Origin of the sequence: Flavobacterium sp. NG2 (assembly GCF_034119845.1) — a bacterium.
Lineage (GTDB): Bacteria > Bacteroidota > Bacteroidia > Flavobacteriales > Flavobacteriaceae > Flavobacterium.
In genome coordinates this window covers 1654802-1712472 of the sequence record NZ_CP139420.1, presented here as the reverse complement: position 1 = coordinate 1712472, position 57671 = coordinate 1654802, and the positions used below count along the sequence as shown (strand labels likewise).

The 57671-nt window shown below is 33.3% G+C and carries 46 protein-coding genes (2 of these 46 running past the window's edge); 22 read left to right on the top strand and 24 right to left on the bottom strand.

The window, feature by feature from the left end:
* Together SLW70_RS07325 and SLW70_RS07320 are read right to left on the bottom strand one after the other, a co-directional pair.
* Window positions 1-3623, bottom strand: partial view of a hypothetical protein gene (locus tag SLW70_RS07325; protein WP_320891444.1) — the 5' portion only. 2218 nt of this gene lie to the left of the window's left edge; 3623 of the gene's 5841 nt are visible here — the first part of the coding sequence; its start codon is at window positions 3621-3623; its stop codon lies beyond the left edge, outside the window.
* A 1257-nt stretch (window positions 3624-4880) separates the two neighbouring features.
* A complete protein-coding gene (locus SLW70_RS07320; protein WP_320891443.1) occupies window positions 4881-6101 on the bottom strand; it encodes a 3-oxoacyl-[acyl-carrier-protein] synthase III C-terminal domain-containing protein in 1221 nt (406 codons plus the stop codon).
* A gap of 351 nt (window positions 6102-6452) precedes the next feature.
* Here SLW70_RS07320 and SLW70_RS07315 point away from each other — a divergent pair, with 351 nt between their 5' ends.
* Window positions 6453-7160 (top strand): DUF4197 domain-containing protein, encoded by a 708-nt coding sequence (locus tag SLW70_RS07315; protein ID WP_320891442.1) that lies wholly within the window; start codon window positions 6453-6455, stop codon window positions 7158-7160.
* 50 nt (window positions 7161-7210) lie between these two features.
* The gene (gene purU / locus SLW70_RS07310) at window positions 7211-8065 is read left to right on the top strand and encodes a formyltetrahydrofolate deformylase (RefSeq protein ID WP_320891441.1); all 855 of its coding nucleotides are present in this window, start codon (window positions 7211-7213) and stop codon (window positions 8063-8065) included.
* A 225-nt stretch (window positions 8066-8290) separates the two neighbouring features.
* On the opposite strand, the gene SLW70_RS07305 is transcribed toward purU, so the two are convergent.
* A complete protein-coding gene (locus SLW70_RS07305; protein ID WP_320891769.1) occupies window positions 8291-9112 on the bottom strand; it encodes an alpha/beta hydrolase in 822 nt (273 codons plus the stop codon).
* A gap of 332 nt (window positions 9113-9444) precedes the next feature.
* Here SLW70_RS07305 and SLW70_RS07300 point away from each other — a divergent pair, with 332 nt between their 5' ends.
* Window positions 9445-10788, top strand: a complete 1344-nt coding sequence (locus SLW70_RS07300) for a sulfatase-like hydrolase/transferase (protein WP_320891439.1) — start codon at window positions 9445-9447, stop codon at window positions 10786-10788.
* Between the two features lie 147 nt (window positions 10789-10935).
* Here SLW70_RS07300 and mazG read toward each other — a convergent pair whose 3' ends face one another.
* From mazG to def, 3 genes are all read right to left on the bottom strand, one after another.
* The gene (mazG, locus tag SLW70_RS07295) at window positions 10936-11709 is read right to left on the bottom strand and encodes a nucleoside triphosphate pyrophosphohydrolase (protein ID WP_320891438.1); all 774 of its coding nucleotides are present in this window, start codon (window positions 11707-11709) and stop codon (window positions 10936-10938) included.
* A gap of 81 nt (window positions 11710-11790) precedes the next feature.
* A complete protein-coding gene (locus tag SLW70_RS07290) occupies window positions 11791-12267 on the bottom strand; it encodes a DUF5606 domain-containing protein (RefSeq protein WP_320891437.1) in 477 nt (158 codons plus the stop codon).
* A gap of 62 nt (window positions 12268-12329) precedes the next feature.
* Complete coding sequence (def, locus tag SLW70_RS07285; protein ID WP_320891436.1) at window positions 12330-12917, bottom strand: peptide deformylase; 588 nt, start codon at window positions 12915-12917, stop codon at window positions 12330-12332.
* A gap of 201 nt (window positions 12918-13118) precedes the next feature.
* On the opposite strand from def, the gene SLW70_RS07280 reads away from it, so the two are divergent.
* Window positions 13119-15353, top strand: a complete 2235-nt coding sequence (locus tag SLW70_RS07280) for an FUSC family protein (RefSeq protein WP_320891434.1) — start codon at window positions 13119-13121, stop codon at window positions 15351-15353.
* Between the two features lie 45 nt (window positions 15354-15398).
* Here SLW70_RS07280 and SLW70_RS07275 read toward each other — a convergent pair whose 3' ends face one another.
* From SLW70_RS07275 to ruvX, 3 genes are all read right to left on the bottom strand, one after another.
* A complete protein-coding gene (locus SLW70_RS07275; RefSeq protein WP_320891433.1) occupies window positions 15399-16892 on the bottom strand; it encodes a malate:quinone oxidoreductase in 1494 nt (497 codons plus the stop codon).
* 249 nt (window positions 16893-17141) lie between these two features.
* Window positions 17142-18188: a lactonase family protein gene (locus SLW70_RS07270; RefSeq protein WP_320891431.1), complete on the bottom strand. Its 1047-nt coding sequence runs from the start codon at window positions 18186-18188 to the stop codon at window positions 17142-17144.
* Between the two features lie 21 nt (window positions 18189-18209).
* A complete protein-coding gene (ruvX, locus tag SLW70_RS07265) occupies window positions 18210-18626 on the bottom strand; it encodes a Holliday junction resolvase RuvX (protein ID WP_320891429.1) in 417 nt (138 codons plus the stop codon).
* 134 nt (window positions 18627-18760) lie between these two features.
* Here ruvX and SLW70_RS07260 point away from each other — a divergent pair, with 134 nt between their 5' ends.
* Complete coding sequence (locus SLW70_RS07260) at window positions 18761-19600, top strand: 2,3,4,5-tetrahydropyridine-2,6-dicarboxylate N-succinyltransferase (RefSeq protein ID WP_320891428.1); 840 nt, start codon at window positions 18761-18763, stop codon at window positions 19598-19600.
* A 65-nt stretch (window positions 19601-19665) separates the two neighbouring features.
* On the opposite strand, the gene SLW70_RS07255 is transcribed toward SLW70_RS07260, so the two are convergent.
* Window positions 19666-20427 carry a lipopolysaccharide kinase InaA family protein gene (locus tag SLW70_RS07255; RefSeq protein WP_320891427.1) on the bottom strand — a complete coding sequence of 254 codons (762 nt, stop codon included), beginning with the start codon at window positions 20425-20427 and terminating at the stop codon, window positions 19666-19668.
* Between the two features lie 65 nt (window positions 20428-20492).
* Between SLW70_RS07255 and SLW70_RS07250 the strand changes: the two genes are divergently transcribed.
* Both SLW70_RS07250 and SLW70_RS07245 read left to right on the top strand, forming a co-directional pair.
* Entirely contained in the window at window positions 20493-21518 is a 1026-nt protein-coding gene (locus SLW70_RS07250; protein ID WP_320891426.1) for a glycosyltransferase family 9 protein, read from the top strand.
* The gene (locus SLW70_RS07245) at window positions 21518-22633 is read left to right on the top strand and encodes a glycosyltransferase family 1 protein (RefSeq protein ID WP_320891424.1); all 1116 of its coding nucleotides are present in this window, start codon (window positions 21518-21520) and stop codon (window positions 22631-22633) included. The genes SLW70_RS07250 and SLW70_RS07245 overlap by 1 nt, the downstream gene beginning before the upstream one ends.
* Before the next feature lie 49 nt (window positions 22634-22682).
* Here the strand turns inward: SLW70_RS07245 and SLW70_RS07240 are convergent, their stop codons facing one another.
* Window positions 22683-23435 (bottom strand): glycosyltransferase family 2 protein, encoded by a 753-nt coding sequence (locus SLW70_RS07240; protein WP_320891423.1) that lies wholly within the window; start codon window positions 23433-23435, stop codon window positions 22683-22685.
* 390 nt (window positions 23436-23825) lie between these two features.
* Between SLW70_RS07240 and SLW70_RS07235 the strand changes: the two genes are divergently transcribed.
* The 3 genes from SLW70_RS07235 (at window position 23826) to SLW70_RS07225 (ending at window position 26133) form a co-directional block, all read left to right on the top strand.
* Window positions 23826-24581 carry a glycosyltransferase family 2 protein gene (locus tag SLW70_RS07235; protein ID WP_320891422.1) on the top strand — a complete coding sequence of 252 codons (756 nt, stop codon included), beginning with the start codon at window positions 23826-23828 and terminating at the stop codon, window positions 24579-24581.
* A gap of 191 nt (window positions 24582-24772) precedes the next feature.
* Complete coding sequence (locus SLW70_RS07230) at window positions 24773-25435, top strand: hypothetical protein (RefSeq protein WP_320891420.1); 663 nt, start codon at window positions 24773-24775, stop codon at window positions 25433-25435.
* 20 nt (window positions 25436-25455) lie between these two features.
* Window positions 25456-26133 carry a transposase gene (locus SLW70_RS07225; protein WP_320891419.1) on the top strand — a complete coding sequence of 226 codons (678 nt, stop codon included), beginning with the start codon at window positions 25456-25458 and terminating at the stop codon, window positions 26131-26133.
* Between the two features lie 355 nt (window positions 26134-26488).
* Here the strand turns inward: SLW70_RS07225 and SLW70_RS07220 are convergent, their stop codons facing one another.
* The 10 genes from SLW70_RS07220 to SLW70_RS07175 form a co-directional block, all read right to left on the bottom strand.
* The gene (locus tag SLW70_RS07220; protein WP_320891417.1) at window positions 26489-27382 is read right to left on the bottom strand and encodes a hypothetical protein; all 894 of its coding nucleotides are present in this window, start codon (window positions 27380-27382) and stop codon (window positions 26489-26491) included.
* A 521-nt stretch (window positions 27383-27903) separates the two neighbouring features.
* Window positions 27904-28722, bottom strand: coding sequence for a glycosyltransferase family 2 protein (locus SLW70_RS07215; RefSeq protein WP_320891416.1), 819 nt, complete (start codon window positions 28720-28722; stop codon window positions 27904-27906).
* A gap of 81 nt (window positions 28723-28803) precedes the next feature.
* On the bottom strand, window positions 28804-29670 hold the full coding sequence (locus SLW70_RS07210) for a glycosyltransferase family 2 protein (protein WP_320891415.1): 867 nt from the start codon (window positions 29668-29670) through the stop codon (window positions 28804-28806).
* An 11-nt stretch (window positions 29671-29681) separates the two neighbouring features.
* On the bottom strand, window positions 29682-30806 hold the full coding sequence (locus SLW70_RS07205; protein WP_320891414.1) for a glycosyltransferase family 1 protein: 1125 nt from the start codon (window positions 30804-30806) through the stop codon (window positions 29682-29684).
* A gap of 40 nt (window positions 30807-30846) precedes the next feature.
* Complete coding sequence (locus SLW70_RS07200; RefSeq protein ID WP_320891413.1) at window positions 30847-32679, bottom strand: ABC transporter ATP-binding protein; 1833 nt, start codon at window positions 32677-32679, stop codon at window positions 30847-30849.
* 177 nt (window positions 32680-32856) lie between these two features.
* A complete protein-coding gene (locus SLW70_RS07195; protein ID WP_320891412.1) occupies window positions 32857-35004 on the bottom strand; it encodes a YfbK domain-containing protein in 2148 nt (715 codons plus the stop codon).
* Window positions 35005-35129: 125 nt separating this feature from the next.
* Window positions 35130-35429 (bottom strand): hypothetical protein, encoded by a 300-nt coding sequence (locus SLW70_RS07190; RefSeq protein WP_320891411.1) that lies wholly within the window; start codon window positions 35427-35429, stop codon window positions 35130-35132.
* 174 nt (window positions 35430-35603) lie between these two features.
* Window positions 35604-36530 carry a hypothetical protein gene (locus SLW70_RS07185; protein WP_320891410.1) on the bottom strand — a complete coding sequence of 309 codons (927 nt, stop codon included), beginning with the start codon at window positions 36528-36530 and terminating at the stop codon, window positions 35604-35606.
* 2 nt (window positions 36531-36532) lie between these two features.
* Window positions 36533-37033, bottom strand: coding sequence for a sigma-70 family RNA polymerase sigma factor (locus SLW70_RS07180; RefSeq protein ID WP_320891768.1), 501 nt, complete (start codon window positions 37031-37033; stop codon window positions 36533-36535).
* A 368-nt stretch (window positions 37034-37401) separates the two neighbouring features.
* Window positions 37402-38118, bottom strand: a complete 717-nt coding sequence (locus tag SLW70_RS07175) for a 3-ketoacyl-ACP reductase (RefSeq protein WP_320891409.1) — start codon at window positions 38116-38118, stop codon at window positions 37402-37404.
* A gap of 286 nt (window positions 38119-38404) precedes the next feature.
* On the opposite strand from SLW70_RS07175, the gene SLW70_RS07170 reads away from it, so the two are divergent.
* The 5 genes from SLW70_RS07170 (at window position 38405) to SLW70_RS07150 (ending at window position 45453) form a co-directional block, all read left to right on the top strand.
* Window positions 38405-39301 (top strand): L,D-transpeptidase, encoded by an 897-nt coding sequence (locus SLW70_RS07170; RefSeq protein ID WP_320891408.1) that lies wholly within the window; start codon window positions 38405-38407, stop codon window positions 39299-39301.
* A gap of 368 nt (window positions 39302-39669) precedes the next feature.
* The gene (locus tag SLW70_RS07165) at window positions 39670-40542 is read left to right on the top strand and encodes a PPK2 family polyphosphate kinase (protein WP_320891407.1); all 873 of its coding nucleotides are present in this window, start codon (window positions 39670-39672) and stop codon (window positions 40540-40542) included.
* A 147-nt stretch (window positions 40543-40689) separates the two neighbouring features.
* A complete protein-coding gene (locus SLW70_RS07160; protein ID WP_320891405.1) occupies window positions 40690-42012 on the top strand; it encodes a hypothetical protein in 1323 nt (440 codons plus the stop codon).
* A gap of 120 nt (window positions 42013-42132) precedes the next feature.
* Window positions 42133-44094 carry a KUP/HAK/KT family potassium transporter gene (locus tag SLW70_RS07155; protein ID WP_320891403.1) on the top strand — a complete coding sequence of 654 codons (1962 nt, stop codon included), beginning with the start codon at window positions 42133-42135 and terminating at the stop codon, window positions 44092-44094.
* A gap of 138 nt (window positions 44095-44232) precedes the next feature.
* The gene (locus SLW70_RS07150; RefSeq protein ID WP_320891402.1) at window positions 44233-45453 is read left to right on the top strand and encodes an RsmB/NOP family class I SAM-dependent RNA methyltransferase; all 1221 of its coding nucleotides are present in this window, start codon (window positions 44233-44235) and stop codon (window positions 45451-45453) included.
* Between the two features lie 119 nt (window positions 45454-45572).
* Here the strand turns inward: SLW70_RS07150 and rho are convergent, their stop codons facing one another.
* Window positions 45573-47312 (bottom strand): transcription termination factor Rho, encoded by a 1740-nt coding sequence (gene rho / locus SLW70_RS07145; protein WP_320891401.1) that lies wholly within the window; start codon window positions 47310-47312, stop codon window positions 45573-45575.
* Between the two features lie 184 nt (window positions 47313-47496).
* On the opposite strand from rho, the gene SLW70_RS07140 reads away from it, so the two are divergent.
* The 3 genes from SLW70_RS07140 to SLW70_RS07130 all read left to right on the top strand — a co-directional run bounded on the left by SLW70_RS07140 (window position 47497) and on the right by SLW70_RS07130 (window position 50562).
* Entirely contained in the window at window positions 47497-47910 is a 414-nt protein-coding gene (locus SLW70_RS07140) for a DUF4293 domain-containing protein (RefSeq protein WP_320891400.1), read from the top strand.
* Between the two features lie 252 nt (window positions 47911-48162).
* On the top strand, window positions 48163-48825 hold the full coding sequence (locus SLW70_RS07135) for a response regulator transcription factor (RefSeq protein ID WP_320891398.1): 663 nt from the start codon (window positions 48163-48165) through the stop codon (window positions 48823-48825).
* A 39-nt stretch (window positions 48826-48864) separates the two neighbouring features.
* Complete coding sequence (locus SLW70_RS07130; RefSeq protein WP_320891397.1) at window positions 48865-50562, top strand: ATP-binding protein; 1698 nt, start codon at window positions 48865-48867, stop codon at window positions 50560-50562.
* On the opposite strand, the gene SLW70_RS07125 is transcribed toward SLW70_RS07130, so the two are convergent.
* Entirely contained in the window at window positions 50563-51060 is a 498-nt protein-coding gene (locus SLW70_RS07125) for a metallophosphoesterase family protein (protein ID WP_320891396.1), read from the bottom strand. It abuts the gene before it with no gap.
* Between the two features lie 211 nt (window positions 51061-51271).
* On the opposite strand from SLW70_RS07125, the gene truA reads away from it, so the two are divergent.
* Genes truA through SLW70_RS07110 form a run of 3 tightly spaced genes read left to right on the top strand, consistent with a single transcriptional unit; the run spans window position 51272 to window position 53940 of the window.
* Window positions 51272-52006: a tRNA pseudouridine(38-40) synthase TruA gene (truA, locus tag SLW70_RS07120; protein WP_320891767.1), complete on the top strand. Its 735-nt coding sequence runs from the start codon at window positions 51272-51274 to the stop codon at window positions 52004-52006.
* Between the two features lie 30 nt (window positions 52007-52036).
* The gene (locus SLW70_RS07115; RefSeq protein WP_320891395.1) at window positions 52037-52189 is read left to right on the top strand and encodes a hypothetical protein; all 153 of its coding nucleotides are present in this window, start codon (window positions 52037-52039) and stop codon (window positions 52187-52189) included.
* Window positions 52186-53940 carry an ABC transporter ATP-binding protein gene (locus SLW70_RS07110; RefSeq protein ID WP_320891394.1) on the top strand — a complete coding sequence of 585 codons (1755 nt, stop codon included), beginning with the start codon at window positions 52186-52188 and terminating at the stop codon, window positions 53938-53940. The genes SLW70_RS07115 and SLW70_RS07110 overlap by 4 nt, the downstream gene beginning before the upstream one ends.
* Window positions 53941-53998: 58 nt before the next feature.
* On the opposite strand, the gene SLW70_RS07105 is transcribed toward SLW70_RS07110, so the two are convergent.
* A complete protein-coding gene (locus SLW70_RS07105; RefSeq protein WP_320891392.1) occupies window positions 53999-56266 on the bottom strand; it encodes a heparinase II/III family protein in 2268 nt (755 codons plus the stop codon).
* A 333-nt stretch (window positions 56267-56599) separates the two neighbouring features.
* Here SLW70_RS07105 and lpdA point away from each other — a divergent pair, with 333 nt between their 5' ends.
* Window positions 56600-57671: the 5' portion of a dihydrolipoyl dehydrogenase gene (gene lpdA, locus SLW70_RS07100; RefSeq protein WP_320891391.1), read on the top strand. Its footprint extends 317 nt past the window's final position; only the first 1072 of its 1389 coding nucleotides appear in the window; its start codon is at window positions 56600-56602; its stop codon lies beyond the right edge, outside the window.

The following is a 57671-nucleotide window of genomic DNA, read 5'->3' as shown; positions in this document are numbered from 1 at the left end:
TTTAGGGTTGAAGTAGCAACTCTGCGGAACCAAGTCACAGCAGCAACTGCTGGTGCGTCATAAGTAGCAGAAGTAGCTCCTCCTATATTGCTAAATCCAGCAACTGCACTTGTCGTACTGCTTTGCCATTGGTAGCTGATTGTACCACCACCAGTAGCTGAAGTTGTACTAGTAAAGGCTGCAGGATCAAACGGACTACAAAGTGTTTGATTACCCGCTATTACTCCTGGATTTATGGCATTTGGAGTAACCATCAATACATTACTGTTGTCAGGACAAGCAACACCGTTTAGGGTTGAAGTGGCAACTCTGCGGAACCAAGTCACAGCAGCAACTGCTGGTGCGTCATAAGTAGCCGAAGTAGCTCCTCCTATATTACTGAATCCAGCAACTGCACTTGTCGTACTACTTTGCCATTGATAGCTGATTGTACCACCACCAGTAGCTGAAGTTGTACTAGTAAAGGCTGCAGGATCAAACGGACTACAAAGTGTTTGATTACCCGCTATTACTCCTGGATTTATGGCATTTGGAGTAACAGTCAAGCAATTACTGTTTGCCGAACATTGAGTATTATTAAGTGTTGTGGTAGCCACTCTGCGGTAGTAAGTTGTTACTGCTACTACTGGTGCATCATAAGTAGCTGAGGTAGCACCCACGATATTACTAAATCCAGTATCACAATTTGTGGTACTCATTTGCCATTGATACGTAATCGTACCACTATTAGAACCTGGTGTAACACTGGTAAATGCTACAGGATCAAACGGACTACAAAGTGTTTGACTACCTGCGATTTCACCTGGATGTATCTCTTCTGGAGTTATTGTCAAACAATTACTATTTGCAGAACAGGTTACTCCATTGAGTGTTGATGTCGCTACTCTTCGGAAATAAGTAGCTCCAGTTACTGTAGGCGCATCATAAGTAGCCGAAGTAGCTCCTTCGATATTTGAGAACCCTGTATCACAATTTGTAGTACTAATTTGCCATTGATAAGTGATTGTTCCTCCTCCAGTAGCTGCAGTAGTACTTGTAAAGGCTGCAGGATCTCCAGGAACACATAAAGTCTGATTACCTGCAACTACTCCTGGATTTATAGCATTTGGAGTAACTACCAATACATTACTGTTGTCAGGACAAGCAACACCGTTTAGGGTTGAAGTGGCAACTCTGCGGAACCAAGTCACAGCAGCAACTGCTGGCGCATCATAAGTAGCAGAAGTAGCTCCTCCTATATTACTGAATCCAGCAACTGCACTTGTCGTACTACTTTGCCATTGGTAGCTGATTGTACCACCACCAGTAGCTGAAGTTGTACTAGTAAAGGCTGCAGGATCAAACGGACTACAAAGTGTTTGATTACCCGCTATTACTCCTGGATTTATGGCATTTGGAGTAACCATCAATACATTACTGTTGTCAGGACAAGCAACACCGTTTAGGGTTGAAGTGGCAACTCTGCGGAACCAAGTCACGGCAGCAACTGCTGGCGCATCATAAGCAGCGGAAGTAGCTCCTCCTATATTACTGAATCCAGCAACTGCACTTGTCGTACTACTTTGCCATTGGTAGCTGATTGTACCACCACCAGTAGCTGAAGTTGTACTAGTAAAGGCTGCAGGATCAAACGGACTACAAAGTGTTTGATTACCCGCTATTACTCCTGGATTTATGGCATTTGGAGTAACCATCAATACATTACTGTTGTCAGGACAAGCAACACCGTTTAGGGTTGAAGTGGCAACTCTGCGGAACCAAGTCACAGCAGCAACTGCTGGTGCGTCATAAGTAGCGGAAGTTGCTCCTCCTATATTACTGAATCCAGCAACTGCACTTGTCGTACTACTTTGCCATTGATAGCTGATTGTACCACCACCAGTAGCTGCAGTTGTACTAGTAAAGGCTGCAGGATCAAACGGGCTACAAAGTGTTTGATTACCCGCTATTACTCCTGGATTTATGGCATTCACAGTGATATCAAACTCAGCATATCCGTAACATCCTGGATTTGATAAGCTCTCAGAACGAGCATAAATATGAGTTAGCCCTGGCACATATGTTGTTGGATTATTAATTTTATTAGTATGATCTGCATCAGTGAAATATTCAATGGCACCACCTGTTGTAGTTGCTCCTGTAGTTAGGTTAACAGCAGCACCAGCACAAGCAGCTTTAGGTGTAAGGGTTACCACTGGCGGAGTTCCTGTATTTCCAAATAAGAAAGGACCGGCAAAATCTTTCAGCTCACTACCGAAAGCGGTATTATCAGGTCCACCACCACTACTTCTGGTTTTTACTAACAAACTACCTAATATATTAGAACATGGGGATTGATCTCCACGTTTATCCAATCCGAAGGCAGTAAGATTGATCCCAATTTCAACAAATTGCAACGGTTGATAGTCACCTACAAGACTAGGTCCAGACCCTTCAAAAGTTCCCCAAGGCGGCCCTTGCGTACTAGCATTGATATTAACTCTACCCCAAATATCTGTACTACCAACATTTTCCAGAATGGCTGCATAACCAAAAGTACCAGAACCCTCTCCTTTTTCGAATGCTACAGTTCTATCAACTGTAAAAGGACGAAATGGATTGGTATTATCATAAGCATTATACACTGCTTCATCCATCCATACTCTGATTCTAACTTGTGGAATATTACCTCCATTGGTATAATCTATCGAAATAATTATCGTTCCTGGAACATCGACTTCTCCTATATTATGCGTAGCTGTAGTGCTAGGATAAAAAGTAAATGCAGTACGACCTCCATCAGGCCCTACTTTCAACGGATTTGTTAAGTCTGCTGGTGTTTCTAAAGCAGTACGAAAAAATTCAAAATCGATATGTTTGTTCCCATTGGTTACCACTAAAGAAGCAGCGGCATACGCATATAATGTAGTAAAAGGTCTTGGGTCTTGCATTGTAGGTGCTTTAGGCCCTGCCCCTCTTAAATGAGCATACACATCGATTATATCATCTTTCGCAGGAACACTACCAGAGGTTCCAATACTCCAGGTAGTAGGATTAGCAGCATTTTTATCTGACCCACCTGCAAAATAGGATTTTTCTCCACCACCTCCTTTTGTATAAGTATCTCTACCATATACGGCATCCAACCAGAGGTAGGGTCCAGCATTAGGTGGAATTCCACTAGGTACAACAGGAAATGGAAAAGGAGCAGACGGAGCAAAAATTGCTTGTCTACGCACAAAAGCTGTATTCTCTGTAGTTGGTATTACGTCTGAAGCCGGATTGGCTGGCGGCGTTGCCTGATCTATCACTCCAAACCCAGGGCCTGGATAACTCGTTTGAAACCAGTCATCAGTAGCTACTGCACTACCCAGAAGAATCGGGGGAGTTGCAATATTAGGAAATTGCAACAGATCGGAATACACATCTGCATCAATTCCGAAGTTAGCCTGAACCGAAGAGCTCCCTACGAGTTGCGCTTGGGTTATATTCTGACTAAATAGGAATAAGGACAACATGGTATAAAAAATGAGCTTTTTAGTAAACGTACTCGTCCCTAAAAAACTCAATAGACCTGTCAGCCATGAACAGGTGAAACAGTATTCTTTCACCTTTTTTTTCTTAGAAAAAATATTTTTTTTCATAATAAAAGTATTTTTATGTCATAAGTAATATTTTTTGTAGGTAATTATAAGATTTGGACCATGTCCCCTTCATTACAAAATGAAGTTATCCGTCTGTAAAAAACAGTTATTCATTAAATAGAATAACACTATATATAAATTGTATATACGCCATTTAATAAAATGGCTACGAAATAAAAAGAAAATAAATTGGGTAGATTACAACCATAGTTTTCAAACTTGGGGAAGAAAACCTGTAAACAAACAATCTTCAAAAAAAATATTTGAAGTTTTCAGTCAATCTAAAAATGTATAGTATAAAATAAAATTTAAAAAAATGTTTTCATAATTGTAGTTTTTATTACTAACAATTTTTATAAATTGAATATGCAGTTCGTGGCGTATGCATATATTGACCAAATGGCTCGAAAATAAGGATCCTAAGTAAACAACAAATCCTTAACCCATTGATTCAAAGTTAAGTAGAATACCATAAATGAAAAAAAAAAGACATACAAACAAGATTAAATACCACTAATGTCGACAAGGAGAAGAAACGAGTAAGTCATATCTTATGAAAATAAAAAAAAACTACAAAAAAGTTGGTTAAATTACTGATAATCAATTTATTAAGAATAAAACTATCAATTAAAAACTAATCATAATTTTATGTTAATTAACAAAATATAAAATGATATTAATCTCATTTATAATAAGATTTTGGATAATAATAATTTACATTTTTAATAAAAAATCATCAAAGTAATAATTAGAAAAAAAATAGAATTATTTCTTGAAAAAAGCAGCAACAGAAATTCTAAGCATAAATATTAACAAAAATTTATGATAAATAATTAGCACAAAAAATAAGCTAAAATTATTCTACAAAAAAAAAATTAAATTTGAATATCTAAAAAAGAATAAGGTATCAAATAAAAAAAGAGCCACGGATTATAGGCTCTAAATAAGGAAAATAAAAGAATCTTTTTTGTAATAAAAATAGCCAGAAATCAGATCCAATAAAAAGTTTATCTGAAAAGGACTTCGATAAGTTCATCCTGACAAAGTTAACATCATTATATATTACCAAAAAAATTAGTGCTGAATAATTTAATAATTACACTAATAGGCAATACAGAAAAATTTGGATTATTCTATTTGAAAAAAGTTTGATTAAGACACCACTTAGAAAGAGATTAATTTAGAGTTAATTTTATCAAGTCCCTTTGAACTTGTCAAAATGTAACTATATATGAGACCATCGGTTCTTTGATAAAATCATAATTTCTCTAGCAATAAGCCTGTTGCAGTAAGTCCAGGTCCAAACGCCATTGCTACTATTTTTTTACCCGATTCGATATTAGGATCCTCTATAATTTTATCTAAAATATGAGGTATAGTGGCTGATGACATATTCCCATGAATCCTCAACACCTCGTAAGACCAATGCGCTTGTTCATTTTCCAGTCCTAACTCTCCAACTACATAATCAATAATTTTAGGACCACCAGGATGAATGGCAAAATGCATTTCTTCTTTTTGATTTTCAAGACTTACATTTCCCTTCTCACAAAGAGTGGTTAAAAATGCTTTAATATTTTTACGGATAAAAACAGGAACACGTTTAGAAAGTGTCATTAAAAAATTATATTCTCCCAAATCCCAAGACATATCTTCTAATGAATCTGGTATAATAACCTCATGAAACGCTAAAATTCTTAATCCTTTTTTCTCTATTATCTTATCGTCATTAAAAAAAGCTTCTTCTTCATAAAGAGAATAGCCAATAAATCCATCTGCAAAAAGAGAGCAAATCATCGTATTGGGAGGTGAGAATTCTGTCAAATTCAAGTGTACTGATAATAATTCTGTATGAACCACATCAGCTCTTCCATTATAAGCACTCGCACAAATTAAGCTATAAGCAGTACGAATAGCAGGAAAAGCTCCATAACATCCCATATGATAGGAATGAGTGACTTGAACTGTATCCCATTTTCTTTCTATAACAGCTTCTTGAGCCACACTAGGAGAGGAATATCCAGAACAAGTAACATGAATTAAATTTTCAGGTTTAGTTGTGTTTTTGGTGTAAAAATGGTCAAAAACGAATCCCATTTTTTCCTTAAACCACCCCATCCGCATCTCAATTTTAGGACCAAAAGAATGACCACCTATCACCTCAAAACCTTTTGGGAATCTATATTCAGATGGAGAACTAACATCAAAAATAGTATCAATAAAATCCTCAACTCCCTCGAATATGATGCATTGTCTGCTATTAATATTTTCGCGGGAAACTGTATATTTATCTACATGATCTGAAATAAAATCAAATGAAACTGCTTCGTTAGTAATTTCCTCCGATTCCGCCTTTTCAATTTGGGGTAAGTTTTGAAAATGATAATATAGAAATTTAGTATACTGATTAAGCTTCGCCTGGTCGATTAATTTCCCGACTTGAATAGGATGAAAATTAGAAAGTATCACTTTTTTCATAACACAAAACTTAAAAAGTCTATTAAATTTAAGACAAAAGTTTCAAAATAAAAAACAAACTAAAACAAATCAATAAATAAAATCACAAAACATTGATTTATAGTGTATTAACAAAACTTCGATTTATCATATTATTCTGATTTTCAAATAGTTAAAACTTCACCAACTCACACTAAAACATGAAACACACAAAAACAACAAACCGCTACATATCAACAACTTACAAATACACCCATTTTAAGCTTTTTTATTAAAAAAATCCCATCAAACATAATTTTTATAATACTAAATGAGAATAGGCTTTTTTTTTAATAATAATAGTATTTTTGGGACTAACAAATAGAAAATGACATGAAAAAAATTTTTACCATAATAATCGCATTTACCTTTTTTAGCTGTGCAGAAATGAATCAAGTAATTGCTCAATTACCACAATCACAAGGCGTAAACTCAATTGATATAGCAAGTGGTCTTAAAGAGGCCTTAAACAACGGAATCACAAAACAAGTAAGTAAATTGACTGCTACGGATGGATTTTATAAAAATGCCGCTGTTAAAATCTTACTTCCAGCTGAATTACAGAAAGTAGATTCGGGTTTACGTAAAGTTGGTCTTAGTTCTCTTGCTGACGAAGGAATTAAAGCTCTTAACCGTGCTGCTGAGGACGCCGTTAAAGAAGCGAGTCCTATTTTTGTGAGTGCTGTAAAAAACATGTCCTTCAATGATGCACGAGGTATCTTGATGGGGAGTGAAAACTCAGCTACTTCCTATTTACAAAACACTACTTCAACTGCATTGTACGCTAAGTTTAACCCTGTTGTTAAAAATTCGTTTAGTAAAGTAGGTGCCGATAAAGTATGGTCAAATATTATCACTAAATATAACAGCTTACCTCTGGTTAGTAAAGTAAATCCTGATTTGAATGATTATGTAACCAATCAAGCAATGAGTGGTGTATTCAAGATGATAGCCGTAGAAGAAAAAGATATTAGAACCAATTTAAGCGCAAGAACCTCTACACTATTACAAAAGGTATTTGCTATGCAGGATAAAAAATAATTTAAATCAAATTTCAACCGCTCAATTTTTATTTTTAACACAAGATAAACATGCAACATTTCACCCTACTTATTCACTGTAAAGACCAAAAAGGTATTATTGCTGCAGTGACTAATTTTATCCTAAAAGTAGAAGGAAATATTACTTACCTAGATCAACATGTAGATACCATACAAAATGTATTCTTTATGAGACTAGAGTGTGAACTTACCAATCCTGCTTACGATTTAATTTCTGTAAAAGAAGATTTCAAAACTACCATTGCAACCGAATTTAATATGTCATGGGAGTTTTACAATAAAGACAGAAAACCTAAAATGGGATTATTTGTTTCCAAATACACCCATTGTCTCTATGATATCCTAGGTCGTTATAGCTCTGGCGAATTGCATGTAGAAATACCTTTAATCATCAGTAATCACGAAGATTTAAGACCAATTGCAGAGCAATTCAATATTCCGTTTTATCATGTCCCTTTTACCAAAGACATTAAAGAAGAGGGTGAAAAAAGACAAATCGAATTACTTAAAGAATATAATATTGATTTTATTGTTCTTGCTCGTTATATGCAAATCATCACACCTCGCTTGATTGCATTATACGAAAACAAAATCATCAACATTCATCATTCCTTTTTACCTGCATTTCCAGGGGCAAAACCATATCATTCCGCTTTTAAGAGAGGTGTAAAAATTATAGGCGCCACTAGTCATTATGTAACTGAAGAACTTGATGAAGGTCCAATTATTGACCAAGACATCAGCCGCGTATCGCATATTAATTCTGTAGAGGATTTTATCATGAAAGGAAAAGATTTAGAACGAATCGTCCTAGCAAGAGCCATTAAACTACATTCTGAAAGAAAAATGATGATCTACTGTAACAAAACAGTTGTTTTTTACTAATACCTCATCAAACATAAGAATAAAAGATGCTAGCAATTTGCTAGCATTTTTTATTTCACAAAACCACAAACAACTACACTTCAAATACTTAACGCAGAAAAATAGTTGCTGTTAAAAAAGTTAACTTATATCCAACAAAGTAATAACTAAATTTTAACAACATTACTTACTTTTCTGAAGCATCTTTGCAATGTAATGAATTGGTTATTTATTATTTGGTTTTGGTTAGTTAATAGATGCCGACGTCCTCTGGATGTCGGCATTTTTTTTATGACTCAAAAAAGAGAGAACCACTTCATTAAACATAGTTGATTTCTCTACATTTACAACATGACCTGAGTGTGCTATTACTACTAGATTAGCCGTTCTAGCATGTAATTTTACTTGCTGAATAACATAAGGCAGAAACATATAATCTTCTTCCCCCATCACATACAAGGCTGGAATATCTAGTTCCTCTTGTCGAAATCTTCTTAACAGCGGATTAATCGTTGCTGTCAGTTTGAACCATTTTATAAATTCTTTTTGGTATAATTTTTTAGCTTCATTTATAAAAATGAGACGCGCTTGTTTGTGATTTTTTTTGGGCATAATCACAAAAGCAAAAAAGCGGTAAAGTATTAAGTATGGCAAAACATATTTAAACATATTCCCTAATTTCATTAAAATTTGAGAGCGCAGATTCAATTTTAAAATAGCACCTCCCAAAATCATACACTGAACACGTTGAGGGTGCATTTCTGCTAGTTGCCTAATCAATATAGTACCCAATGAAATCCCTACAAAATGAGATTTTTCGATTTTAAGAAAGTCCAATACTTCCAGAATATCATTCGCTATGGCTGAAAACGTATATTGTTTTTCCGTAGCATATTCATTTCCCTTTTTTGAATCTCCATGACCACGAAGATCCAATAGCAATAGATTGTAATCTTTTTTAAAATCTCTAATTTGTTTGAACCAAATAGACGAACTTCCTCCAGCACCATGAACAAAAGTCACCCATTCATCTGAGGTCTTGTTTTCGTAAATAATATAGTTTATCAATTGATTCTTTTTTTTGCAAAAATATACTTTTAAAACCTCATTTGATGATATGAAACGTACTTCCTCTTTATTTAATCGAAGCAATTAAACTATTTTAGTACCTACTAGTCAAAGAGAAAACGTATTAAGGAATTTATAAAAAATATAAATGAAAAATTCAATTTAATTCCACACCATTTATCTATTGAGGCTCAAGAAAATCTGAACCTCTTAAAGCTTATAAAAGGAGTTTATAAGTTCTAAACTTAAAAAAAGCTAACTTTCGTAGCTATTCTATAGCTAAATCATAAAATTAGGACACTATAAATCAATATAAAAACACTATCTGCATTATGAAATATTTACTTCCTCTTATAATTACTTCTTTGCTTTTAGCACAATCCGTGACCTCTTGTTCTAGTAGCCAAAACGATTCTGGCACAACACCTATTACAGTCTCACCTACAACTACCCCTAATATTATTTTTATTTTGATTGATGATATGGGTTGGGATGTTTTTGGAAATTACCCTGGAATTACAGGAACAAAAGCAACCACACCAAATATTGATGCTTTGGCTAAGGATGGAATTAGCTTTATTAATTTCTGGACTAATCCAGTATGCACACCTACAAGAGCGTCAATACTAACAGGAAAATATAGCTTTAGAACAGGACTTGGAGGCGTACAAATACCTCCTACCGCTACTTTACAATCGACTGAAACAATTATCCAAAAATATATTAATGATAAAACAGCTAATAAATATGCAACTGCTTTGGTGGGAAAATGGCATGTAAGCGCCAACAATAATTTGACCGCCCCTGAAAGCTTTGGAATCAATTATTTCTCTGGAATTTTAACTGGAGCTGTCCAAGATTATTATAATTGGACTCAAACAACAAATGGAACACAACAAACTGTAACAACTTATGCCACTACGCAATTAGTAGACAGTTCTGTGAATTGGATAAAACAACAAAGCAAACCTTTCTTTTTATGGTTAGCTTTTAATGCGCCCCATACTCCTTTTCATAGACCACCTTTGAATCTAATTTCGAATCAATCATTATCTGATAATACGGCTACTATAAATGCCAACCGCTACACCTATTATTTAGCTGCTATTGAGGCAATGGATAAAGAAATTGGTCGCTTAATCTCATCCCTTACTCCAACACAAAAAGAAAACACCGTTTTTGTCATTATGGGAGACAATGGTACACCTGGACAAGTTGCCCAAGCTCCTTACACTGCTAATGGTACAAAAAGTACTCTTTTTCAAGGCGGAATTAACACACCTTTGATTATTAGCGGTAAAAACGTAACGCGAAAAAATGTAGTTGAAACTGCCTTAGTACAAGCACAGGATTTATTTCCCACTTTTGCTGAAATTGCAGGAGCTGGAAACGGAAATTATATGGATGGAATTAGCATTTCTCCACTTTTCTCCAATGCGAATGCTTCAAAAAGAACCTATGTTTATACGGAGCAATTTGGCCAATCCTCCCCTTCTACTGATGGCTATACCATCAGAAATACTAATTACAAACTCATTCACTTAGAAAACGGAACGGAATATTTATTCAAACTTAGCACTGATCCTTTTGAGCAAAACAATCTAATATCAAACACCTCAAATACTGAAGCTCAACAAAATCTCACACAGCTTAGGCTCTTGAAAACGAACTTATAAAAGAGAAATTCCAAATTTTTTAAATCCCAAATTCCAATAAAGACCTTTACGGTATTTAAAAAAGAAGAAATTAAGAAAAGTTAAGACTTAACTTTTCTTAATTTTAATGGAAAAAAAATGTTTTGTTTTATTGTAACTTCATTAGTTTTAAAGTCTCTTAGCTTCTTCCCAGAAAACATCCATTTCAGCCAAAGTCATATCCATTAGTGGCTTCCCTAATTCGCCAGCTTTGCTTTCTAGGTATTGAAAACGCTTAATGAATTTTTTATTGGTTCGTTCTAAGGCATCCTCAGGGTTGATATTCAAAAAGCGGGCGTAATTGATCATGGAAAACAAAACGTCACCAAATTCGGCTTCCATTTTATCTTGATTACCTGAAGCTACTTCGACTTGCAATTCAGCCAACTCTTCTTGCACTTTTTCCCAAACCTGTTGTGGCTCCTCCCAATCAAAACCTACTCCTTTTACTTTATCTTGAATTCGGCTCGCTTTTACTAAGGCCGGTAAACTCCTTGGTACACCTTCCAAAACGGATTTTTTCCCTTCTTTGAGTTTTAGTTTTTCCCAATTCTGTTTGACTTCCTCTTCGTCTTTCACTACTGTATCACTATAAATATGAGGATGACGATGAATCAGCTTTTCACAAATATCATTACATACATCAGCCATATCAAAATCCTTGGTCTCACTTCCTATTTTAGCATAGAAAACAATATGTAATAGTAAGTCACCTAATTCTTTTTTGACTTCATTCAAATCATTATCCAAGATAGCATCACCTAGTTCATAAGTTTCTTCAATGGTGAGATGCCGAAGGCTTTGCATAGTTTGCTTTTTGTCCCAAGGACATTGCTCACGCAATTCATCCATAATGGTCAATAATCGATCAAAAGCTTTTAATTGGGTTTCTCGTGTGTTCATCAAAATAGGTTTTGCGTAAAAATAAGAAATCCTGCAATCTCAATTTAAGATTGCAGGATTTATTTCTAAAGGAATAAGATTTTACTCTTTTACTTTTTTAGTTTTCTTTGGAGCTTCAGCCACTGGCACATCAGCTTCAACAGCTGCCTCAGCTGTTTCTTCTGCTTTAGGAGCTTCAGCAACTACCAATCCTTTTGCTTGTAACGTATTGTACCAGTTTAAAATTTTCTTTACATCTGAAGCATATACTCTATCTTCATCATAAGTAGGCAAAATTTCTTTAAAATAAGCTAACAAAGTAGCATTATCTTCTTTATGAGAAATAGCAGGTCCGTTTTCATGTTTTGCTGCAATTAGAGTCATAATTTCAGTTAATGGTGTTTCTCCATCATAAGTGTAAATAGAAATCTCTGACAACAAACTCACATTACTTTTTAAGCTTACTGTTATTTTTTTTCCATCTGATAATGACTCTGCTACAAAACCACTACGAGTTTGTACTCTTAATACATATAAACCTGGTTTCCCAGAAATAGATAATATTTTTTCTAAATTCATTTTTATATTTTTTACTTATTTTAATATTTCTTTTTAACTACGATGCTCGAAAGAATAAAAATCTACCTTCCTTTTTTACCAAAAAACTTCATTCTGTAATCTTGGAACGTTTTTCCTTCTAAGATATTTTTTAGTTTTTTCTGAATCAAACGCTTTTTTAAAGATGATATTTTATCCGTAAACAAAATTCCTTCAATATGATCGTATTCATGTTGGATTACTCTCGCAATCAAACCGTCAAAAACTTCTGTTTTTACCACAAAATCTTCTTCACAATATTCAATAGTGATTCTTTCATTGCGATAAACATCTTCACGAACATCTGGAATACTCAAACAACCTTCATTAAAAACCCATTCTTCTCCATCTTCCTTGATCATTTTAGCATTGATAAAAGTTCTTTTGAAGCCTTTCATTTTATTTTGTTCAGCTGCATCAAGATCTTCATCATCACTAAATGGTGTTGTATCAACTACAAACAATCGCAATGCCAATCCAACCTGTGGCGCTGCTAGTCCTACTCCAGATGCATTATACATTGTTTCGTACATATTCGCAATTGTTTCCTTCAAATTAGGATATTCAGGTGTAATTGCTGCTCCTACTTTTCTCAATACTGGATCACCGTAACCTATAATTGGTAAAATCATTGTTATTTTTTTAATTTTATTCCACACACTATGAATTCAATCAACCTAAATTCGGCATGGATGGCAAAAATAGTAAAAAAATAGACAAGGACTATTCTCTAGTATATAATTGACACTTTTTAACAATTTCTCAATTTCTATCTTCAATTTTATTACTTATCCATCGAACAATTCATACTTTTGTAATTATTCCTTAATATTATGATTTCTAAAATACAGAAATTCAAAGACAGTACTAATTTCACAAATGCCTTAAAAATAACGATAGCAGGTGTCTTTTCGGTTTTGCTTTTTAATTACTTAGGCAATATTAGAATTGGAATTACCATAGCCCTAGGTGCTTTTTTTGTATTTCCAAGTGATGTTCCTAGCAACCTTAAACACAAAATAAATGGATTAGTTGTCACTAGTTTAATTGTTTCGGGAGTTAATTTAATCATCAATTTATCCCATCCCTATCCCTTGATTTTTTATCCTGTTTTAACAGGTCTAATCTTTTTAGTCTCAATGTTAGCCGTTTACGACCAACGTGCCACTATGGTCGCTTTCTCTGGCCTACTCTCAATTTCACTATCTTTTTCCCATTTGAATACTGGTTTTGAGGAAATCTTAAAGCATGCAGGACTATTGCTAAGCGGCGGACTCTTTTATTTGATCATTTCTATTTTGTTTCACTACATCCGTCCAAATCGTTATATCGAATTACAAATAGCGGAATGCATGTCACACACCTCTTCCTATTTAAAGCTAAGAGGAGATTTGTGGGAACTTAATTCAAATAGGAAAGACATCACCAAAAAACAATTACAGGTACAAGTTGAACTAAATACCATTCACGAAAACATTAGAGATATCCTTGTCAGGAACAGAACAAATTATGGTTCCTCCAATCAAAACCGAAAGATGCTACTGTCCTTTATTTCCTTGGTCGAAATCATGGAACTAGCCCTTTCAACATCTTTCGACCATAATAAATTACATCAAAAATTTGACAACCATCCAATCGTTTTAATTACGTACCAAAATTTAGCCTACAATCTTGCCAAAAGTTTAAAGCATTTATCTGCTAGTATTCTAAACAAAACACCTTATAAATCAAAGCTCAACTTAATTGAAGATTTACATCATTATAAAGACGCTATTCAACAATACAAAAATGATTTGGGCAAAACCAAATCTATTGAAGGTGTTTTAATGCTTACAACAATGCTTGATTATGCCGAAAAACAAGTCGAAAAAATAAAAATATTAGAAAGAGCCTTTACCAAAACCGTACAACTTAAAGACTTAAACGGAAGAGACAAAGACTTAGAAAAACTAATACAACATCACTATTACCCAATTAATACCTTGATAGAAAATTTTAGTTTTTCATCAACTATCTTCAGACATTCAGTCCGAATTACGATTACTATTCTTATCGGTTATATGATAGGAAAAGTTCTCCCATTTCAAAACGTTTATTGGATTATACTAACCATTGTCGTTATTATGAGACCAGGTTATGGTCTAACCAAAGAACGTACCTACCACAGATTCATCGGAACCCTAGTCGGTGGATTTATTGCCTTTAGTTTACTATCTATAATCCCTAACACCACTATCATAGGAGTTTTGTGTATCCTAGCGATGATTTTAGGCTTTTCATTCAACCCTAGCAATTATAAGATAGGCACTACCTTTATTACTATTCATGTCATTTTCATTTTCGCAATTTTGACACCGGATATGGACAACCTCATTCAGTATCGCATTTTAGACACAATTGTGGGAGCAATTTTAGCGATTTTAGCAAATTATTTCCTTTGGCCTAGTTGGGAATTTTTCAATGTCCCTGAATATTTAGAAAAATCCATCGAAGCGAATCGCAATTACCTCAAAGAGATTTCTGTTTTATACAACAACAAAGGTGCCGTAACACCCTCCTATCGATTAGCCCGAAATACATCTTTTATTGAAGTGGGTAATTTAATGGCGTCATTCCAACGAATGCTTCAAGAGCCTAAATCCAAACAAAACAACCTCTCGCTTTTTTACAAGTTGACTGTTTTGAATCATGCTCTATTATCATCAGCTGCTTCTTTAGGAACGTATACACAATCACACAAAACCACCAAAGCTTCAGATTCTTTCAACAAGGCTATTGAGCAAATTATTAAAAAACTAGATTTTGCTATTTCACTATTAAAAGAAAACGCAGTTGAAAGCAAAAAGGATTTAACTGATGCCGACTTAACAAATGAGAATCTCAGCGAGTTAAAAAATATTCAATCAAGAGAATTAAATACAGAACACGACCTAAACGAAATGTCGTTTTTACTTAAAATGCAAGAAGTACAACTTGTTATTGAACAGCTGATTTGGCTCAACAACTTATCAGATACTATTGTTAAAACAACAAAACAGTTAATAGATACCTATAAAAAATCCCATTAGCCTACAACTAATGGGATTTACAACTATTACTAGGTAATAATTCTATTATTTTAGCTTCAAAACTTCAGCCGTTTCTTTTCTAATTTTTTCTAATAAATCAGGATTCTCATTTAAAGCCTGACCGTAAGAAGGAATCATTTCTTTGAACTTTTGTTGCCATTCAGCCGTTTTCATTTGCTCCTTGTAACATCTTCCTATCACATCTATCATAATAGAAACCGCTGTTGAAGCACCCGGAGAAGCACCTAATAAAACAGATAAGGTTCCGTCACCAGAAGTAATTACCTCGGTTCCAAATTCTAATTTTCCGCCTTCTTTTTCATCTTTCTTGATTACTTGAACTCTTTGCCCAGCGCGTTCTAGAACCCAATCTGATGATTTTGCTCCTGGAACATATTCTCTCAACGCTTTCATTCTATCTTCAGGAGATTGTCTAACTTGCTCAATCAAATATTTAGTTAATGGAATATTTTTATATCCCGCAATCACCATAGGAACAATATTGTCTAATTGAATCGATTTTGGTAAATCAGAATATTTACCATTTTTCAAGAATCGAGTTGAAAAACCAGCAAAAGGACCAAACAATAATTGCTTCTCTCCATTAATCATTCTTGAATCAATATGAGGAACAGACATAGGCGGCGCACCTACGCTCGCTTTTCCATACACTTTTGATTCGTGTTGTGCGATAACCTCAGGATTAGTACATTTCAACCATTGTCCGCTTACTGGGAAACCACCAAAACCTTTTCCTTCAGGAATATCTGCTTTTTCTAATAAATGTAACGAACCTCCACCTGCACCAATAAATACAAATTTAGTGTAAGCTTTTCTTGTTACTCCATTAGCTAAGTTTTTAATTTTTATCCTCCATGACTTATCCTCTCTTTGTCTTAATTTTTTAACCTCGTGATTAAAAAACATATTCACTCCATTCATTTTTGCCAAATGAGCAAACATATCTCTTGTTAATTGCCCAAAATTAACATCGGTTCCAATAGCCATAGTAGTTCCAGCTACTTTTTCCGACTCTTTACGACCTTCCATCACAAGAGGCATCCATTCTTTTAATTTAGAAAAATCCTCACTATACAGCATGTCTTTGAAAAGCGGATTAGCCTGTAAAGCTTCGTATCTTTTCTTAAGATAGCCTACATTTTTATCTCCCCAAACAAAACTAATATGAGGGATTCTTTTTATAAAATTTTCAGGAGAAGATACTTTGTCTTGTTGTACTAAATAAGCCCAAAATTGTCTAGAAACCTCAAAAGATTCAGCAATACTGATTGCTTTTTTAGGATCAATGCTTCCATTTTTTCCTTCAGGAGTATAATTCAATTCACAAAAAGCAGAATGACCTGTCCCTGCATTATTCCATGCATCAGAACTTTCAGCAGCTGCTTTGTCTAATCTTTCGTAAATATCAATAGTTAAATCTGGTTGTAATTCTTTTAGAATTAAGCCAAGAGTGGCACTCATGATTCCAGCTCCAATAAGAACTACATCACTACTCGAACGTATGGTTGTATCAGGCATAATAAAATTTTAAAAATGCAAAGATACTTGTTATTCCCATAATTAAAACACTATTTGGGGACTAAATAGTTACATTTATCACTATGATAATCACTTTTAACAGAGAATAATAAGCCAAGTCAATTTAGAGCCAAACATTTTTTTTTTAAAACTCTAAAACGGAAAAAATTCCAAATCCTAAAAAAAGGATAAACGAAACATTACAAACACATCAGTTGAGTAAATTCAACTAAAAAAAAGAGGTATCCGTTACACAAAACAAACACAAACAGGTGACTTAACCGTGTCTATAGTTTGTTTTTCAAACAACGCTCCATTTGAATAAATTTCATAAACAGTCACAATATCCGAATCTTGCAAACAAGCAACAAGCCATTTCCCATCGGGTGAAATATTAAATTCTCGCACAGTTTTTCCAGACATCTTTTTATATCCTACCAACTTCAAAGCTTCACCTTCGATTTTAAAAACGGTTATGGCATCCAATGTTCTGTTACCTACATATAGAAATTCTCCATTGGGATGCATTCTAATTGCCGAAGCACTCGGTGTAGCGTTAAAATCATCTGGTAATGACGTATAGCTTTTTATTTGTACAAATTTTTGATCCACTGATTTTAAAACCGAAACTTCGGCTGTTAATTCGTTTACCAAATAACCTAAATTTCCTTGCTTATTAAATACCATATGGCGAGGTCCAAACCCCTTGGTTAGAAAAATTTCTTCGGAGATTAATTCAGACAAAATACCATCATTGAATTTGTATACTTTGACTGTGTCAATTCCTAAATCAGGAACATATACCTTACTCTCTTTTGCAGAAAAAACGGCTTGATGAGCATGAGGGCCTTCTTGTCGCAAAGGATTAACACTCGAACCCGAATGATAATTATTGGAAACATTCTCTAAAAGCACTCCTGAATCCCCTGTAGGGAATGACAATACATTTCCTGAACCATAACAACTTACTAACAAACAATTATTAGCATAAGTAATATGACAAGGCAAACTTCCTTCTATAGGCAATTCATTTACAAATTGCAAAGAGTAATCTTCTTGAATTTCAAAGGCTTGAATTTTAGGTCCTTTTTCATAGATAACTTCAGTAACGGAATACAAATATTTTTTATCATCACTGATAGCTAAATAACTAGGGTTGCGAGCTTGAAAGCGATGTAAAACATTTACTTCGCCGATGTCTGTATTTAAACTCACCGAGTAGATTCCGTCACCGTGTCCCCCAAAATCAGGAGCTAACATTTCAGTATAACTTCCTATATAAAAAATAGCATTCATAATGATCTCTTATTGCTAATCTTAAAATCTTTTTTGAGACAAATAATCTTGAAGCATAATGGTGGCCGAAATCTCGTCAATTAAAGCTTTATTTTGACGTTGTTTTTTACTCAAACCACTATCGATCATAGTCTGAAAAGCCATTTTAGAAGTAAAGCGTTCGTCCATTCTGACCACTTTCATATCTGGGAAATGATTGGTAAAATGCGTCACAAATCCCTTGATTATCGAAGCACTTTGAGAAGGTTCTCCGTTCATTTGTTTGGGTTCGCCAATAAGTACTAATTCGACTTTTTCTTTCGAAAAATAATCTTTTAAAAAATCGATAACTGTAGCACTCGGAATGGTGGTCAAACCCGAAGCGATGATTTGAAATTCGTCAGTAACTGCAATTCCAGTGCGTTTTTGACCGTAGTCTATGGAGAGTATTCTTGGCATTGCTTTATTTTTTTTCAAAGATAAAGAATTATAGTTTTAAAATAATAAAGCTAAAAAAAACTAACATTTTGGAAAAACTTTCACTTTTTGCTTTTGGGTAAAAAGTCTATCTTTGCCAAAAATTAAATAAAAACATGAGCAACTTACAAACAATTATAGAACAAGCTTGGGAAAACAGAGCTTTGTTACAAGAAGAAACTACAACTAACGCGATTAGAGAAGTTATTGAATTACTTGACTCTGGAAAATTACGTGTAGCTGAACCAAAAGCAGATACTTCGACTTCGCTCAGTACAGGCTCCTGGCAAGTAAACGAATGGGTAAAGAAAGCGGTGGTTATGTATTTCCCTATTCAAAAAATGGAAACTTGGGAAGCTGGAATTTTTGAATACCATGACAAAATGGAATTGAAAAAAGACTATGCTGAAAAAGGTGTTCGTGTGGTTCCTGGAGCTTCGGCTCGTTATGGTTCATTCATTTCAAGCGGTGTAATCATGATGCCTAGTTATGTAAACATTGGTGCTTATGTTGATGCTGGAACAATGGTAGACACTTGGGCTACTGTAGGTAGCTGTGCACAAATTGGAAAAGACGTTCACTTGAGTGGTGGTGTAGGTATTGGTGGTGTTTTAGAGCCATTACAAGCTGCTCCAGTTATCATTGAAGATGGTGCGTTTGTAGGTTCAAGATGTATTGTTGTTGAAGGTGTTCACGTAGGTAAAGAAGCGGTTCTAGGTGCTAACGTATGTTTGACTGCCTCTACTAAAATTATTGATATTACAGGTGATGAGCCAGTGGAAATGAAAGGTTTTGTTCCTGCTCGTTCAGTAGTTATTCCTGGAAGTTATACTAAAAAATTTGCTGCTGGTGAATACCAAGTACCTTGTGCATTAATCATTGGTACTCGTAAACCATCTACTGATTTGAAAACGTCATTGAACAATGCGTTAAGAGAATATGATGTTGCGGTGTAAATTTTAAATCCCAATATTTTAAATCCCAAATTCCAAAGTAAATACTTTAGGATTTGGGATTTTTTCTATTTCATTATTCTTAACTTTCTTTTCAAGTATTTTTTCCTTGTAGTCTTCGCTTTGAATGCAATTGTTTTTTTGAGTAATAACTGCTGTAGTTTTTCTTCATTTTCTCCACTCAAGTCAGCATATTTTTTGGCAATGACTTTAACCATGGTTTTGGAGAGCCACATCTTCTTGAAATTATCCATTCGGGCTTCGATAGATAAGGTTTCAAATTTCATTCGGTTCAAATCAATTAAATAGAAATCATATTCCCCTGCACCTCTTTTAACAATTAAGGTATTCCCTGGCGAATGGTCTAAAAAATTCACTCTTGCCTGATGCATTTTAAACGTAAAGTCAGTAAACTGTTCTAAGATTATATTTCGTTCTGGAAATAATGGATTATGAATCAACTCTCGAAAAGTAAAATCATAATCAATATTTTCACAGATGTAATAACTATCCTGAAGCAAACCTAAACCGCTTTTTTCTTCAACATACGCTATAGGAAATGGCGTTGGAATATTATATTCCAAAAGATAGTTCGCATACTCAAAAGAACGCTTGGCCTTAGTACTTCTAAAAAAAGAATAAATAACAGATTTAAAAAGCCCTGGTTTTTGAAAAAACTTGATAACTACTTTTTCCTCCCCGAGAATATTGGACTTAATGATGTTTCTAGTACCTTGCATTATCAAATCACCGCTATCAGAAAAACCTTCAATTAACTGAGGAACAAGCACTTCTTTTTCTTTATAATGTTTATGAACAGTGATTTGCACGATAGGGAATATTAATTTTGGTTTAAAAGTATAAAAAATAGAACTTTGCGGCAAGAAATAGTTATATGAAGAAAATTTTAATCATACAAAAGAAAAGAATTGGTGATGTTCTTACTAGTACAATTTTGCTAGAAGCACTTAAAGAAAAATACCCTTCAAGCGAATTACACTACCTCATATACCCAAACAGCTTTGCCGTTGTAGATAAAAATCCTTTTTATGACAAACTAATTATCCTAGACGAAGAGACTCGAAAAAAAAGCTTTAAATTTTTATCTTTTCTTTTCAAAATACGAAAAGAAAAATATGATATAGTCGTAGATGCTTATGGCAAACCTAACAGTGTTTTGATTGGTTGGTTATCAGGCGCTAAAATAAAAATTACTTTTAATAAATTATACTCCAAACTCCTGTACACTCATAGCCTAGAAAGAAACAAAATTTCATTTTCTAATGCTACAACAGCTATAGAGCACAGGATGCTTTTACTAAAACCACTGGGAATTGATTTTAAAATTTACAAACCCAAAATTGTTCTTAGCGAAAGTGAAAAAAATGATGCCAAAGAATATTTAATTCAAAATAACATTGACATCAACAAACCAATCATAATGATTAGCGCTGTGGGCAGTAGAGACTTTAAAACATACCCACTACATTATATGGCAAAAGTACTCGATTACATTTGTCAAAACACAAACGCACAGCTGCTTTTCAACTATATGCCTGACCAAAAACCAATTGCTGAAGAAATATACAACCTGAGTAATCCAGAAACTCAAAAAAATATATTCTTAGATGTTTATCAAAATGACATTAGGAAATTCCTAGCCTTAACAAGTCTTTGCGAAGCATTGATAGGTAATGAAGGAGGTGCCACTAATATGGCAAAAGCATTAGACATCCCTACTTTTACTATATTTGCTCCTAGTGTACCTAAACAAGATTGGAATATGTTTGAGAACGAAACTACAAATATATCAGTACATTTACATGATTTCCTACCTGAAGAACAGGCGTATGAAAAATTTGAGCCTACACTTTTCACGAATCAATTGAAGGCATTTTTAATCCATAATTGCACTAAATAATGAACATCGGATTTGAAGCAAAACGTTTTTTTCATAACAATACTGGATTAGGAAACTATTGCCGAGATTTAATTCGGATTTTGAGCAAACAGTATCCCCAAAACAACTATTTTTTATACAACCCAAAACCAACCCTAGACAACAATTCTCTTGTTGGCGGAATTGTTATCGAGAAAAACCCAAGCTCAATCTATAAAAAGTTCAAAAATTACTGGAGACAAAAAGCCATTACAAATGATTTAGTAAGAGACAACATTGAAATTTTTCACGGATTATCAGGGGAATTACCTTTTAGTTTAAAATCCAAAAACATCAAAAGTATTGTCACCATTCACGATTTAATTTTTGTTCGCTATCCTGAACTATACTCTCACTTTGACCGAAAAATACATTTTCTAAAATTCAAAAAAGCTACCCAAAACGCAGATTTAGTCATTGCCATAAGTCAACAAACTAAAGAAGACATTATCCAGTTTTTCAACATTAAATCGGATAAAATCAAAGTGATCTACCAAGGCTGCCAAGAAGTTTTTAAACAAAAATACAGTCTTGAAGAAAAAGAGGAAGTACGTCAAAATTTTAATTTACCGAAAAAATTTATTCTAAATGTAGGTACCATTGAAGAACGAAAAAATGCCCTAATCATCGTAAAGGCTATCAAAGACATTGATACTACACTCGTACTTGTGGGGAAAGAAACAGCCTACACCAAAAAACTACATCAGTACATTAAAGAGCATCAACTAGAAAACAAAGTACTTTTTTTAAAAAAATTAACCTCAAAAGAATTAGCCATTTTATATCAATTGGCCGATATTTTCATTTACCCATCTATATTTGAAGGGTTTGGAATACCGATTATTGAGGCTTTGTATTCTAACACAGCAGTTATTACCACTAATTCAGGCGTATTTCCAGAGGCTGGTGGCCCTGATTCTATTTATATAGACCCTACAAACGTAAATCAATTACAAGAGGCAATTACCTATTTACTCAATGACCCACAAAAAAGGCTAGAAATAACTCAAAAGGGATTTGAATTTGTACAAAAGTTCAATGACGAAATTATCGCCCAGCAATACATGGATTGTTATTTAGAGGTAAGTGCGAGATAGCAGAAAAATCAATGAATCAAAAAGCTGCTTAAACTGCAATCAATCTTTTTTATTTTTTATTTATTTTCTGTAGTTGCACTAAATTGGCATATTTAATATATGAAAAATAGCCTTGTGTAAGCGAAATCGTCAAACCATCAATACCGTTTAGAATCCCTTTTTTAAAGAAATAACATCTAATAAAAGAAACCAAACCATTTAAAACTGGCTTAAAAGTAGAAACACGTTTTCCTTGACCATAAAGTTGTTCCGCATTCCATTGTGCATATTGATTTTTTTTATCAATTATTTGAAAAAATGAATTACTTCCATAATGCAATAAATGAACATTAAGCTTATGTAACTTGGTATAGACAACCTTTTGATGAACAATATCTTTAGAAGGTGAAGCGGTGTTTTTATTAAAAAAACGAACTTTTCTATCAGGATACCAACCTGCGAAATTGATTATTTTATCTTGTAAAAAATTTTTTGTTTTAAAACTATAAGCATCAAAATCGGAAGTATAAAAACTTCCTTTCTTCATAAAATCTTTGGCATCTGCATCCAAAAACTCATCTGCATCAAGATTTAAAATCCAATCATTTTTACAGTGAGGAAGCCCTACAATACGCTGTGGACCATCTCCTAAAAATGATTGTGAAATTACCTTGACACCTTTTTCTTGAGCAATTTCAACCGTTCTGTCCTTACTCAATGAATCTACAATAATCACCTCATCACAAACTTCAAAAAGTGCATCAATACACTTTCCTATCATTTTCTCTTCATTATAAGTAATCACTAGTCCGCTTATCGCCATTGTAATTCATTAATTAATTGAAAACAAAAGTATCTTTATTTTTCGTCAATATCAAATGAAACAATTATTTAAATTTGAGTATTTTCCAGCCCTTTAAGCAAAACATTAGCGCTAGACAAACTCAATTAAAAACCCTCATTACAAATAAAAACAGATACAAAATCATCATAAGGATTTAATAAATATGAGTGAATCAACAACACTTTAGAAATAATAAACAATGAATACAAATTCCACTAGTGAATGGTACTCACCTTGATTTTTTAAAAAAAATTGGCAAAACCCTAAATATAGTGGCAGCCTCTTCATTAACGCACATACTAAATACATTAATTAAAAAAAAATATTACATTTGCGAACAACATTCTAACAAATAGAAACCAAACTAATTTGAGACCTAAGATTACTGCATTAGCCATAACTCTAAACGAAGAAACAAACATAAAAAGGTATGTGGAAAGTTTAGATTTTGTTGATGAAATTATCTTTATTGATTCCTTTAGTACCGATGCTACAGTAAAACTAGCAACAGAATTAGGTGTTAAAGTCATTCAAAATAAATTTGAAGATTTTTCAAGCCAACGAAATTTTGCCATTGAACAGGCCAAAAACGATTGGATTGTATTTTTCGACTTGGATGAAATCATCTCACCAAAATTAAGAACCGAAATAGTAAATGCTATCTCACAACCTAATAACTATAAGGCATACAAAGTCAAGAGAAATTTTTACTTTCTTGGCAAACATATAAAATATGGAGGATGGCAATCAGACAAAGCTATCCGAGTATTTAACAAACAAATGGGGAAATACAATGGCAATTTAGTCCATGAAGGTATTACAACTAGTCATCGTGTAGGACAATTAAAGGAAAGTGTTGATCATTATAGCTATAAAAATTTTGACACTTACAAACAAAAACTAAATTTATATAGTGATTTACAAGCTGAAACACTTTATAACAAAGGGGTAAAACCAAATGTTTATCATTTTTTTATACGTCCTTGCTATCGTTTTTTATGGCAATACATCTACCGCTTAGGCTTTTTAGATGGAAAAGAAGGTTTTATTCTAGCTTACCTCCATGCTTCTTCAGTATACAATAGATACATAAAACTATCTATGAAGCATAAGGAAATTAATTAAATTAGATTACAAAGTCTAAAATGGCTTGTAGTCATTTCTACCTATTAAAGAAAAAACATAATAATCAACTATGAGGCACATTCATAATAACACAAAAAGTTGTTTTTCAGCAAAATAGGTATTATTTTAGAAGAAACAAACCCCGAAATTGCTCAAAACGAGTCAAAAACGGGGTTTTCTTTTAAAGTGTGATGGCAAAAATAGTACGTTTAAGCGAATTTCAATACAAATTTTCAATTTTTACTATCAATGAAAATTTTGATAGTTTTTACGCCCAATTTTTAAAAACGGATTTGGGTAAAATATACCTTTCAATGCCTTTTTCTGAGCTTAGTCAAGCCTTCAAATTGAAAGATTCTAACAAAGGGACTCATTGTTATTTTAGTCCCAAGGGTAAGATTGCCCTGATGATGTTAAAAAATTACTACGGTTGCTCGGATAAAAAACTTATTGAGCTTTTGAACGGTAATATTTTCATGCAGTTTTTTTGCGACATTCTAATTCCTATAGACAAGCCCCTGACTAATTTTAAAATCGTGAGCCAAATCAGAATGGAACTCTCCAAAGGTTTAAATATTCGAAAGAGTCAAGAAATATTAGCTAAAAACTGGATTCCATTTATGAGTGATTTGGATAAAATTTTTACCGATGCCACTTGTTACGAAAGCGAGGTACGCTTTCCAACTAATCAAAAACTACTATGGGAATGCGTACAATGGAATTACAAACAAATGGAAGCCTTATGTGGTATGTTAAAAATCAAGTTACCAAGAACCAAGTATTTGGATTGGTGTAGACGCTATAATGAATATTCTAAAAAAGAAAAAAGCAATCAAAACACCGTACAAAAGTAACCAGAGGACTGTTGAAATTATTGTACAAACTTAACGCTGAACTCAATAAAATTGAGAATCAAAATTCTTTTGAAGCTACTAAAAAATACAAAAACCAACGTTCTCTAATCGCTAAGGTGTATCAACAACAGTCTCAAATTTTTAAAACAGGCAAAAGTGTTCCAGATAGAATAATAAGTATTAGTAAAAGCTATATTAGACCTATTGTAAGAGGTAAGGAAGTAAAACAAGTTGAATTTGGAGCCAAAGTCAACAAAATCCAAATTGATGGAATTAATTTTATAGAACATATTCAGTACAGAGCTTTCAATGAAGGTACACGTCTTCAAAGCACGGTTTTTTGCGCTCAAAACTTAACCAAAACTAAAGTAAAAATGCTTGGTGCTGATGCAATTTATGCCACCAATAAAAATCGAACATTCACCACTTCAAACAACATCCAAACCGATTTTGTGCGAAAAGGAAAAGCTGGCAAAAATGAAGAACAGCGTAAAATCTTAGCTAAAGAAATCAAAAAAGAACGCTCCACTCGATTAGAAGGAAGTTTTGGAAAAGAGAAAGAACATTACAATCTAAAAAAGATAAAAGCCAAAACCCAAAAAAGTGAAATGCTTTGGATCTTCTTCGGAATACATACAGGAAATGCCCTGGAAATAGGAAGAAGAATTCTCAAGCAGCAACAAATTTTAGCAGCCTAAAAAAACAAAAAACACCTCCGTGGAGAACGTGCGTCTAGTCAATACCTAAAAAAGACTTTTTTGATACATCAGAGTCCGTGAAAAATAAAAATGACCAATTTTGAAACTCTAAAATTTGGTCATTTTTTTATTTCTTGCAAAAAAGTAGGCTTACTTCTGAATGTGCCTATGAGTCACTAAAAAAATATACCATTTTTTTTATTAAAACTCCCAACCATATTAAATCTTATTCTAATTTCAAATTAATAAGACTTCGCAATACTAACTCTTAAAAGCATAAATCAAACCGTAAACAAATACTAAAAAAAGAACCTACGCATTCGTAGAGATTTGTTTTCTAAAAAATGAATACAATTTAAAAATAATGTTCAAAATTTGAATTACTTTTTTTCCAGATAAATTTAAACCATTGCCCAAAATTTTTAGAAAACAAAAAAATCTTAGAAATTTTAAGTTTAGATTCAGAAACCATTATTTTCTTTATTTCAGAAATTTCTCTAGTTGGCAAATAATCTAATTTTTTCCAACGTTCTGGTTCAACATAATAAAAGTTTTCAAATTGACTATAGTTCGTGTCATCAATCATTTTCCATTTTTCTAGAAAATTCTTATCCACTTCATTACTATGCCCCCAATTCTCAAGTTTATATAACAGCTGCTCTTCTGTACGTGCAATTGACTCATGAAGTACTAAATTATCAAAATAAATTGTCCTTTCGTTAGTTCTTCTTGCGCATTTATAATTAGGATAGTTAGTTGCAAAAACAGACTTCATTGGTTTATTTACATATAATATACCTTTATCTGTATACTTATAAATTATTAACCAAAAGCATGCAAACTGTACTTTGTTTTTCTCGGGGTTATCTAAATAATGATTATATTTTTTTATATTTTGAACAAAGCTACCAAAGTCGATAAAATATTCATCACTATCAATTTGAATCAACCAATTTCCAATCCCCATTTTTAAAGAAAGTAAATGACGTTCTCTTGTGTCATTTTGGATAGCTGTCAATTCAGGAATATAGAAATTATCTCTGTAAATTTCTATTTTGTTATCTACATCTAATTCTTTTAACCATTCATAAAAAGAATCGTCAACTTCAAATTCATTGCCAGACCACGTTTTTTTATTAATATCCTCTGCAATAAAAATCTTGTCTGCTGCGCTATAAACAGGCGGAATAGACATTTTTAATTTTTCATAATCATATGAAAGGAGAAAACCTACATGAATTTTCTTCATTATTTAACTTTTAAAATAAATAGAATTTGACACTTATCAAATCCCTCACTCTTCAAGGACTGAAACTTTGAAAGTCCAAAAAAAGTGAATACTAAATTCCATATTCAAAAACTTGTTATATAAAAAATAAGTAATTATTTTGTTTCACTTTACATGTTCAACTTTATAAAACAATACTTTTAATAATACAACTTTCAAATAAAACCATTATAATGCATAAAAAATTATCAAATGAAACTTCTTAAATCTATCTAAAGAATTACGAGAATTAAATTCTTATTATAAGATTACACGTTAAATTATCAATATCCTAGATTTTCTTTAATCAAAAAGTCGTTATAAAAAAGACTTTATAATTCGCGAAATTACGCAATAAATTCCTACCCTAAAAAATACTAGAAATTAATATCAAATAAGCAATTTATTAAGGACTAAAACTACTATTATTCAAATTACTTCCGTTTATTTTTGCAATACCACCAATGAAAAATTAAACAATAAAAATATTTTCAACTTTGCAACTAACCTTTTTTGGAACTAAATAGTGCCAAAAAATTAATAATCCCTTTGAAAACTTTCCATGGAGTTTTAAAGTTTTTAATGTATAAAACCTGTTGTATTCTTTTTGATTTGATATCACTTACTTTATCAAAATCCTCAATAAACATTGGAAAATATTTATCAAAAACAGCTACTTTTTCTTGTTTTGCAATATGCCTGTATTTATCCAAAGATGAAATACCTGTAAAATCATAATTACTAATAGTCATTTGCAAATATTTATAAGGTCTATTTTCTACACATATAGTATAAATAAAAAACTCCCAATCAGATACAATTCTATATTCTTCATTATATAAAAAGTAATCATAAAACATTTTCCTTCTGATGAATGTTGACTGATGATTGATACAACTAGAATAAAAGAAAGCAAACGACAATTTTTCAGGATAGTTTTTTTTTCGCTTTGAACTTGGCTTTACTTTATAATTATCACCATAATAAATATCATATTGATCAGTTAATAAAGGATTTACTTTTTCTAGGATACTATTTTCATAAAAAGTATCTCCACTATTCATAAAAATAACAAAATCGCCATTTGCTACCTTAATTGCTTTATTCATGGCATTATACACTCCTGTATCAGGCTCTGAAACCCAGTAATTTATTTTATCTGAATATCGCTCAATCAACTTTTTACTCCCATCAGTACTGGCTCCGTCAATAATAATATATTCAAAACCTAACCAAGTTTGATTTATAACACTTTGAATAGTTTTCTCTAAACCTACTTTGTTATTATAATTTATGGTAATTACCGAAACTTTATGACTCATTTTTTAAAAACTTAATATTTCACAAATCCCCTTTCTTTAAATAGAATAAAATATAATTATGCAAAAAGGAGTTTGTCGTAACTATATAGATACTCTATTTTTTGGCAATACAAGAAGGAAAATAGATATCCAAAATTTTAAAATGCGCCAAAGTATCTTATTTTTACTTATCCTAAACACCTTCTTAATCCTTCTATCTACCAATGTATTATACGACACAAAATCATCATAAAAAAGCGGAAAATGCTTTTTCATTATTAATTCTCGTTCTTGGTAGTACAAATGTAAATTTTCAGATACGGCAGAAATCCCTGAGAAATCATAATAGCAAATTGTTTTTTGCAGATGCTCATAAGTTTCATTTTTCTTACATAAAACATAAATGAAAAACTCCCAATCTGAACATATTTTGTATTCTATGTTATACATAAAATACTTAAAAAATAATTCTCTTTTTATAAAACTTGCTTGATGATTAATTCCTGAATTAAAAAAATGGGAGAATGATAATTGTGAAGGTGTTTTTTCTACCCTATCATACCCTTCTTGATTGAAATAAAATGAATCACCATACAAAATACCTATAGATTCCTTAAATTTATGATGAATTTCTTCCAATATAGTATTATTAAAAAAGAAATCTCCACTGTTCATAAAATTAACATAAGTCCCCCTAGCCAATTGAATTCCTTTATTTAATGCATCATAGACACCTCTGTCTTTTTCAGAAACCCAGTAATTGATGTGTTTTTCATACTTTCGAATAGTCGCCAAGCTTTCATCCGTACTTCCTCCATCTATAATAATAAATTCAAAGTCAGTCCAAGTCTGATTAATAACGCTTTCAATGGTTTTAATCAATCCTATATTATTATTATAATTAATTGTAATTATAGTAAGCTTAATTGTATTACTAGCTTCTGGTATACGGGAACTTTTCTTCTCCATCTAATCAATCCTTAATTAATAGCTCTTTTATACAAATCAAAACATCGTGAAGCGGCAGTTTCCCAACTAAATTGTTTTATACGCTCTATCCCCTTTAAAATATGCTCGTTTCTAAATTTTTCATCACTTAAAACCAAAGCAATCTTTTCTTTTAAATCCTTTTTACTAGAAACATCAAAAAAAATCCCTGCCTCACCAGCAACTTCTGGAAAAGAACTACAATTAGATAAAACTATTGGACACCCACATGCCATAGATTCTAGAACAGGAATTCCAAAACCTTCATACATCGAAGGAAAAACGAAACAACGGGCTTTTTTATAGAATAGGCCTAATTCTTCCTCTTCAAAATATCTTTGTTCAACTTTATTTTGAAGTCCTAACTGCTTAATAAATACTAATTCATCTTCTTTAAATTTTCCTCCTCCAGCACAAATTAATTTTAATGTTGAATCATTGACTAACAACTCTTTTATTGCCTCAACTAAAAAGCGAAAATTTTTATAATTATCTCTTGACCCTACGAATAAAATATAATTATCAGGTAAGTCTACAACTAAATTATCATTTATTTTAATCGAACTCCCATGGTGAATTACTTCAATTTTGGATTCATCAATTTGTGGGTAAACTTTAAGAATATCTTTTTTAGTATTATTTGAAACTGCAATAATTTTAGTTGCTTTTTCTATTAGTATTTTTTTATTAATAGTCACATTCCAAGGGTCTCCTACAAAATATTGAGGCATAATTTCATGTATCATATCATAAACTGTCAAGACGAAAGGTTTGTCTCCTATAAATTCCAAAAAATACGGATTATAATAAGTGGGAACAAACAAATCAAAATTAGAATCCTTAAAAGGTTCTTTTACTTGTTTTTCACTTATTTTTCTACTTAACGATCGAGTACTAATCCCAATAAAATTTAAAGTTTTAACCAAAGAATTTATTAGTTTTTTTTCTTTCATTATCAAACCAGTGTCCGCAACATAAACATTATTAGAACTATAAATAGGTAGTGTAATCGACAATTCTTTTCTTTTATTAAGACGACTAAAAACTTCGGCATAATATCTAGAGATACCACCGTAAGTTTGCATATTAAAAACCTGAGGATCAAGAATTATTTTCATCAATAATTAGTTTTTCAAAATTTCCTTTTGAGATTTTCTATTAATTCACCTCTAAAGTTTGCAAATTAACTAAATTGGCATAATTACCGTTCATTCTAATCAACTCCTCATGTGTCCCTTGCTCAACAATTCTACCTTTACTCATGACCACAATTAAATCAGCGTTTTGAATCGTTGATAAACGGTGTGCAATAACAATTGAGGTTCTATTTTCCATCATATTTTCTAGACCAACTTGAACCAATTTTTCTGATTCTGTATCTAAGGCAGATGTTGCTTCATCCAGAATCATAATCGGAGGGTTTTTCATAACGGCTCTAGCGATAGCTACACGTTGACGTTGACCTCCTGATAACATTCCTCCTCCATCACCAACAGGACTGTTGTATTGCTCTGGAAACTCCGAAATAAAATTATGTGCATTGGCCACTTTTGCAGCACTCACAATAGCATCCATACTCGGATCGTCAATACTCAATGAAATATTATTTGCAATTGTGTCATTAAACAAAATGGAATCCTGCGCCACAATTCCCATCTGTTTTCTTAAAGAATTGGTGGTAACATCCTTAATATTTACACCGTCAAAAGTGATGGTTCCTTCAGTAACATCATACAATCGAGTCACTAAATTCGCTAATGTCGACTTCCCACTTCCTGACTCTCCTACCAATGCTACTCGTTTCCCTTTTGGAACTGTTAGATTGAAATCTCTCAAAACATATTCCGAATCGTACTTGAACGAAACATTAGTAAATTTTATTTCACTTTTAAATTCAGTTATCTCTATAGCATTAGGATTATCTTCTAATGGATTGGTTGCGTCTAAAATAAATGCAACTCGCTCATAAGCGGCATTTCCTCCCATTAAGGCTTGATTCGCTTTTGTAATTGATTTGGCTGGTGTCAATATTTGATAGGCTAATCCCATATAAGCAATAAAAGCACTTCCACTCATGGTACCATCAATCAAAACTAATGTTCCACCATAAACTAACAAAATTGAAATAACAAAAATCCCTAAAAACTCACTCATGGGACCTGCCAAACTCATTTTGGCACCAATTTTATTATTCAGATTATTGATGTGCTCTGTGGATTTATAATAACGTCTTTTGAAAAAATTCTCAGAAGTAAAGTTTTTAATCACTTTTATTCCCCCTAAAGTTTCTTCAATATCAGATAGCAAATGACCTTCTAAAGAGAAAATATCCCCTGATTGGCTTTTAATTGACTTACTCATCTTGGAAATTAAAAACCCAGAAACAGGAAGGAAAACAAAAACAAAAATGGTCAATTTCCAACTAATAAATACCATTGACGCTAACGTAAAAACAATGGTAAGTGGTTCACTTACCATCATTAAAATACTTAAAAAAGCACTTTTTATCGTATTAATGTCAGAAGTCATTCTTGAAATCAAATCTCCTTTTCTTTCATTTGAGAAAAAAGATACGGGTAAGCTAATCACTTTTTGATACACATCATTTCTCAAATCTTTTAAAATTCCATTATTCAAATAGGTCATATATACTATCGAAATAAAGTTGAAAAGATTCTTTAATAAAAAAGTAGTAAGCACAAATACGACCATCCAAATCAAGGTACTCAGAGGCCCATTGCTTTCTGTATTGTGAGTTATAAAGTAGTTCAATGAATCTTCTAGAAATTGTTTATCTAAACTTTCAAAACCTTTATAAACTGGCTTTACATGTACTTTTTTACTATCCGAGAACAAAACTTTCATCAAAGGAAAAAGTGAAAGCATCGAAATGGCTGAAAAAAAAGCGTATAAAACATTGAAGATTATACTAATAATTAAATTTCTTTTATGGGGTATTAAGTACTTTAAAAAGCGTTTAAAATTTTTCATTGAATAACTTTAGATTAAAAAACAACCCAAATCTAGGTCTCTATTTTTGTGCAAAGATAAAATTAAAATAGTTTTAAAACTAGCTAAAACAAAATAAGCATATACCTACAAAAATAAGTGCGCCATGAAACATTTTCAGACGCACTCTTTTTTACTACGATTATATTTCAATAGTATTTACTGCACGGTTTCCACCAATCGAACGAGCTCGGCTTTATATCCATCCACATCTTTTGAAATTCCTTTTTTGGCCAAAGCCAAAATAGATTGTGTGTCTTTATCAGAAACCAACTTAGAATCTCTCAACTTCAAGCCAAACCAAGCTACAGCCGTGGTGAATTTAAAATCTTCAGACGCTGCTTTTAAAGCAATCGTTTTGTCATTAATGGTTTGAATCATTTCAATACTATTCTCTCCATCAGGTTTTTTATAGCGAAATTTAATCGTCGCCAATTCATTATTGTAATTTGCTACATTAGTCGTATTGGTATATTTCAAATCAGGCAAGCTATAGGTGCTTTCAATCCCTGTTGGAATGATTTCGTATAAAGCTGTAACCGTATGACCGCTCCCTAATTCTCCAGCATCTATGGCATCGTTTTTAAAATCTTCGGGACGTAATTTTCTGTTTTCGTACCCAATCAATCGATACGATTGGACGTGTTTAGGGTTAAATTCAATTTGGATTTTTACATCTTTGGCGATAGCAAACATAGACCCTTTGAATTCTTTCCCTAAAAAACGATTCGCTTCCTGGATGTTATCGATATATGCATAGTTTCCGTTCCCTTTATTGGCAAGAATTTCCATTTTACTGTCTTTGTAATTTCCCATTCCGTAGCCTAGACAAGTCAAGAAAACACCTGATTTTCGTTTCTCTTCAATCAAACTTTCCATGTCTTTGTTTGACGAACTACCTACATTAAAATCACCATCTGTTGCAAGAATGACACGATTATTTCCTCCTTTGATAAAATGCCCCAAAGCGGTTTTGTATGCCAAATCAATTCCTGCACCACCTGCAGTACTTCCACCCGCATTTAATTTGTCAAGTGCGTCAATAATGGTTTGTTTTTGGTCTCCAGTTGTTGGCGGCAAAACCAATCCAGCCGCTCCTGCATACACTACAATTGCTACTTTATCCTCTTTTCGCAATTCGTTTACTAAAATTTTCAAAGATTGTTTTAGCAAGGGCAATTTATTAGCACTATTCATCGAGCCTGATACATCAATCAGAAAAACAAGATTAGATGCTGGCAAACTTTCCGTTGGAATATTTTTTCCCTGTAAGCCTATTTTCAATAACTGATGTTTCGGATTCCAAGGACAATCACTGTATTCTGTATTGATAGAAAATGGATGTTTGTCAGTAGGTTGTGGATAAGAATACTTAAAGAAATTCATCATTTCTTCGATACGTACGGCATCTTTAGGAACTGCTTGACCGTTGTTGATAAAGCGTCGGATGTTAGTATAAGATGCATTGTCCACATCAATTGAAAAAGTCGAAAGAGGTGCTGACTTTGGCGTTTCAAACTGATTTTCGACAAAATTCTCATAGTCTTCTTGATTAGGCGTTGGACTTGGATTGATATTGATGGCATCCAATTTTGTTCTCAACTCTTTTTCGGTCATCCCCTTAAAATCGCCATTTTGGGTCGTTATCATTACGACACCATTACTTGCTCTATTGCCATAAATTGTAGAAGATGAAGCGTCTTTTAACACATCTACAGATTTAATATTTTTGGGATCTAATTTAGGTTCGTTTTCATACGGTACACCATCAATTATATATAACGGGGAATTATTCCCGTTAGTGGTCGAAATCCCACGAATCATTATCGAAGGCGAAGCGTACACTTGGTTAGCGCTCACAGCGACTCCAGCCACTTTTCCTTGTAGTGCTTGTTGCGCATTGGATCTAGAATACCTTTCGACAGCTTCACTCCTCACTTGCATTACTGAACCTGTAAAATCCTTTTTTTTCTGAGTTGCATACCCTACTACAACCACTTCATCAAGTGAATTTGCTGCCGATACCATTTTTACATTGATAACATTCGAACTTCCCACTTTTATCGTTTGAGAATTATAGCCGATGTATGCAAAAGTAAGATGGTCACCTTTTTTGACTGGAATGGAATATTTACCGTTAAAATCGGTCTGAGTTCCTTTTTGAGTTTCTTTGACAATAATGCTTACCCCTGCTAATGGGAGATTCGTATCATCAATAACGGTTCCTGTAATTGTGATTTCTTGTCCAAAACTTAGGACAGAAAAAAACATAGTTAGGGCTAATGAAATTAGTTTTTGACTTTTCATGGCAGTAGTTTTTTAAAATGTTAGTGATTTTTTTTAGCCACAGATTTTAAGGATTAAAAGGATTTTTAAAAGCTATGCATCACTTAAAAAAACCTGTGAGAATCTGTATAATCTGTGTTTTAATTTTATTTTTTAGTTTTCTTTTTCGTATTAATCAATACAACTCCATTTTTGGCTTTGTCTCCATAAAGGGAATTTGCTTTAGCATCTTTAAGAATTTCAAAAGAAACTACTTCTTTCGGATCTAAATCATCAATATTCGAACGAAAAACACCATTTACAACATATAACGGTTGAATACTATTTCTAGAAGGTACACAAATTCTGATTTCTGCTTTTTGAGAAACAGTAGTATCCTTTTTTATTGTATTACCTTCTCCAATTATTGATTGTTCCTGCCCAAAACTGACGACAGAAAAAAGCATAGTTAGGGCTAATGAAATAAGTTTTAAACTTTTCATGGCAATAATTTTTAAAATGTTAGAATTATTTTTTAGCTACAGAATTCAAGGATTAAAAGAATTTTTAAAAGCTATGCATCGCTTAAAAAAATCTGTGAGAATCTGTGCAATCTATGTTTAACTTTCTGTATTTAATTTCTATTTTGGTAATGGCTTTCCATTTTCAGTTGTGATAATGACCACTCCTTTTTTTCCTTTATCACCATATTTATCAGTCGCTTCCTCGTTTTGCAAGATTTCTAGAGTGACAATTTTCTGTTTATTCAGCGGTGCATAAGGGCTCGTTGGGTTTGTTCCAAAAAGAGATGCTTCACTATATTCAACACCATTTATGATGTACAAAGGTTCTTTTAATACAATTAGAGAATCAACCTCTTCATCATCCAGATTGGCAATTATTTCTTTTTTAGCTTCTTTAACTGTCTTATAATTAGCGCCCGACATGAGTTTTCCGTTCATCACCACTAATGGAGCGGCAGCACTTATTGGTTTTGCTAAAGATTCTGCTACAGTTTCGGGTGCTACAGCTTTTCCATAAGCACTTGTTACTTCAACAGCATCGTAGATTTTACCGCGATTGAACTGTGTACTTTTGGCTTTTTGTCTGTTCAAATCAGCCTTTTTCAGCTCCTTCTCTTTTTCTTCTGGAGTAGCAACAGCTTCTTGAAGGGCAACAACTTCATTTTTCTCGTCTTTAGTAACAACAACGGTTTGTGTTTTTTTAATCACTTTGGCAACAGCCACAGTATCAATTTCTGCCGAAACAATTGCTTTTTCAATTGGTTTGGGATTAGGTTTAACTACTGAATCTACTGTAACTATTGGACTTTCTTTTTCAACAGCAATCGAATTTGGTTTGCTTAATTGGTAGCCTAATGAAACTAATAATAAGATAGAAGCTGCAATCGCTAGCTTCTTCCAAACCTTCGATTTGGTTTCCAATGCTTTTTGGTCCAATTTATCTTCAATTCGTGACCAAAGCTTATCCATTCCTGGAAAGTCTTGGTGCTCGGCATTGTGAGCCGCTTCCTTGATTTTGTTTATGATTTTATCTTGATTGTCCATGACTAATTCGATTTTTTGTAATAAAGAGCATTTACTAATTCCTTCAACTTGGTTTTGGCGGCATTCAATTGTGATTTGGATGTCCCTTCCGAAATTTGGAGCATTTGCCCTATTTCTTTGTGCCCATAACCTTCAATCACAAAAAGATTAAAAACCGTTTTGCATCCTTCGGGAATGTGATTTAATAAATCGAGTAAATCTTCTTCTTCTAAATTAGTGACTTCATCGGTAAACGGTTGCGAAAGTGCATGCACATCATCGAGATACATATTAAAGTTGTTCTTTTTCTTTAATCTAGCCAAACACTGATTGACTGCAATTTTTCGTGCCCACGCTTCAAAAGCACCCAATTCTTTCAATTGGTCTATTTTTGTGAAAATGGTATAAAATGCATCCGCTAGAGCTTCCTCAATTTCTTCATCCTGTTTGAGATAGCGTTTACAACTCGCATAGAGTTTAGGCGCTAGTTGCTCATACACCTGACGCTGGGCATCACGTTGCATCTTTTTACAGGCTATTATTAGATTTTCGTTTATCACAATAAGGTCTTTAATAGTAAAGAGCGTAAATAAACAAAAAAGGTTGGGAGCGAAATGAAAATAATTTAAAAAAAGTTTTTTTGGAGCACATTATAAGCTGCATTTATGAAACATCCCTCCTGCTATCCGCTATATCTTGTGGCGGCTTAACGCCTGCCGCCACAAGGATACCGCTTCTATCAGGGCTAAAAAACAACGAATAAAATTTTAGGTACAAATAAAAAAACCATTAAGAATTAAGTATCATTAAGTTCTAACTTAACTTTTCTTAATTCTTAATGGCTTTAAAAATATTCTTTCGACTTAGATGCTTAGAACCTTTAAAACTTAATTTACGGATTCGTTGTCCAAATGCTACTATTCTTAATGAATACGCGTTTATTTAATTTTAACTGTGCGATTATCAACTCAGCAATATCTTCGGCTTGCATGATTTTATCCGCATTGTCGCCTACAATATTTAATTCTTTGGCCATATCAGTAGCAACTGTACTTGGAATTAAAGCCGTAACTCGTACATTATGCTTGCGTACTTCCTGCATCAATGAATCCGTTAAACCTAAAACCGCAAATTTTGAAGCACTATAAGCACTTGTCATTGCATTTCCATTCAATCCTGCAGTCGAGGAAATATTGATAATATCCCCTGTTTGTCTTTCAATCATATTAGGTAAAACTGCACGGGTTACATAATAAGTCCCCATTAAATTCACTTGAATAATGCGCTCCCAATCTGTCGTTTCCATATCTAAGAATTTGCCAAAAGCAGCAATTCCAGCGTTATTGATTAAAATATCAATGCTCCCAAATTCAGACAAAGCCTTATCGACAGCAGTTTTCACTGATTCATTGTCTGACACATCAGCGGTTAAAGCCAATGCTTTGACTCTTAGAGAACGTACTTTTAATGCAACATTATCAATATCTTCTTGAGTTCTGGCAACTAAAATAACGTTGACCCCTTCTTTTGCCAAAGCGATTGCGATTGCTTTTCCTATTCCTTTCCCTGCCCCTGTTATTAGTGCATTTTTATTTTTCAAATCAATCATCTTAATTTCATTTTTTAGTTCGAAAACAAAGTTAAGCTATTCAATAAACCTAGTCATTACGCCAAGTGTGAAATAAATGATAATTTTAAAACAAAGAGCCTTTCTTAAAATTCAATAACATTTCGTAAAAATTATATAACAAACTAAATGAGGAAAAACGGGAACTTTGAAATATAAAATTCTAAGTCTTGTAAGCAACAGTATTAATTGGAACAGAAAACCAAATAAAATAATCCGAATTACAACAGTCTAATGGCTTACAGCTATAACCAATAAAACGCAACTCATGAAAAAATCAATTTCGCTCGTTTTTATCAATATCATAACACTGATATGCATATTAGTACTTTTAGCTTCTTGTAAAAAAAATGATGCTAAGCAAAATTCAATTGTAACTAATGAAGAAGATAGCATCACTATTGAACATCGTGACAAACTAAAAGGAGTTTCTTATCAAATGGCACCAACTAAGACTTGGTTAAATGCTAATGAAAAAGACGATGTTAAAATGACAATCGTCATGGATTTGAACAGAACAGATGCTTCTAATATCAAGAAAATGGATTCGATTATCATCCCTACTACTTTTGAAGGTAAACGAGAAGATTATTTACCCTTTCCATTACAATTAGAAGCGCTAAAAAACATTTCAAAAATTATTTTCTTTTCTTATCCAACCCAAACTTTTGCTGCTTATAAAAACGGAACATTGGTTTATACAGGCCCAACAAATATGGGGCGAGAAAAAGACCCCACTCCCACCGGTTTATTTTTCACTAATTGGAAAGCAGAAGAAACCACAAGTACCTTTAATGATGAATGGGAGTTAAAATGGAATTTCAATATTGAAAATAAATTAGGTGTTGGTTTTCATCAATATGAATTACCTGGATATCCTGCTTCACATTCTTGTTTACGATTGCGTGAAAAAGATGCCCGTTTTCTATATGATTGGGCAGACCAATGGGTTCTTGCAGATACTGAAAACATAAAAGCTAAAGGAACTCCAGTAATTGTTTTTGGAAAATATGATTTTAAAGCCCCTAAACCTTGGTTACAAATGGTTAAAAATCCCGATGCTTTAGAAATTTCAGAGCATGAATTGGCCAATTTGATAAAGCTTAATCTTGCATCCATCATAAAAGAACAGAAAAACAGTAAGCTTATAGCACAACATAAATAACTTCTGTATTCGTTTTTTTCTAACGAATTCTATCAAAATCCCACAAGGTTCATAATTACTTGTGGGATTTACTTTTGCTGTTTACTACACATTAAAGTTTAATCGGAGCATCAATTACTTCTCCATGCATTTATTTTTACAAGTCTTCAGCGAACCCTGTTTGAAGTAAAACTGTAGAGAATAGGAATTATTTTTTTTCTAGAAACTCCTATAGTAACCTAAAAAAATCCAATTCCTTAAAAATGTATTGCAAGGAAAAGCCGGAAATTGCTCCTAAAAAAGTATCTTTAGTTTTTCTGACTTTGATTACACCAAAATCTAATTATAAACACATCTACTGATATTGAATTGACAAAAAACAAATTAATATGAAATCAATTGACCCTAATCATTTTAAAGTAACAGCCCCTATACAACTGAAAGATTTTCCAACCGACTTAAATAATAAAGCTAGTGATGATGACAAGGAAGACAAACTTGACGGAGTCCGTGAAAAACTGAGCGCTTTACAAGATGTGATGTATGCCCATAATCAATACGGCGTTTTAATTTGTTTACAAGGAATGGACACCGCAGGAAAGGATAGTTTGATTCGGGAAGTTTTTAAGGAATTTAATTCACGTGGCGTAGTGGTACATAGTTTTAAAACACCCAACTCTAATGAATTGAAACATGATTATTTGTGGCGGCATTATATGGCATTGCCTGAAAAAGGAAAATTTGCCATTTTTAACCGTACGCACTATGAGAATGTTTTGGTAACACGTGTGCATCCTGAATACATTATGAATGAAAATCTGCCCGGCATTGAAACCGTCGAAGACATAACTCCTCAATTTTGGGAAAACCGCATGGAGCAGATTACTAATTTTGAAAAACATATTTCACAAAACGGAACGATAGTTTTAAAATTCTTCCTAAACCTCAGTAAAGAAGAGCAACGTACCCGTCTTTTGCGCCGACTCGAAAATGAAGAACATCATTGGAAATTTTCGCCTGGCGACTTGAAAGAACGAGAACATTGGGATGAATATATGCAATACTATGAAGAAGCTATTAACAAAACCGCTACTGATAACGCTCCTTGGTATATTGTCCCTGCTGATGATAAAGACATGGCTCGCTACATTGTTGCTCAAATTATTTGGGAAGAAATGCAACAATACACCGATATTAAAGAGCCCGAACTTGATGAAAAGGTCAAAATGAATTTTGCGATGTATAAAGCGCAGTTGAAGTAGTTTCAGGTTTGGAATTTGGGATTTGGGATTTAGGATTTGGGATTTAGGATTTGGGATTTGTAATTTGGAATTTGGAATTTTGGGTTGTTTTTATTTCTTGGCACAGTAATTGGATATTTAAAAATATTCAATTCTAATTCACCAATTATGAAAACTAAAACTATAATAGCGAGCTTATTGACTTTCTTTTTTGCCATGCAAATGCAAGCACAATACGGAAGTGTAAATGCCATGAACGATGAAATCAGCGATAATTTAGACCTAAGAGCAGTAGCTTCTATTTTTGGTGATTCACGTAACTTACAAGATTTCGAAAGAAGACTAAACGACCCTAAAATTCAAATTTCAAATTTGGATTTGAATTACGACAACCAAGTTGATTACTTACGTGTTATCGAAACTGTTGATCGTAACACCCACTTAATTATCATTCAATCTGTACTAGATCGTGATGTATATCAAGACGTAGCGACTATTGATGTTGAACGCGATAATTACAACCGAATTCAGGTACAATTTGTTGGTAACGAGTACTTATACGGACCAAATTACATATACGAGCCTGTATATTATAGCTCCCCTCTTATTTATGCTTCATTCTGCGTGAGTAATTACCGTCCTTATGTATCAAGCTGGTACTGGAACTATTACCCAAGTTATTATTATGCATGGAGACCTTATCCAATTTACAGATACCGTTCTAATATTCATGTGTCTATAAACTTTAATAATAGTTACAACTATGTAAACTATAGAAGAAGTAATTACGCTCCAGTTTTATATAGTAGTAGACGTTCTAATGGATACGCTCGCTTATACCCAGAACAAAGTTTTTCAAGACGTAATTCCTCAGTGAACAATCGTTACGAACTAGATCAAAGAAGAAGCTCTAGAAGTTTAAGTTCTAGAAATGAAAGTGACGCATACCGAAATGGTACATCAAGATACACATCTCCATATTCTGGAAGTTCTAGTAGTTCGAGAAATTATTCTCAAAACAGAAGTAGCACCTCAAGAGAGTCTGCTCCACAAAGTTCAAGAGATTATTCACAAAATAAAAATAGTTCAACAAGAGGATATAGTTCACAATCGTCACCAAGTTCGAGAGACTACTCACAAAATAAAAGTAGTTCGTCCAGAGAGTACAGCCCGCAATCATCATCTAGCTCAAGAGATTATTCACAAAATAAAAGTAGTTCAACAAGAGGATATAGCTCACAATCGTCACCAAGTTCGAGAGACTACTCACAAAACAAGAGCAGTTCATCCAGAGAGTATAGTCCGCAACCATCATCTAGCTCTAGAGACTACTCACAAAACAAAAGTAGTTCTGCTAGACAAGCTGCACCACAATCTGCACCAAGTCAAAGTAGATCTTCAGAAAGTAGACCTAGTTCATCAAGAGAAATGAAATCCCAAGATAATGGTCGTGGTTCGTCATCAAATAGCGTAGGTAATAGACGAAATTAATACAATAAATTCTAGTATAAAACACGGTTTAACAGACCGTGTTTTTTTTGTTCTTTTTTAAAATAATTCGAGCTATTTTATTTAAAAAGAGTAAATTTGACGCATTATTAAAAATACTTCATGAGCACATCGCATAGGGATTTACATTCTAAATTAACATTAGGTGGTTTATTAATAACATTAGGTATTATTTACGGAGATATAGGAACTTCACCTCTGTATGTTATGAAAGCCATTCTAGGCGACCATACCATTAATACGGATATTGTCTTAGGAGGTATCTCTTGTGTTTTCTGGACACTAACCCTACAAACTACAATCAAATATGTCTGGATAACTTTAAGTGCTGATAATCACGGCGAAGGAGGGATTTTTGCCCTTTATGCTTTGGTTAAAAAAACTAAAATTAAATGGCTTATTGTCCCCGCGATTATTGGAGGAAGTGCGTTATTGGCTGACGGTATCATCACCCCTCCTATCTCAGTATCCTCTGCTGTCGAAGGAATTAAAACATTCTACCCTGAAATAAATACCATCCCAATTGTAATCGGGATTTTACTAGTCTTATTTACCATTCAACAATTCGGAACCAAACTAGTGGGTAAATTTTTCGCTCCCATGATGCTTATTTGGTTCAGTATGTTAGGTATTCTTGGATTAATTCAAATATCAAAACATCCCGAAGTAGTTAAAGCATTCAACCCTTACTACGCTTACCATCTATTAAACATACATCCCGAAGGTTTTTTTGTTTTAGGACTGGTTTTCTTATGTACTACAGGAGCTGAAGCATTGTATTCAGACATGGGTCACTGCGGGCGTAAAAACATCCGAATTAGTTGGATTTTTGTAAAAATGACTTTGCTGTTGAATTATTTTGGACAGGCGGCGTTTCTTATTCATCATGAAGGCGAAACATTGCAATCATTAGGAGGTCAAAACGGAAACCCTTTTTACCTTATCATGGCCGATTGGTTCAAACCTTTTGGAATTGTGATTGCAACACTTGCAGCTGTTATTGCATCTCAAGCCTTAATCAGTGGCTCTTTTACGCTGATAAACGAAGCCATGAGATTAAATTTTTGGCCAAAAGTAAAAATAAAATATCCAACAGAATTAAAAGGACAACTATACATTCCTTCTATCAACTGGTTATTATTTTTAGGATGTGTGGGCATTGTTATTCACTTTGAAGAATCAAGTAACATGGAGCATGCATATGGATTAGCCATTGTTCTATGCATGATTATGACCACTATTTTACTCAATTTTTATTTAATTATGAAAAGGGTAAAATTATACTTTATGGTTCCATTGATAACAATCTACATCTTAATTGAATTTAGTTTCTTCATTGCCAATGTAACCAAATTTGCCGAGGGAGGTTATGTTACCTTGATAATCGCAATGATTCTGATATCAGTAATGACTATTTGGTTTATGGCTAAAAAAATCAATAAAAGCTATACTAAAATTGTCAAAATTGAAGATTATAAAAAAGTATTATCAGAACTAAGTGCCGATTTAACCATTCCAAAATACGCAACCCATTTGGTTTATATGACCAATGCCAATCGCTCCGATGAAATTGAGGAAAAAGTAATGTATTCTATCCTCCAAAAAAGGCCTAAAAGAGCCGACATTTATTGGTTTGTACATGTAAATATCTTATCAGAACCTTATAAAACAGAATATCGTGTTACCGAAATCTTAAAGGACGATTTATACCGTATCGATTTTAACTTAGGCTTTAGAGAACCAACCAAAATTAACCTTATGTTTAAAGAGGTAATCAAAGACATGGTTCATAACGGCGAAGTAGATATCACCAGCAGATATGAATCTTTGAATAAAAACAACATCTTAGGAGACTTTAAATTTGTTTTATCAGAGAAATTCCTTTCTAACGATAGCGACTTAAGATGGTATGAAAAAATAGTAATGAACTCTTATTTCTTTATCAAAAAACTAAGTTTATCCGAAGAAAGAGCCTTTGGTTTAGATAGTAGTTCTGTGAAAATAGAAAAATTTCCAATGGTGCTTCATGCTCCAGAAATCGTTGGACTTACTCGTGTAGAATAATCAATACAATATCTCAATACAAAAAACACTGTTCAAAACAGTGTTTTTTTTGTTCATAAAAGATTATTTCAACATTCAGTATTTAAAAATTAAACTTTCAAATCAATTAATACTACCTTTGCGGCTCAATTAATTAAAATGAGATTACATAGAAATTTAGTATATACCACTATTGACTCCTTAAACGCTATTTTTAACGAAGGAGAATATGCCGATAAAGTGGTTGCAAGAGCATTAAAAAAGGACAAAAGATGGGGAAGTTCCGATCGTAAATTTGTTGCCGAAACCATCTACGAAATCGTACGTTGGAAACGATTATATGCCGAAGTTGCCGAGGTCAAAGAACCTTTTGACCGCGATAATTTATGGAGAATGTTTTCTGTTTGGGCCGTATTAAGAGGCTACCCAATTCCAGATTGGCGTCAACTAGAAGGAACTCCTGAGAGAAAAATCAAAGGGCGTTTTGACGAATTATCAAAAACAAGAGCTATCAAAGAATCTATTCCTGATTGGATGGACGAACTTGGTGTTAAAGAATTAGGTGAAGAGGTTTGGGCAAAAGAAATTGCTGCTCAAAATCAACCTGCCAAAGTAATTCTAAGAACCAACACTCTAAAGACTACAAAAGAAAATTTAAGGGCCGTATTAATGGACTTAGATATCGAAACTGAAGCCTTACCTGACCAACCGGAAGCTCTAGTACTTAAAGAAAGAGCAAATGTCTTTATGACTGATGTTTTCAAACAAGGTTTCTTTGAGGTTCAAGATGCTAATTCACAATTAGTAGCAAGCTACCTAGATGTAAAACCAGGAATGAGAGTAGTTGATACTTGTGCGGGTGCAGGTGGAAAATCATTACACATTGCGGCTTTGATGGAAAACAAAGGGCAATTAATTGCGATGGACTTGTATGAAAGCAAATTGAAGCAATTAAAAATTAGAGCAAAACGTGATGGTGTTTTCAATATTGAATACCGTATAATCGATAGCACTAAAGTAATCAAAAGATTGCACGGAACTGCTGACCGAGTTTTGATTGATGCTCCCTGTAGTGGTTTAGGTGTTCTAAAAAGAAACCCAGACGCTAAATGGAAATTGAAACCTGAATTCATCGATAACATTCGTAAAATTCAGTCAGAGGTTTTAGAAAGTTATTCTAAAATTGTTAAACCAGGCGGAAAATTAGTGTACGCAACTTGCTCGGTCCTTCCATCGGAAAATCAAGAACAAGTTGAGCGCTTTTTAACTACTGATATAGGTAAAGAATTCACTTTTATTAAAGACCATAAAATACTAGCTCACGAGTCTGGTTTTGACGGTTTCTATATGGCTTTATTAGAACGAAAAGTTAAAAGTTAGAATTAGAAGTTTAGCATAAAAAAATCCTCGAATCGAGGATTTTTTTTATGCTATATTTTATAATTAAATTTTCAGGGATGGCAACCTGCCCCACTTCTAACTTCTAACTTCTAACTTAATTAGTCATTCATAGAAATTAGAAACTCTTCATTATTTCTGGTTTTTCTAAAACGATCATTAATAAAGTCCATTGCTTCTATTGGATTCATATCTGACAAATACTTACGCATAATCCACATTCTTTGTAAAGTATTCTCATCCAAAAGCATGTCATCACGACGAGTACTAGAAGACGTCAAGTCAATCGCAGGGAAAATTCGTTTGTTAGCAATTTTACGATCCAATTGCAATTCCATATTTCCTGTTCCTTTGAATTCCTCAAAGATAACCTCATCCATTTTAGAACCTGTTTCAGTCAAAGCAGTTGCGATAATACTCAACGAACCACCATTCTCTACATTTCTAGCCGCTCCAAAAAAGCGTTTTGGTTTCTGTAAAGCATTAGCATCAACACCTCCACTCAAAACCTTTCCAGACGCTGGTTGAACCGTATTATATGCACGAGCTAAACGTGTAATAGAATCTAATAGAATCACTACATCATGCCCACATTCTACTAATCTTTTTGATTTTTCTAGAACGATATTTGCAATTTTTACATGTTCTTGAGGCTCTCTATCAAAAGTAGAAGCAATTACTTCTCCACGTACAGAACGTTGCATATCTGTAACCTCCTCTGGACGTTCGTCAATAAGCAACACGATTAAATACACCTCTGGATGATTGGCTGCAATTGCGTTCGCAATTTCTTTCAGCAACATAGTTTTACCCGTTTTAGGCTGTGCTACAATCATACCACGTTGTCCTTTTCCTATTGGAGAAAACAAATCGATAATTCGAGTTGAAATAGTACTTTGTCTTTCGGCCAATTTGAATTTTTCAGAAGGAAAAACGGGCGTTAAATGCTCAAATGATATTCTATCACGTACTACTTGAGGATCATGACCATTAATCTTAAGTACACGAACTAAAGGGAAAAATTTCTCGCCTTCTTTCGGAGGTCTTACCACTCCTTTTACAGTATCCCCTGTTTTTAATCCAAACAAACGAATTTGCGAAGTTGACAAATAAATATCATCTGGAGAAGCTAAGTAATTATAATCCGAAGAACGTAAGAAACCATAGCCATCAGGCATCATTTCCAATACTCCTTCACTTTCAATTATTCCATCAAATTCAAAATCAGCATCTCTAAAATTATTTTTCTTGTTTTTAAAATTAGGATTTTGGTTTTGATTTTGATTTTGCTTATTAGCTTGATTAGGGTTATTCTTTTTAGCAGAAACAGTCGTTTCAGCAACTTCCGAAGCAGTGTTTTCAGCTACCTCTTCACCTTCATTAGAAACCACCTTAGTTTCTTCTTTCTCTTTCTTTAATGCTATTTTCTTTTCGTATGCCGACTTACTAAATTTTACAATTTTAGGTCCTTTTCTAGTCGAATCAACAGATTCCTCATTCGAATCTTTTTTTGCCTCTCCCTCATTCACTACCTCAGTTTCTACAATCGGTGCAGTTTCAGCATTAGAAACCTCTTTTGCAACTGCTGGTTTATTCCCTGCTTTTTGAATAGCCACCTTTTTCGCAGGTTGTATACGTACCCTTTTAGATTTTTCAGCTTCCGTAGCTGCTTCCGCTTTAACATCAGGAACTGAGTTAGCGTTATTTGAAGCTTGATGTTCCAAAATAAGACCAATTAGGGTCTCTTTTTTTACACCATTGAATTTTATTGTTTTAGCAGCTTTTGCTATTTCTTGAAGCTCAGCAAGCTTCATTTCTTTTAATGCAGAAATTTCAAACATGAATGTTCTTTGAATTTAATTAATTTGGAAACACAAAAAAGATAGGTAGTATTTTTTATAACTTTGAATAGACCGCAGTATGAAGTGCTTACGGTATTGTTATGCAATAATACGAATAAAATTTAATGATACAATAGTATTTTTAAAAAAGAAAATATATTTTTGTGACACAATTTTTGAATAAATGATACAAAGAATACAAACCATATACCTACTACTTGCCTTTGTAACGACAGGAATCTTACCTTTTATTTTTCCTTTATGGACATTAAATAATGGTGAAAATTTCTATTTTATGCAAAGTCAACTTTATGTTGTTTTATTAGGACTAAGTACAACGCTTAGCATCATCAGTATCATATCGTATAAAAAAAGACAAACTCAATTTGTACTAGGCAGATTGAATATCATATTAAATTTAATTTTATTAGGATTGTTTGTATATCGTTCGCTAAACTTATCTGGAGAAACGGTATTCGTTTCAGAGAAAGGTATTGGGATGTTTCTTCCTATTGTCACTATCGTATTATTAGTACTTGCTAATAAGGCCATCAAAAAGGACGAAGATCTTGTAAAATCTGTGGATAGATTGAGATAAACCTATAAACTTAGTTTATTAGTGCGAAGGAAACCCGAATCATATGATTCGGGTTTTTTTGTATCCAAAGATTGCAGAACCTACTTTAATTTCCTCTCAAAATTCCACTATTTCAATCTCAATACCAGACTATTACACTAAAAAGCACACATTAGAACAACTAATTTCATAATACTCATTCTCGAAATAGTACAAATCCCTAGATAATCATAGCGTTTATTTTACTAAATTTGAAGAAATCATATCCTGAAAATGGAAGAAAAAATACGCATTCACTTAGCTGATGACCATCATGTCTTAATCGATGGTATGAAAAACTTACTTAACACTATTTCAAACTATGATGTAGTGGGATTTTCTTTGGACGGAACTACACTTTATGATGATGTCAAAGCAAATAAAACACATATTCTCATTCTTGATATTAGTATGCCTAAAAAAGATGGTCTAGAAGTACTTAAAGAATTTAACGAAAAAGGATTCCCTTGCAAAGTAATTATTCTATCAAGCTATGACGATTTAAAAATCATTAAAGAAGTCATGAATCTTGGCGCTTCAGGTTATTTATCCAAACGATCTGCGAGTGAAAACATTGTTGAAGCAATTCAGTCCGTTCATAATGGAGAAAAATATTATTGTGATTTAGTAAGGGAAAGTATTTTTGCAAAAGCGACACAAAATATCCCTAATTCAATTAAACAAAAAAATACCATTGCAAAATCATTAACCGAACGTGAAATTGAAATCATCACGTTAATATCTTTAGAATATAGCGGCAAGGAAATGAGTGAAATATTATCCATCAGTGTCAACACTGTTGAAACACATCGAAAAAACATCCTCAAAAAACTAAAAGCCAAAAACACTATAAGTATTGTAAAATTTGCTATTAAAAATAATTTAATCACGGATTAAATCCCTAGTTCTAAAAAACCGGCAAGATACCCTTCATTTATGAAATCAATTAGAAATACACTTTTCCTATTTCTACTACTAGTTCTCTCTAGTACTATTTCATTTTCACAAAACGACTCCATTTTAAAACAAAAAGCAGAAGCAGATGTTAAGCATGCTACAAAGTTAATGCTTGAAGGAAAACATGAAGAGTCATTAATTAAATCAAGACAAGCTCTAAAAGAAGCAATCGCCTTAAATGACGACAACCTAATTGCCAATTCATACAACACCATTGCAGCCAATTTTGACCAACTTACTGAATTTGAAAAAGCTTTTTTCTATTATAAAAAGGGACTGTTTTATGCAGAACGGACAAACAACAATAAATTAAAAAATTGGCTCAATAACAATTTAGCAAACATCTATTGCTTTGACAAAAAAGAATACAAAAAAGGAATTTATCACTACAAAAAATCACTTTCATTTTCCAATAAAATTAAAGATTCCTCACAAATTATCTTTACCAAACTGAACATCACTTGGGCTTATTTTGATATTGGTCAATTTGAAAATGGCTTACCCTATTTAAATTTCATCAACAAATACCATCCTAAACATGGGAATTCAAATACTGATGTCGCCCTGAACATGTTAAATGGAATGTATCACAGTCATTACAATAACTCTCAAAAAGCCATAGGTTACTTTGAAAAAGCAATACGCATTGGACAAAAAGAAAGTGACAAATCCGATTTATCTTTTACCCATTTAGAATATTCAAAATTCCTTTCTAAAACTAAAAACTTTCAAAAAGCTTTCGAGAATCTCGAACGCTACAATGCTCTTACAAAAGAAATAAACAATGACGACAAGCTAAAAAAAGCAAATGTTGCTGGCATCAATTTAGAACTCGATGAATACAAAAGAGAAATCGACACCATTGAATCCAAATTCAAAACCAAAGAGCAATTGATGATTGAAAATCAAACCCGAAATAAACGCATTAGTATTATCATCATTTCTGCTTTGATTATCATTATTATTATTTTTTATTTTTTCTTTCAAAACACCAAATTGAAACAAAAAAACAAACTTAAAGACGTTCAAAGCAAAATCCAACGTAACATCATCAATGCTACAGTGAGCGGCCAGGAACTTGAACGCAAAAAAATAGCCTCTTTTTTACACGACAATATCAGTGCTTTATTATCCTCTGCAGATATGCATTTAAGTGTTTTTAATGCCAAAAATAAAATCCAATCCGATGAATTAAGTAAAACTAAGTCTATTTTAAAAGAAGCCCATGATAAAGTAAGAGACCTTTCACACGAACTTATCCCTTCCTTACTGACACGTTTTGGACTTTATTACGCACTTCAAGATTTATGTGAAAAAAACTCCAATTCCCATTTACAATTTGAATACTTAAGTACCATAAATATTAAAAAAAGGTATAATGAAGATTTCGAATTAAAAATGTACTTCATCATCACTGAGCTCTTAAACAACATTATCAAACACAGTCATGCCAGTCAAGCTCAATTAAATCTTATTGAAAAAAAAGATGAATTATTAATAAAAATTATTGACAACGGCCGAGGTTTTGACACCAAAAAATTCAACATCATTGAAGGTTTCGGACTCAATCAAATTCGTGCCCGTATCAAAAATATGGACGGTAAAATTCGCATTAAATCAACCATCAACGTAGGCACTACTATCCATATTAAAGTACCTATTGCTCAAAAAAAATAATCAAACTCTTTTCCCGATTTCTACAATTTCTAAATCTTTAATCTTATCCCCATCAATAACAAATCGCAACATCGTTCGTACTTGATGAAAACCACTTTTACCACAAGCTCCCGGATTCATATGCAATAAATTGAGTTTTTTATCAAACTGAACCTTCAAAATATGGGAATGTCCACAAATAAACAGCTTAGGTGGATTTTCCGTTATTTCAGTACGAATATTGGGATTATACTTCCCAGGATACCCCCCGATATGAGTCATCCACACATCGACCCCTTCACACATAAAACGGTTGTGTAACGGAAATTCTAATCGAGCTTGTGCATTATCAATATTTCCATAAACGGCACGTAATGGTTTTAGTTTTTTCAAACTATCAGTCACAGCCAAATCCCCAATATCTCCTGCATGCCAAACTTCATCGGCCTGAGCAACGTATTTTAAAATCGTGTCATCAATATGACTATGTGTATCTGAAAGTAAGAGGATTTTTTTCATTTCAAAAAAGGCATGTGGCACTAAGGTTCTAAGTCGCAAAGATACTAAGTTGAAAAGTCTGAAAGCAGAAAATTATTTTGACTTATCAGATATATTAGATTTGGATCGCTTTACTCCTTTACCGTTATGACTTTGTAACCCGAAAATTTTAACCTTTTCACAACACAAAAACTTTGTACCTTTGAAACTCTTAAACTTTGAGACTAAACACTTGAGATATTTTATAAAACTAGCTTATAACGGAACGCACTATCACGGTTGGCAATTCCAACCCAATGCCGCTTCGGTACAAGAAACACTCAATAAGGCTTTATCTGTAATACTAGGCACTGAAATCAATATTATGGGAGCAGGCCGAACAGACACAGGTGTTCATGCACGCGAAATGTATGCGCATTTTGACTATAACACCCCTATTGACGGCGACAAGCTCGTTTATAAACTCAATTCTTATTTGCCAAAAGACATTGTTATTTATAAAGTTTTACAAGTTGACGACGAAGCACATTCACGATTTGATGCTACTAAGAGAACTTATCAATATCATATAAATAACTTTAAAGACGCTTTTTCACATGAACAAAGTTGGTATCTAAATCAAAAACTTGATGTCGATTTGATGAACAAAGCAGCTAAAATTCTTTTAAATCACACCGATTTTCAATGTTTTTCAAAAGTCAATACGGATGTAAACACTTTTGATTGCACGATTTTTGAGGCCTACTGGAAAGAAGAAAACAACCAACTTATTTTTACCATATCAGCCAATCGTTTTTTGAGAAATATGGTGCGCGCAATTGTGGGAACTTTGGTAAATATTGGTATGCACAAAATCAATTTAGAGGATTTTGAAAACATCATCATTGGAAAAAACCGAGAAAAAGCTGGATTTTCAGTCCCCGCTCATGGTTTGTATTTGACAAAGATTGAATACCCTTATTTGTGAAGGTAGAAGTGGGAAGTTAGAAGTGGGAAGTTGGGAGATGACTTTTTGAAAATAAAAACGATATTAATTAGCCCTGATGGCAGCGGAAATCCTTTTTATTTTTCTTTAAAAATAAAAAGATTAAAGCGAACAGCAGGACTGGACGTAATTATAAAAACAGAGCGTTATGCTCCTAAACAATGAAAGCAAAAGCATTTGACATACGATTATTTAAACGAATTTTAGTTTACACCAAACCTTATCAATGGCGATTTAATGGCGTGGTGGTTTTTGCCATTTCATTATCCGTTTTTGCGGCTTTACGCCCGTATTTATTGAAGCAAACAGTGGATGGCTACATTCAAACCGAAGACGCTAACGGACTCTTGATGTACATCACTTTAATGGGGATTGTATTGCTACTGGAGGTTTTTTCACAGTTTTACTTTGTGTATTGGGCAAACTGGCTGGGGCAAGATATCGTCAAGGACATTAGAGTCAAGCTCTTTAAACACATTCTAAGTTTTAGGATGAAATATTTTGATTTGGTTCCTGTAGGACAGCTCGTAACCCGTTCAGTTTCTGACATTGAAGCCATTGCTCGTATTTTTAGTCAAGGTCTTTTCATGATTATCAGTGACCTGATGAAAATGGTGGTAGTACTTGGTTTTATGCTTTATATGAACTGGAAACTGACATGGATTGTAATTATTGCCATGCCTATATTAGTTTATTTTACTAGAATTTTTCAACGTAAAATGCAGATAGCCTTTGAGGAAGTACGTGCCGAAATTGCTAACATGAACACCTTTGTACAAGAGCGTGTGACAGGTATGAAAATCGTGCAATTGTTTAATCGCGAGACTATTGAATCAGATAAATTTAAAGAAATCAATCACAAACATAAAACGGCTTGGATTAAAACCATTTTATACAACTCGATTTTCTTCCCAATTGCCGATATTATTTCTTCGCTGACTTTGGGTTTTGTGGTTTTGTATGGGGGTATAAAAATCTTAAATGGCGACAATTTTACCACTTTTGGTGATTTATTCTCGTACACTATGTTTATTGGAATGTTGTTCAACCCTTTGCGTCAAATTGCGGATAAGTTCAACGAGATGCAACTGGGAATGATTGCTGCTAATCGTGTGTTTGAAATCCTAGACACTCAAGACCAAATTCAAGATACAGGAAAAGTAGAAGCGCCAGTTTTTGATGGTGCTATCTCTTTTAAAAAGGTTCATTTTGGTTATATCCCAAATGAAGAAGTCATAAAAGGTATCTATCTCGAAGTCAACGCTGGTGACACTATTGCAATTGTAGGCTCCACAGGTGCAGGAAAATCTACAATTATCAACTTATTGAATCGTTTTTACGAAATCAACGAGGGAACGATTTGTATTGACAATCATAATATTGAAAACTACACATTGAGTTCGTTACGCAAGCAAATTGCAGTAGTTTTGCAAGATGTGTTTCTTTTTGCCGATACTATTTACAACAACATCACCCTGAACAACCCTGAAATTTCCAGAGAAGATGTTTACAAAGCAGCAAAAGAAATTGGCGTTCATGATTTCATTATGAGCTTACCAGATAATTATGATTTTGATGTAAAAGAAAGAGGTGTGATGTTGTCATCAGGTCAGCGTCAATTGATTGCTTTTTTACGTGCTTATGTGAGTAATCCGAGTATTTTGATTTTGGACGAAGCAACTTCATCTATCGATACTTATTCTGAAGAATTAATACAACGAGCAACGGAAACTATTACGCAAGGTAGAACGTCTATAGTAATTGCGCATCGTTTAGCAACTATCGTAAATGCTGATAAAATTGTTGTAATGGATCAAGGTTTGATTGTAGAACAAGGAACCCATCAAGAATTGATTGACAAAGAATCTGGTTATTACAAAAACTTATACGATTCGCAGTTTTCGGTTGCAAACTAAACTATTATACAAAACAAAAGAGGGAATGCAATACATTCCCTCTTTTGTTTTAATCAGATTATTTCTTTTCCAACACCAGAATATCTCCTGGTTTTAAAACAGCCTTAGCTTTTACCGAAACACCATTTAATTGAGATACTTTAGCACCTAATATTTTTACATCAGAATTAGCCACTCCAATAGCATGGATTGTAATTTTTTCTTTTTCCGAAACAACAAACACATCTGTTTGATTTGAAAAACCAACAGATATTCCGTCAATTGTAACTTCTTTCAAATTAAACAGATAAGCTTCCCTTTCTTTCGAAAGCGACTTCAAATCATCTCCTTTTGCTTGAAAAGAAAGATTGTTTACTTTCCAACCATCAACAATTGAAGCAACTTTTTTTGCATCAAGACTATTACTGTACCCTTTATAAGGATAAATAACGGTTATGAAATTAAAATTAGAACTATTTGATTTTGAAACAACAGTCCATTCTTTCCCTCTAGTTCCTGCATTAAGAACTCTGTCAGCTGGATTCAATTGTAAAATATCACACCCACTAGCATCAGGAAAATTGGCTCTAACTAAATTTGGACCGTCTTCGGTTGTGTAATGACCTTGCCATACTTGCTTAAAATCATGAGTTTTATCAGAATTGAAGTTGTCTTTTACTATCCAAAATCCATTCTTAACAAAAAGTACCTGCCTAGAGTAGCTTACACCTACATTTTCAAAGCCATCATGACTACCAGCAAAAAAGTCATAATTCACATTCGTTTTCCATGCTATTGTTTTAGGTTTTGGCAATTGTTTGTATTGACCAAATCCACTACCACCGGCATTTCCAGTCCAATTTTTACCTTGCAATTCATCATCTACAAGGGCTACATTTTTAACCATCGAATTTTTAAAAAACTCAAAATCTGGTAATGAATAGCGCACCTGATAATTTGGCAAAATAACATTCCCATTAGCCATTGCTTGCACTCCCAACATATCACCATGCTGATGGTCTGGCTTATCTTTATCCAAACCTGCACTTATAATCATCATTTTATTATTGGCTTCCCATCCTTCTCTCATTATATAATATTTCGTTTCGGGCAATTCAACAGACTTAAAAGAAGGTTGTTGTTTAGAAATAGAATTCAGTTGTTCCATTTGCTTCCCGCTTACAAACCAATAAATTTGGTTGTCGACATGGTTCGTAGCTAGAAAACCAAATTCAGGATCATTAAACAACAAATATCCTAAAGTAACGGCTCCCGAAATATCATTTTTCTCTGCCCAAGGTTCATTAGTATCATCTTGTAAAACAGGTGCTGATTTATCTGGATAAGCAATTTTAACTAAGGTCGAAAATAATTTCTTCAATGATTGCTCCCAAGTTTTACTCACCTGAACATTACTCCTTTGAGCTAATTGATACACATAAAAATAGGTTTCGATATCACTAATATGATAATGGACAGAACGCTCAAATTGAAATCCATCAGGATTTACCTCTTTAGTAAGGTGTTCCTCTAAACGTAGCATCGCTCTTTGATTCCATAACTCTGTTCCTTCAAAATCTCTAAAAAGAATCGAAAGCATTGCCAAAGCTGACATACCTCTAGTCTGGTGATTCCCTGGTGTAAATTCAGCATTGTTTTCATATAAGTCTTGACCATGCTGTAACAAAGTAGCGATAGTTACTAATTGATCTTTATCAGAATAGTCCTTTTGCCCTAAAAACATATTATGAATCGTTAACCAGTTTAACACTCTATACCCTGTTCTAAACACCTCATAAACGCCATTACCACTTTCCATGGTTTCAAACTTTCTAGCATTTAAGGCATCATTCAATGAAGACAGTTGGTTAGTGAAATAACGAATATACTTAGGGTCCTTTTTAGTATAGAAATATTCAAACCCTACATCAACCATTTTATGTTGTCTCGCCAAATGTCTCAAGGCATAAGCGTTAACAGCCTCTCCGTTTAAATAATTAAATGGAAGTTGCCAATGAGTAGAATCCTTAAATTTCTGCATATGGTCTGCCGCTCTTTCTTTATGGGAAGATTGGTTATCATACAATTTATTGTAGGCTTCGAATCGGTTTTCAAATTGTCTCCAATCATAAAAGTAACGTTCCGAAAATTTCTCTCTAAAATAAGCAGCTAGGACAGCTTCAGTATCTTTGTTTTGAGACAACAAATTATTTTTAGTCTCTTCATTCAAATAATTCACTAAGGATTTAGTGTCAATTATAGCATCCTTAGAAATATTCGTTTGTGCGTATGTACTTAAACACAGCAATAAGAAAACATAAGGCAAAAGTTTTTTGGATAAATTCATAGTTAAATTGGTTTACCACAAAAAAAGCAAAAAAAAACAACATATTTAAGTGAATAAAAACTGAAATTGTGATAATTTTTTTTATAAATAAAAATAGTCTCGAAAATATTTGATTTAAATTTTAAAAATGAAATCAACATTCAATCCAAAAATTTCACTTTCCTAAGAATCTCTGTGAAATAACCCTATAAATTAGTAAATCCATAAAGTTTTAAATCAACTTTTAAAATAAATCCGTAATTTCGCAATCGCATTACAATTGTAACAACCAATTTAAAAAAACAGTTGTTCAAGCAAGTTGATCTTAAGCATTAAATATAAAATAGCAAAAAAATGAAATACGACGTTATTGTTTTAGGAAGTGGACCAGGCGGATATGTAACTGCCATTAGAGCATCACAATTAGGGTTTAAAGTTGCCGTAGTTGAAAAAGAAAACTTAGGAGGTGTTTGCTTGAACTGGGGATGTATCCCTACCAAAGCTTTATTAAAATCAGCTCAAGTTTTTGATTATCTAAAACATGCTTCTGATTACGGATTGACTGTTTCTTCATTCGACAAGGATTTCCCAGCTGTAGTTCAACGTAGCCGTTCGGTTGCTGAAGGAATGAGTAAGGGAGTTACTTTCTTGATGAAAAAAAATAAAATTGACGTGATTAATGGTTTTGGTAAACTAAAACCAGGTAAAAAAATTGACGTTACAGATAAAGACAATAAAGTTACTGAATATAGTGCTGACCATATTATTATTGCTACAGGAGCTCGCTCTCGTGAGTTGCCTAACTTACCACAAGATGGTGTAAAAGTTATTGGTTACCGTCAAGCAATGACTTTACCAAAACAACCTAAATCAATGATCATCGTTGGTTCTGGAGCAATTGGAGTTGAGTTTGCACATTTTTACAATTCTATGGGAACTGAGGTTACTATTGTAGAATTTATGCCAAACGTTGTACCTGTTGAAGATGAAGATATCTCAAAACAATTTGAAAAATCTTTGAAAAAAGCAGGTATTAAAGTGATGACCAATTCTTCAGTAGAGCGCATTGACACTTCTGGAAATGGAGTTAAAGCATTTGTAAAAACAGCTAAAGGAGAAGAAGTTCTTGAGGCTGAAATTTTACTTTCTGCTGTTGGTATCAAAACTAACATTGAAAACATTGGTTTAGAAGAAGTAGGTATTGTTACTGATAGAGATAAAATTTTAGTTAACGCTTACAATGCTACAAATATTCCAGGTTACTACGCTATTGGTGATGTAACTCCTGGACAGGCTTTGGCTCACGTAGCTTCTGCAGAAGGAATCAACTGTGTTGAAAAAATTGCAGGAATGCACGTAGACCCAATTGATTACGGAAACGTACCAGGTTGTACTTATGCTACTCCTGAAATTGCTTCTGTAGGTT

Coding starts and splice junctions, on each gene's coding strand:
- SLW70_RS07130 (WP_320891397.1), top strand. CDS start 48,865: ATGAAATCAATTAGAAATACACTTTTCCTATTTCTACTACTAGTTCTC.
- SLW70_RS07215 (WP_320891416.1), bottom strand. CDS start 28,722: ATGAGTCATAAAGTTTCGGTAATTACCATAAATTATAATAACAAAGTA.
- SLW70_RS07275 (WP_320891433.1), bottom strand. CDS start 16,892: ATGCCTGATACAACCATACGTTCGAGTAGTGATGTAGTTCTTATTGGA.
- SLW70_RS07185 (WP_320891410.1), bottom strand. CDS start 36,530: ATGGACAATCAAGATAAAATCATAAACAAAATCAAGGAAGCGGCTCAC.
- SLW70_RS07230 (WP_320891420.1), top strand. CDS start 24,773: ATGGCAAAAATAGTACGTTTAAGCGAATTTCAATACAAATTTTCAATT.
- SLW70_RS07180 (WP_320891768.1), bottom strand. CDS start 37,033: ATGCAACGTGATGCCCAGCGTCAGGTGTATGAGCAACTAGCGCCTAAA.
- SLW70_RS07210 (WP_320891415.1), bottom strand. CDS start 29,670: ATGGAGAAGAAAAGTTCCCGTATACCAGAAGCTAGTAATACAATTAAG.
- SLW70_RS07290 (WP_320891437.1), bottom strand. CDS start 12,267: ATGAATTTAGAAAAAATATTATCTATTTCTGGGAAACCAGGTTTATAT.
- SLW70_RS07280 (WP_320891434.1), top strand. CDS start 13,119: ATGATTTCTAAAATACAGAAATTCAAAGACAGTACTAATTTCACAAAT.
- SLW70_RS07300 (WP_320891439.1), top strand. CDS start 9,445: ATGAAATATTTACTTCCTCTTATAATTACTTCTTTGCTTTTAGCACAA.
- SLW70_RS07190 (WP_320891411.1), bottom strand. CDS start 35,429: ATGCTTTTTTCTGTCGTCAGTTTTGGGCAGGAACAATCAATAATTGGA.
- SLW70_RS07150 (WP_320891402.1), top strand. CDS start 44,233: ATGAGATTACATAGAAATTTAGTATATACCACTATTGACTCCTTAAAC.
- def (WP_320891436.1), bottom strand. CDS start 12,917: ATGATTTTACCAATTATAGGTTACGGTGATCCAGTATTGAGAAAAGTA.
- SLW70_RS07195 (WP_320891412.1), bottom strand. CDS start 35,004: ATGAAAAGTCAAAAACTAATTTCATTAGCCCTAACTATGTTTTTTTCT.
- SLW70_RS07160 (WP_320891405.1), top strand. CDS start 40,690: ATGAAAACTAAAACTATAATAGCGAGCTTATTGACTTTCTTTTTTGCC.
- SLW70_RS07245 (WP_320891424.1), top strand. CDS start 21,518: ATGAACATCGGATTTGAAGCAAAACGTTTTTTTCATAACAATACTGGA.
- SLW70_RS07135 (WP_320891398.1), top strand. CDS start 48,163: ATGGAAGAAAAAATACGCATTCACTTAGCTGATGACCATCATGTCTTA.
- SLW70_RS07320 (WP_320891443.1), bottom strand. CDS start 6,101: ATGAAAAAAGTGATACTTTCTAATTTTCATCCTATTCAAGTCGGGAAA.
- SLW70_RS07140 (WP_320891400.1), top strand. CDS start 47,497: ATGATACAAAGAATACAAACCATATACCTACTACTTGCCTTTGTAACG.
- ruvX (WP_320891429.1), bottom strand. CDS start 18,626: ATGCCAAGAATACTCTCCATAGACTACGGTCAAAAACGCACTGGAATT.
- SLW70_RS07105 (WP_320891392.1), bottom strand. CDS start 56,266: ATGAATTTATCCAAAAAACTTTTGCCTTATGTTTTCTTATTGCTGTGT.
- SLW70_RS07260 (WP_320891428.1), top strand. CDS start 18,761: ATGAGCAACTTACAAACAATTATAGAACAAGCTTGGGAAAACAGAGCT.
- SLW70_RS07170 (WP_320891408.1), top strand. CDS start 38,405: ATGAAAAAATCAATTTCGCTCGTTTTTATCAATATCATAACACTGATA.
- rho (WP_320891401.1), bottom strand. CDS start 47,312: ATGTTTGAAATTTCTGCATTAAAAGAAATGAAGCTTGCTGAGCTTCAA.
- SLW70_RS07315 (WP_320891442.1), top strand. CDS start 6,453: ATGAAAAAAATTTTTACCATAATAATCGCATTTACCTTTTTTAGCTGT.
- mazG (WP_320891438.1), bottom strand. CDS start 11,709: ATGAACACACGAGAAACCCAATTAAAAGCTTTTGATCGATTATTGACC.
- SLW70_RS07240 (WP_320891423.1), bottom strand. CDS start 23,435: ATGGCGATAAGCGGACTAGTGATTACTTATAATGAAGAGAAAATGATA.
- purU (WP_320891441.1), top strand. CDS start 7,211: ATGCAACATTTCACCCTACTTATTCACTGTAAAGACCAAAAAGGTATT.
- SLW70_RS07200 (WP_320891413.1), bottom strand. CDS start 32,679: ATGAAAAATTTTAAACGCTTTTTAAAGTACTTAATACCCCATAAAAGA.
- SLW70_RS07125 (WP_320891396.1), bottom strand. CDS start 51,060: ATGAAAAAAATCCTCTTACTTTCAGATACACATAGTCATATTGATGAC.
- SLW70_RS07175 (WP_320891409.1), bottom strand. CDS start 38,118: ATGATTGATTTGAAAAATAAAAATGCACTAATAACAGGGGCAGGGAAA.
- SLW70_RS07250 (WP_320891426.1), top strand. CDS start 20,493: ATGAAGAAAATTTTAATCATACAAAAGAAAAGAATTGGTGATGTTCTT.
- SLW70_RS07155 (WP_320891403.1), top strand. CDS start 42,133: ATGAGCACATCGCATAGGGATTTACATTCTAAATTAACATTAGGTGGT.
- SLW70_RS07220 (WP_320891417.1), bottom strand. CDS start 27,382: ATGAAGAAAATTCATGTAGGTTTTCTCCTTTCATATGATTATGAAAAA.
- SLW70_RS07165 (WP_320891407.1), top strand. CDS start 39,670: ATGAAATCAATTGACCCTAATCATTTTAAAGTAACAGCCCCTATACAA.
- SLW70_RS07110 (WP_320891394.1), top strand. CDS start 52,186: ATGAAAGCAAAAGCATTTGACATACGATTATTTAAACGAATTTTAGTT.
- SLW70_RS07270 (WP_320891431.1), bottom strand. CDS start 18,188: ATGAATGCTATTTTTTATATAGGAAGTTATACTGAAATGTTAGCTCCT.
- SLW70_RS07205 (WP_320891414.1), bottom strand. CDS start 30,806: ATGAAAATAATTCTTGATCCTCAGGTTTTTAATATGCAAACTTACGGT.